This is a genomic window from Paenibacillus sp. OK076, from assembly GCF_900110055.1.
Taxonomy (GTDB): Bacteria; Bacillota; Bacilli; order Paenibacillales; family Paenibacillaceae; genus Paenibacillus.
Genome location: NZ_FOCH01000008.1, coordinates 115,343 through 158,802, shown reverse-complemented (window position 1 = coordinate 158,802; position 43,460 = coordinate 115,343). Strand labels below are relative to the sequence as shown.

Sequence of the window (43,460 nt, the reverse complement as noted above, 5' to 3'; positions counted from 1 at the left end):
TGTATTAGGCATGCCGCCAGCGTTCGTCCTGAGCCAGGATCAAACTCTCCAATAAAGTATTGAAAAGAGCGATAAGCTCATTTTGAAACTGACGAGATTAAAAATCTCATTTTATGCTCCAGTCGATCCAAGCCAAGGCTTGTCTCAAACTTTCACATTCATTCTGCAAGCAGAATGTTTACTCACTCGTTGTTCAGTTTTCAAAGATCAAACTTGTTTCATTGCCGCGTGTTGTTCACCTCAGCAACTCTTATATCTTATCACATCCGAACCAACTTTGCAAGTTCTTTTTTTAAGTTTCTTTCGAAGCTTATTTCATTCGCTTGCCGCACCATGTTTCTCGTGTTTTCTTGGCCGGAATTAGAATATACCATGTACAAAAATAAATTGCAACACTTAATTAATATTTCTCTATCCTCGTTTTATGAGAACAATAGAACCGTTATATTCCCCTTCTATATCATACTAAGTCATAGTCTTGAAATCAGACCCTATCTGCTACACTCTATAGATATGACAATACTAATTATCATTAACTTATTGAGAAAGGGTAATAGTTACTGTTCATAGCAAACTGATATTCTATTCGTTTTGAAGAAACACTAACTAGCAGCTAAAGGGATGCTTAGTTTTATATCGATTATTCAATAGCTTCTATAGCAATATATGAAATCAAATTTTAATAAACCTGCAATGAATAGATACTTACTCTCTCCATAAAAGATGCGTAGTGACTCTAGTTTCTGTTCTCTAATATATACTCATTGAAACAATAAAAGGATCAGCGTATATTTGCTAGCCAACTTCTCAGCATCCCCTTCTCCCCTCAGCCCCTGAACCTTCCCATCATAACTGTATCGTAATACCGACCGTCCGCGTGTCGCCGATCCTTTTTCAAAGTTCCCTCTATCTCGAAGCCCATTCTTCTGTAAAGCTCCATCGCCTTATCGTTCGTCCCCACCACGTTCAAGGTCATTTTCTCAATTCCATTCGTATCTGCCCAATCTATCGATAGTTCGAGTAGTTTCTTGCCGATCCCGTATCCCCAGAACTCTTTCGCTACACAAACACCAAATTCAACCTTATGAGAAAATCGCTTTAGATCAACTCCTTCACATCTGGAATACCCGACGATTTGTTCCTTTACGACAGTAACGAGAAACAGGTTTCTCTCTTTTTCCGAGTCCGACCGAATTATGTGTTCAAATCCAGCTGGATCAATAAAGCCTTCACCTTGCTCACGATCCATATACTCGGTTTCTCCATCCATCTGTACACGAAGTGAAGACAATACCTCAGCATCCTTTTCAATTGCGGACCTAATCGAATAGGTCAATCCTTTTACATTAAACTCCTGTTGATCGATGATCATACGCCATAATCCCTCCATTCTATTTTATTTTGCATATCCTATTCATGGCTCTACCCCACCTCAGACGGACTCTTGCCCGTAAGCATCTTGAACACCTGACTGAAATACGTCGCGTTGCGGAACCCTGTCATCTCGCTAACTTCGTAGACCATGTAATGCCCTGACTGTAATAGCTCCAACGCACGTTGAATCCGATACCCGTTTACATAACTCACAAAGTTCTCTCCGGTCACTCTCTTGAACAGCTGACTCAAATATTTGGGGTGCACAAACAGTCCCTTGGCAATGGCTTCAAAACTGATTTCTTCAGCATAATGCATTTCCACGTACTGTTTCACCTGCTCCACTAGTTTATTGGTTTTTTTCTCGCCCATTTCTTTACGTATCTGTTCCATCCAGTTTCGAATAATACCATCCATCCAGCATATCAGATCCTGCAGCCCATATTTCGATTGGATTTCCCGCAAAAAATGGCTCATCGCGAGCGGCGGTGCCAGCATGGGATAATGTCGGTTCCAACTATGAATTAACGTGTCGAACAGGCTCACGGCCACAACTTGCACATCCTGAATACTGGCACCACCCCCTTCCTCCAACAGATTGCGAAGCTGAACCCATATCTCCTCTGCCAGATCAGTCCTCATATCTGCCCATGACTCATTCCATTGTCGCAGCAATAGCGAGTAATCCGTTGCGCTCGGCGTTAAAGCAGCAGATGAATCATATCGATATACACGACTCCCGCCCTGAAACTCTGCTTTCTCCAGCGCCTCCCTGCTCTCCAGATAAGAGTCCATCACTTCGCATAAGTGCCCTTTGGACGTTCCAATACCTGCGCTCATTTCGATCTTGAGGTACGTAAAAATCTGATCAATCATCCGTTCAACAATGGACTCAAATTGCTCTAGCGGGTCCCTCTCGTCAAATAGAAGCAGCACAAACACCTGATCCGAGTAATCCACGATCTCCACCTGGCAGTCGTTTATTTGCGAAGTCTGCTCTTTGACGGTCTCCTGAATTATATCTGCTGCCCCATATCTTAATAGCTGCCAGTCCCGCTCTTTCATCTTTGTCAGAAATGCAGGCCGGTACAACTGTAGACTTATTGCGCGCACTTGAGAGGGTATGCGAATACCCACATAATCCATACGCTCCGCAGGCAGCTCCTCTTCCCGATAGCGCGTGGTTAACAGCTCGTGAAGAAATAGTTTGCGAAGATAAGGAACCACCCGTCCAATCTCCTGTTTGTATGTCCGCTCTAGCTGCTCATGCCGCTCACGCACATCCTGTTCCAGTAACACCTCACGCAGAACAGACTCAATCTCCTCCACTTCCGCAGGCTTCAGCAAAAAATGATTCACGCCCCAACGCATGGCCGCCCGGGCATTCTCGAATTCGTCATATCCACTAAGAATGATGATCGGCAGATGGGGATGGTCCCGCCGCAACGCCTGCGTGAGCTTAAGTCCTGTCATTCCTGGCAAATAGACGTCCGTCATCACAAGATCGGGGCGCAGCTGTTGGAACATCTCCAGTGCATCCACGCCATTGGAAGCAGTTCCTGCAATGCGGAGGCCAATGGATGGCCAATCAATATGGTCGGTCAATGCTTTTACAATATGCGGGTCATCGTCTATGAGCATAATGCTTTTCATTCATTTTCACCGCCCAGCCATAAGTTTAATTGTTCTTCCGTCTCGATACGCGGCAGCGTAATGGTCACTCCTACTCCGCCCAATTCACCTGCGCATATATCAATGCCATACCCCATGCCACAATACAGTTGAATGCGTTGATGTACATTACGTATCCCAATGCCCGTTGTCTCCTCCAGCTTCCAGCCCTCAGGCAAGCCCTGTCCGTTATCTCTTATGCAAATGATGATTTTGGATGGTGGATCGATGCCCTCCAATTCGCGCATATCCACCTGTATGCGAAGTTTTCCTTCCTTTGGATGCCCATGCATGACTGCATTCTCGATAAAAGGCTGTAAAATGATTTTGGGAATGTAACAGCCTCGCACTCTCGGATCAATCTGTTCCTGATAATCAATAGAGAACGGAAGACGCTCTGACTGAATGCTGACGTAACAACGAGCATGCTCCAACTCATCCCGTACCCGGATGAATAGTCTGCCGCCGCTCAATCCGATACGCAGCAGTTTGCTGAGTTGTACAATCATGCGGCTGATGTCCTTGGCCTCATAATCGAGAGCACGCCAGTGGATCATGTCGAGTGTGTTGTACAAAAAATGCGGTTTGATTTGCGCCTCCAGTAAACCGGTCTGTGCTTCACGCTTCGCTCGGCTCTCTTCTTTGACCCGCTCCATCAACTCCGTCAATTGTGATGCCATATGATTGAATCCATACGCCAAATGGGCATATTCCTCGGTAAACGAAAGCTGAACCCGGGTATTGAAATCCCCCTTCTCCAATTGCCTCATCCGCTTGATCAGCTGACGTAAAGGACGAACAATCCGCCAAACGAACAGATACGCAAGTACCGCCGAAAATAGTAACCCCAGCACAGCTATTCCAAGGACCTGCCATCCGGCTTGCCTCACAGGAGATAATAGTGTGTGAACAGGGATGGTCTGTACCAATCGCCACTGAAGCATGGCAGGTCTTGAATACAGAACAAGCTGCGCTCCACCAGGCTTGGCGGAAACCACTTCAAAGCCGTCCTCCCCATGTTCAACATGCTCCTGAATCCATGCACGATCGACGACTGGTTCGCTTTCCCCAGCAGCAGCGAAATTAGCAGATACACTAATAGAAGGAAAAATTCCCGAGGCTCCATGAATTGAACTCAAATCCTCACCAGAATTCACCTCTAAATTGTCATCGCCCATCTGCATGACGACGTTACCTGCGGTATCCACCAACAGTACCTGTCCATCCAGCACCATCGGCATATCCGCAAATCTACGTACAATATCGGCGCGACTCAGGCGGATGAGCACGTAGGCTACCGTACCACCCCGGCTGTCAAAGATTCGCTGGGCGTATCCGATTAGCGATTGGCCTGATTCGTTTTCCCGCAGAGGTACCCAAGCCGCATCCGCATGCTCCAGTGCAGCAAACCATGAATCACCGGCAATCGTATCCACTGGATAAATGCGGTCGGCCATCGTGACAGCGACACCGTTGAAGGCATCCGTATACAGCTCCACGGAGGTAATACCTTCACTGACTACCACCGTATGATCCAGTATTTTGGATACCTCACGCCGTTGGTGGATCTGTGTCAGCCTTCCCGCTCCTTTCGTTTCAAGCAGACTCGACAGCTCACGGTTGCTCGCCAAAGAATAAGCCGTGCCTGTCACACCTGTAATAAAATCAAACCCGCGGCGTGTACTCTCATTCAGAAGAGCAAGTCGTGCTTTGCTAATCTCGGTAAACGTGACGGCAGAGAACGACTGGTATGCCAGCCAAACAATAACCGAGACGAGAAGTAGATTAAACGCAATAAAGCAAGTCACCATCAACGTGGAGAGCTTGCTTTGTTGCAGCTTATGATTTAGGAATAACGATAATCTTCGTTTCCGCATGGAATCAACTCGTTTCGTCTTGGAATTACCCTTTGAGCCCAGAGGTCGCGATTCCTTCCACGAAATACTTTTGACACACGATAAATACGATAAAACAAGGCACCAGTGACAGCACTGACATTGCAAACATCGGTCCCCAATCCGATTGAGAACTGGAATCGAGGAACAGGCGTAAGCCCAGCGGCACCGTGTATTTGCTGACATCACTCAGATAGATCAACTGACTGAAGAAGTCATCCCATGTCCACAAAAAGGTAAAGATCATCGTCGTCACCAGCGCCGGAAAGGCCAGCGGAATGATAATTTTGGTGTAAATTCGTACAGGACCACATCCATCAATCGTCGCCGCTTCATCCAGCTCTTTGGGCAATCCCCGGAAGAACTGGACCATCAGGAAAATGAAGAAGGCATCGGTCGCCAGCCATTTCGGCACCACCAGCGGCAGATACGTATTCACCCATTCCAGATGGTTAAACAGAATATATTGAGGGATCAGCGTCACATGGTGCGGCAGCATGATCGTCATTAGCATTAAGCCAAAGCAAATCGCTTTGAACCGAAAATTCAATCTGGCAAAGGCATATGCCGCCATCGAGCAAGAGATGACATTGCCAAGCACAGCGCCCAGCGACAGGACGACGGAGTTGGTCAGAAAACGGGAGAAGGGATTGCCCTGAATGCCCGTCCAGCCATTGATGTAATTTTGCCAGTTCCATTCTCGCGGCCAAAACCAAGTCTCGGTGAAAATCATATGTCCCGGTTTGAATGAACTGCCCAGCATCCAGAGCACCGGATACAGCATGACAAAGGCAATAACCGAGATCAGTACATGTTTGGCGACTACCCACGCAGCAGAATTTCGTTGTCCAATCATGATTTTCCACCATCCTCATAGTGCACCCACAGCTTGCTGCTGCGGAATACCAGCAATGTAAAGACACCGATCAGGATCACCAGCACCCAGGCCATCGCGGACGCATAACCCATCTGGAAGAACGAGAACCCTTTTTTGTACAGGTATAAAGAGTACATTAAAGTTGAATTGACTGGCCCCCCGCTGCCGTTACTGATGACAAAAGCCTGAGTAAATGACTGGAAGGAGGTAATCAGCTGCATCACGAGATTGAAAAAGATCACCGGTGACAGAATCGGCAGTGTGATATAAAAGAATCTCCGGAGCGGTCCTGCTCCATCTACCGCGGAAGCTTCGTCATACTCAGGTGGAATCTGTTTCAAGCCTGCCAGGAAAATAATCATCGACGATCCGAACTGCCATACGGACAGCAGTACGATCGAATACAGGGCATATTTCGGGTTGGCGACCCAATCGGGTGCCTTAATGCCGATCATGGCAAGTACCCCATTAAGCAGTCCGTCACCGCCCAGCATTTTGCGCCACAGCATCGCAATTGCGACACTGCCCCCAAGCAGGGTTGGGATGTAATACACCGTACGGTAAATGCCGAGCCCACGAATGCCTTTGTTCAACAGCATCGCCACCAGCAGGGCAAAAATCAGCTTGATCGGTACGGAGACAGCGACATACGTAAATGTGACTTTGAGCGATTGGATAAACAGTTTATCCGATGTAAACATCGTGGTGTAGTTATCCAGACCGACCCAGGAAGGGGCGGCCAGGATACTGTAGTCGGTGAACGAAATGTATAAGGAAACGAGCATCGGCCCAAGTGTCAGAAACAATAAACCAACCAGCCATGGGGCCAGAAACAGAAGCGCTGCTCCATTATGGGCATATCTCCGCTTCACCCGCCGGGCTGTTACACGCTCGGTTCGTGCTTGACTGATCTGTGTTGTACTCATCTTCGCAACCTCCCCGCGGAATATGAAGTCTGGAACCATTCAAGTGTTATTGACTTGATGCAAGTGTCGCCTTGGCCCCTTCAATGAACTGGGCAATCACATCCGGTGTATTGCCTTGACCGAAGGCGATCTGCTCGCTTGCACTCTTGAAGCTGGTATCCACTTCGGAAAATCCTTGTGGGTATGGCGGATCAATTTCACTGGAGTTTTTCGATACCACATCGATAAATTGGAAGATGGCTTGCTCCGCTTCTGGTAGCGTAGGCTGCATCTTCTCACGGATGCTGGCATTGACGGGTACGCCGCGCTCCGAGCCAAGAATGGCGGTAGCTTCGGGATCATTGACCATGAAGTCGATAAACATCGCCACTTCCTTCGGATGTTTTGTTTTGGCATAACCGGACAGGAACTGACCTGCTTTCAGGTATTCACCGATTTGCTTTTCACCCACACCGTGCGGAAGCACTTGTATCCCAAGCTTATGATCCTGGTTTTTGTTCACCTGCTGGAACGTCAGCAATTGGTTAGACCAAGCAAAGTCCATGGCCGCTGTACCAAGCGAAATCGGGCGTGTCTCCAGTGCATTCGTAGTGGATGCCGTCACTTCCGCAGAGGTTGCCCCCCCGTTCTCACGAAGCGCCCCCCACATGTCAAACCATTGCTGAAGCTCCTCGCTGGTAGCTGTCAACGTCCCGCCATCAAATAGTCCCTTGCCTGTTTGCCGGATAAATACCTCAAACATGTTCGTGGTTCCTGATACATCCGCCGAACCGTAGAAACCGTCACCTTTCTCTGCTGCAATCTTGGCCGCTATGTCGCTAAAATCCTTCCACGTCCAGCTTTCCTGCGGCTCCTCGATCCCGAGCTCCTGGAATACGGTGGCATCATAGATGACACCTGGCGCATTTACACCCAATGTAATGGCGTATAATTTATCGTCAATCGATCCGGCTTTGAGCATGCTCTTGTCATGGTCTTCTGTGCGCAGCTCTTTGCTCTCTGCATATGGGGTCAGGTCAAGCAATGCACCACGCCGGGCAAAGTCGGTTAGAAAAGCGTAATCCATCTGTATGATATCCGGTGCATTTGAACCGGCTACCTGTGTAGTCAGCTTGTCAAAGTATCCGTCCCAACCGGAATATTCCGGCTTAATGGTAATGCCAGGGTGCTTCTCTTCAAACAGCTTAATCACTTTGGTCGTGAGATCGTGGCGAGTCTGTGATCCCCACCAGGTCATACGAAGTTCAATTTTGCCGGAAGTGTCTCCTTCTTCTCCTTCATTGGTTGAAGCAGACGGGGCTGATGATCCTCCGGAACAGGCTGTAGCAAACATTAACAGGGATAGGCAGAACAAGGTTACCCACTTTTTGGTATTCAACATGAATGAATTTCCTCCCCTTTTGCTTTTATGGAATCGCTTACAAAAACTATTGTAACGGCCTATGGCTGCTCATGACATAAACAAAAGTAAGCTTTCCTGTCAAAAAAGTAAGGGGTTGGGACAAGTGTCCATTCAATTGTCATCGATAATCCAGTGATTAAATAACCACCAGAATTGATGCACCTGGTGGTTATTCATATATACAGCATTCTTCGTGCGGCGCACTGTGCCTCGCTCCATCTCAACGGTAGTCATCCTGACGTCTGCATTGAAACGTTAAAGTAGATACCATGTAAGATTTCGATCAAGGTATCCTGTGGTTTTACTGACACTTTCAGGATTGCGTCACAACAGTTGATGACACCTTAGGCTGGGCCAGATGTTTCTTCATCTTCGCTACTTCGGTTCCTGCCAGCATCATAATGCCAATACCGTGATTGTCATTCGTTACTGTGAGCAGGTCTTTATTGTAATATTCTGCGGTAAAGGCATATCTCGACCCACTGCATACACCATGTACATTGCCCTGACGGTCAATCGCTTTACGGGTTAATCCGCTCCAGGCCCGTTCAGCTGCTTCAAAGTAACGTGCAGGTTGATTTAACCAGCCAAACCGCACTCCCCGTGCAAAACCATATGCAAACATCGCTGTACAGGAGGCTTCCTGGTATGTTTCCGAATCATTCAATACCTGATGCCACAATCCGCCCTCTCCTTGCAGAGCTGCATATCCTTCACATAATTCATTAAAGAAGCCAATTAAAGCCGGGCGATCCGGGTGCTCTGCTGGCAAAGCTTCCAATACCTCAGACAGTGAAAAGAGCGTCCAACCATTTCCCCGTCCCCACGGAATCTGTGTCGCCTGTCCATATTTGAAATCGAATACGTGGGACATGATCTTGAATTCAGGCATGAACAGATACTTCCGATACAATAAAAATTGTCTGGCTGCTTCGTCCAGTGCTGAATTATTCCCCTTCAGTCGGGCATACCGCACAAGAAACGGAGTGCTCATATAAAGGTCGTCGGCCCACATCGTATTCTCGGCAAACTCACCGATACACTCGCGGTAAAATGCCCCGTCCTCCTGTCGCTCCAACCGAGTCAGCATAAAATCTGCAATTCGTTCGGCAATCGGCAAGAACGTCGGCTCCTGACATTCGGAGTAGGCCTCCAGCATTGCGGAGCCAAAAGAGCCACAGTTATCCAGCATTTTCATCATAACCAGCTGCTGGTTAATTGCCGGAAAACCGTACTGCTCCCGATCCCATAATGAGTATTCATCCATACGGGTACACAACTGCACGTGTTCTGACGCATAACGTGTAATGTCAGGTCGCTGCAAATAACGTCCAGTCTGCAACAAACCATACACGGTGACACCTAAAGGATAGTCCCAGCGACCATAGTTGGTTACACTGCCTACTGTCCATTTGTTACTGAGCATTGCATTTTCATAATATGGACGTATCCACGCATCCGGTCTGTCCAATCGCCAATATATGCGTTCCTTCCGTCCTTTATAGACTCGATCTATACGCATTAGATCCTGCAAATCAGGTTCGACGTCCTCCGATGCAAAAGGTCCAAGATATAGCCACGACTCTCCAGAAGCTCCGTGCACACGTTGGGGAAGCTCCATCTCCAGTTGCTCTCCATTCACCGTTGCGTTTATCACAAAACTCCATGGCTCATCCGTATCACTACATTCACTGCGAACCAACAGGTCGTTCCGTCCAAAAGATGCGGGTATGTTCACCTCGAATGGACCCGCTTCCTTTAATTGCACTGCCGATACGCCGTTCATCCATATAGTCAGCGGCCCGGAAGATTGACCAGACAAACGGATTGGACCATCGCTTAAATCCCTGTTCATCAACCGTGTCCACGCATAGACTTGCTGACCAGGAAGATGTCCGTACATTCTCTCCAAAGACGGTTGCATCTGCTTTTCCTCTGACCACAGCGCATCAGGCAGCCACTCCAGTCTGTGATCCTCTTCTGACCCGAGCAGATTCCATTCCGGATGACTGTCCTCCGAACTCACAGGTTTGGAATATACCCATCCGGCCTGTCCCTGTCTCTCCTGGAAAGGAGCAAGCACATTCAGAATTCGTACTTTCCCCTCGTCCGAGCCAAACTGGCATCCAAATCCCGCAGGTGTATACTTCATCTCCAGGAGCAACGTATTCCATCCCTGCTTTATGTCGATTCCCAGCTTTATAGTCGCGTCCAGGTTGATCTCATCCATGACCGTGGAGCGATATACCAATTGCTCGTTAAAATAGAAGCGAACCGGTCCATAACAGCGGACCAGCACATCCAGATTTCGATCTTCATCTCCCCAGACCAGCGCTGCGGCATAGGAAGTCTGCCCTTTATGTGCATCAGGGAAACGTTTACTCAAATTCAGATCATACAGACCCTTCTCATTTTGCAAAATACCAGACTTCTGAAATACCCGATATACAAAACCAGCCTGCGCATTGGCGCCTATATACCTCTCAGCCAGCACCTTCAGCACCTGATCCTGATCTTCTCCGAATCGATAATACATGCTCTGCGGTTCACTGAAATACGTTGTCATTGAATGCCCACATTCCTTTCCCGATGGATTATATAGGTATAGCGCTTAACCTTTGTGAGAAAATCCCTTTTTGGCTAACGTTGAAGAACCTCGTTTATCGTTGGAACAGCCGAATAATAAACCAAGTATAACTGACCTGCTTCCCGGTGGCTACAGGTTTTTGTTTGCGCTTACAAATAAATAATTGTATTGTCAGTCTGACGATAAGACAAAACAACGGACTACATCGTTGTAGTCCGTCTCATGTAAATTAAAATTATCCGAAGATGTCAAATTTAATGAATAGCTTCTCGGTTTCTTCATATACAGATGTGGCTGGCACTATAACAATGTGTACAAGGATGACCAACTGTTAAATTTCCACAGCTACGCCGTAATGGTCAGAGACCACAGGGCCGTTCTTTCCGTTGAGAACTACCGTCGAAGACTTCGCCTGTACCGGACGATTCGAGAAAATATAATCAATACGCAGATCGCGTTTGTTATCCGCCCAGCCGGCAATGGCTTTGACCACGGTTGCACCGTCATCCTTTTGCTCAGCCGTCGTATACAGGTCATTCCAGCCCTTGCTCATCATATAATCGTAGCCTTCCCCACGTACTTCCGCGACATTATTGAAATCACCCATAATATACAGCGGCTGGTCCATATATGGAGCAAGCTTGCTCTCGGTTAGTTCCCACTGTCCCTTGAAAGGTTCTTGTTCATCATCCCACCAGTTATAGTGTCCATTCACAAACCAGGCTGCTTCACCTTCACCTTGGACGGCCGTCTTTATACCCATAATTTTGCGTGTCCGGTAGTTGTCGTAATCCCGCATATAGGATACATATTCACCAAAAGCCTGTGTAATCGGCGTCCTGCTCAGGATGGCCAGCCCTTCATCGTATTTTTGGAAACCGATATGGGCCGGAATCCATGTCCAGTAATAGGTTTCGGTCAGTTGCGTAAGCAGAACGTAGGCGTAGTTGTCTTTTTTGATCACAGCATCCGATTCCGTGGCAAAGTAATGTTTCAGTTCCTCCGCGGACAGCGCTGCTTCATGCATGGATTGGTTGACCTCCTGCATGGAGATGACATCAAATTGATGTGTATTGATAAAATCAGCCAGCTGACTGATCTTGTTCAGTTGGTCTTCTTCTGCCCAAGCGTGTGTATTTAACGTAAGTATTTTCATTATGCACTCTCCTGTTGTTTGAAATTAAGCCGAATCCCGGCCTGCATCGTTCCTGAAAGGAATACATACGCTAAGCATACACAAGACGAGCCTATTATGCATGGTCCAAGTTCTCAGAACCGATGCACGGAGCACACGATAACTGATATGATGGATACATAAAATGAACACCATTACGTCAAGACGTGGTGATTACTGAACCTATGATTTCCCCAGGAGATGGAATGATGAACATACCTAATGACATGAACATGGATGATGCGCAGTGGCAACAGCTGATCAGGCAGGTCGCTGAATATTTTAACAACCTGACGATTATGCGTGGATTCCAATATTATAAACAGAAACGTGTCGGCCCATTAACCTACACCGAACAAAACGGAATTTTGGCTAAAGTACAAGGCTCCGATGATTATGAGGTAACGCTGAGTTTGCAATCGTTGAACACCAGTCACTGTACCTGTCCGGTTGGTTCTCATTGCAAACATATGATAGCGGTTCTAATGAGTTATGCGGAGCAACTGGGCCGACCCGTACATGGCATTGTGAACGCCCACTCCAGTACGGCACTGAAACAGGCTCCAAAACCTGCTGCTATTGCGCCTTCTGGACGTTCGGATTACGCAGCGCACGAAGAGGATCTCACTATCCCTGATAACCAGTATAGCCAGATCAAGGAACGTGCAACGGAACTTGCAGAACTTGAAATCACGGAGTGGCATGAGCTGTTTCGAGCATGCCTGAAACGACTCGGGATAGGCACGCCAAGTACATCATACGTGCAGGCCGCAGCGGACGAGCTCTATTCCATCAAACCTAAGTTGTCCGCTGGCATGGACCAGTTATTTGAGCTGCATGTTCAGTTATACCTGATTCGCTTCTGTGTGCCTGGCCGCAATTCAATCACACATACACCGGTGTATCTGAGCTATCCTGCTCAACTTGCCGTGGATGCGCTCCAGAAAGGGCTGGAACAGATCTTTAGCCGTCCGTTGGAACTCTCTGGTCTGAAGGGCACGAGGCTTGAACAACTTTGGAACAGGCTTGAGGAAACCTCGGCTTACCTGCGTACGCAGATGATCTCCGAGACGTCCAGCATGATGTTCTTCACCCCGATTTATCGGGAGCTTTGGTTAAACTGGATCGTGCCAAATCTTCAGGGGAACCGGGAAACGCTGGAGTCAGAGCTGGCATTTCTACAGGAAATAGAGAATGGCCTGGCTGCTGCGTCCAAACCCGTCAAACCTGGTGAGAGCGTGCTGAGTGTAGCAAATCTGACGGAAAACGGGAGCCGTGGGCCGATTAAATCTGTCACGCTGCCCTTACCGCTGGTATTGGCGCAGAGCTGGATGTATTTCCATTTGGGGCAAGATGAACAGGCTTGGCAGCGATTAATCAGCGGAAGCTCGGCATATGGCATCCCGCCGGAGCATCTGCTGCATTTTCTTCACGTTCTTGCAGATTCTTCCGACTGGAAGCGGCTGAGCGAGTGGTTAGTGCAGCTCGGACCTTTGCTGGCGAACCGACGGAACTCCCCTTTGAATGATTACATGCAGTTGTGGGACACAGCCATTCATCATCTGCCTGATGTAGAGCACCGCATGTGGGACACATTGGTCAGCATGCTTCCTCATTCCCGTCCGGCTTATGAGGAAGCAATGCATTCCCGGGGACAGTGGCGGCGGTGGATTGATTTTCAACTGAGCACGGAGACGGAGCCGCTTGAATTCCGGGTAGCGGTGCTACAGCCGATTGAAAAGGATGCACCCGAGTTGCTATTGCCTTTCTACCATCAGGCTGTGGATCGTTATATCGGACACAAAAACAGGGACGGATACAAAGCAGCAGTGAAACTGTTGAAGCGTCTGTCCAAAATTTATAAAAAATTGAAGCAGGAAGAGCATTGGGAGCAGTTTATCACCACATTGGCTGTCCGCAACAGCCGACTGCGCGCCCTGCAGGAAGAGCTTCGGAAAGGTAAGTTGATCTCATGAGCCTAATGCACCCTTACACCGAAACGATTGAGGTCCATGTTGCATTGACAGGATACGGGGATGCTTTGTTCTATGGAGCGTTGAACACCCATCACTTTGTATCGGGACAATCGCTCAAGCAGCGATTATTTGCATGGCATGCCCCTTCCTTCTACGGAACAGAACTGGAAACAAGACAGATCGAAGAAATTGAACTCGTCGTCCTGCCTGCGGAAGAAGTGATTCCTTTCTTCAGCGAAATGAACACCCTTCTGCACATTGAATGGAAATGGGACGAGCAGGCAGAGCATTTAATCCGGTTGGCCCCGGTACTTGCAGCATCGATTGAGAATCGTAAATACATCCCCAGCTTCACCGCATTTCGTACCGGACAACTGCAATGGACCTGGGACCCCGACAGCTTGAAAAAGCAGGATCGAACCGCTCTTGGCAAAGCCCTGGAACAAACGGATGAGAGCTACGCCGAAGGACTGAGTGCTGCCTATTCGGCTTCCGTGTTCCAACGATGGTACAGTACGGAGGAAGCGGCCACCGATCTGCGGCGCGAGTTCCCGCAGTTGTTTCCACAAAGCGGAACAGCTCCGCAAACGGCCGGCATGGATGCCCAATCCTGGCTCGTGTCCATCGGCTGGAAAGCAGACGCAGCCCCATTCCGTCCGCTCCTGCAATTGCTGGAGCCGGAAGATGATGAACCAGCATGGCGACTACGGCTGGTATTGCAGAACAAACTGGATGCAGCTGTTCTGGTTCCCGTACGCCTGGATTCACGTGGCCGGTTGGAAGGTGAATGGCCGGACGTATGGACGCCGTTCATCCTTGATCGTTCCGCAGGATGGCTGGAGCAGCTGCGTGCACATCTGCCCCGAATTCGCCGCGCTATCAGCGGCAGCCGGGATGTGCTCAGTGATCCATTGGGAGATCAGGATGCTTGGCTGTTCCTGACGCAAGACAGCGGACGACTGCTCGAGGCCGGGTGGCAAGTGCTGCTTCCGGGTTGGTGGGAAGCTGCACGCAAGAAGAAACCCAAGCTGCGTGCCAAGGTGAAACCGGAGGAAGGCAATGAACGGGGACAGTCGTTCTTTGGACTGGACTCGATCATTCATTTTGACTGGCGTATTGCGATTGGGGATACGGATCTCAGTGAGGAAGAATTCGCTGACCTCGTGGCCCGTAATGAACGGCTGGTCCGCTTCCGTGGAGAATGGGTTCCCCTTGATCCGGCCTTGCTTGAGCAGATCCGCCGGGCCATGGGCGGTGTGGATCAGGAACAGGGGCTGTCTTTTCAGGATATTCTGCACCTGCATCTACTTCATAATGAGCAGCGGGAATATCGCAACCAGAAACGCAAGGAAGGACAGGAAGAGGAAGAAGAACAGCCACAATCCAACGAGAACATTCGACTTGAGGTGGAACTGAACGAACACCTGAACCGGATAATCGCACAGCTTGGCGGAGGGCAAGGCGGCGCTCCTTCCCTGCCTATTCCGGAAGGGTTGCATGCTGAGCTGCGTTCTTATCAAAAGGAAGGTTTCGCTTGGCTTGGATTCCTGCGTAGATTCGGTCTCGGTGCTTGTCTTGCGGATGACATGGGACTGGGAAAAACGATACAGTTCATTACGTATTTACTTCATCTCAAAGAGCATGAGCAGCGCTTGCCTGGGCAGGCCCCGGCCCTTCTCGTCTGCCCCACTTCCGTATTGGGGAACTGGCAAAAGGAAATCAGTCGCTTCGCGCCTTCAATTAACGTCAGTTTGCACTACGGAGCACGAAGACTGAGCGGAGAAGCGTTCCGGGAACAAACTGAACAGGTGGATATTATCATTACCTCGTATGCAACAGCTACTCTCGATCAGGAGATGTTACAGTCCTATACGTGGGCATCGATCTGTCTGGATGAAGCGCAAAATATTAAAAATGCCCAAACGAAGCAGTCCATGGCGGTACGCAGCTTCCCGGCAAAACACCGTATTGCACTGACTGGTACGCCGATTGAAAATCGGCTGTCCGAGCTGTGGTCGATCTATGATTTTATTAATCCAGGCTATCTGGGCAGCGCACGAGCATTCCAGACTCGCTTTATCAGTGCGATCGAGAAGGATAAGGACGAGCAGCGCATGCAGGATTTGCAGCAGTTAGTGAAGCCATTCATGCTGCGCCGCAAGAAAAAAGATCCGAATATTCAACTCGATCTGCCGGACAAAAATGAAATGAAAACTTACATTCACCTTACGGGTGAACAAAGTGCACTGTATGATCAGTCCGTTCAGGAACTGATGGACAAAATGAAAGAGCTGGAAGGCATCAAGCGCAAAGGTGCGATTCTCTCTGCCTTAACCCAGCTCAAGCAGTTGTGTGATCACCCCCTGCTGCTGACTAAAGAAGCCTTGCCGGAAACGATCTCCTCGGAAGGCTCTGTAACAGAGTATGACCTGTACAGTCCGCAGGACATGGCCATGCTGATCAGCCGCTCCGCAAAGCTGGAACGTCTGATGGAACTGGTCCGTGAACTACGGGATGAGGGCGAACGGTGCCTGATATTCACACAGTACATCGGCATGGGACAGATGCTGCAGCAGGTGTTAAGACAGGAGTTGCAGGAGCCTGTACTGTATCTGCATGGGGGTACGTCCAAGACAGCCAGGGATCGCATGATTGACGAGTTCCAGTCCCGGACGCTGCCTGCCGCAGAGCAGCCGTCGGTCTTTATTCTGTCCATCAAAGCAGGCGGTGTGGGCTTGAACCTGACCGCAGCGAATCATGTATTCCACTTTGACCGCTGGTGGAACCCTGCCGTGGAAAATCAGGCTACAGACCGTGCCTATCGGATGGGACAGACGAAGGATGTTCAAGTACACAAGTTCATCTCCCTGGGCACGCTTGAAGAACGCATTGACGAGATGCTGGAGAGTAAACAACAGCTTAGCGACAATATTATCACCAGCTCAGAAAACTGGATTACCGAGCTGTCGACGGATGAGCTGAAGGATCTGTTCACCCGGCGCCGCGACTGGTCGGGTTAACTCCAGACTGGGTTGATGCAACATGCGTAACCTTGTAAATAGTAGAATACAAAAAGAGCGAAGTGTCGGAAATGAATTCCGTCTTCGCTCTTTTTTACAATCCTAGCGCATGTTTCCGATGATGGACGATCTTGAATCCTGCATTTTCTTGATGAAGTTAGTCATCACATCAAAAGCTTCATTGCGTTTGTTAGTCATAGACTGCAAACGCAGCATATCCATTTGTTGTGAGTTGCTCAACGCATCGATTTGGCCCTTCAGAACTTGGACTTGGGAAGCATCCCCGCTCTGAATGGCCGCTTGCAATTGTTCGTTCAGCTCTGCAATCGCTTGATTGCGATTTTGAACTTGTTGAATCTGTGTCTGCAATTGGCTATCCAGCAATTTCGTGCGTTCTTGCTGAACCATCAACAAAGCTGTTTCGATATCCATGCTGCTCAGATCAATAGCCGAGAGAGAAGCCCCCACCGGATTTACCGCAGATGCACTTGCTGCAGAAGCAGAAGTTACAACGGATATAGCTGCAATGGCAGCAATAACTGTGGAAGAAATGACTTTGCTTGATTTTTTCATAACGTACACCTCCTTCATGTTAATAGATACCAGCCATTAACTGGCATCTTTCGACATCATATATCGAAGGTCCTATATCCTACAACCTAAACTAGCGAAGTTGAGACTAAAATGATACAGATTGAGTCCCAGAACCAATAGATATACATAATTCAAAACCAGCACGCTGTTCCATTCAAAATGGCAAACGTGCTGGTCGTTTTGTTTTATTTTTCAGAATCCATGGCAGTATCAGGTTGAGCCAACCTTCTAACGATATACGGAACCAGAATGGAAGTCAGAATAACCGCAAAAGCAATCTGGGCAATCGCCGTCTCCACGTAAGGTTCATATGCCGGGTTAAATCCGGCGGCCATCGAGGGTACTACCATTGACAGACCAGCAACCGAACAAGTCGCTGCCGCTGCATAACCCGGACGTTTGAGCAACCCACGATCAATTCCGATGAGAGGCAGCATACAGATGATCAGAAACAGCACAGTCACCAGCAAACCGGATAAGCTCGACTGAAATGCAATGCGCAAATTGATATTGGACCCAAAGCTTGTACCAAGAAAAGGCAGCAGAATCAATGTTCCCGGAGCGAACATCTTCTGAATATTGCTGTCCAGATTACCTAACAGAATACCCATTAGAAAAGGTACCAGCGTAGCAAGAACACTGAGATAATCCATACCGACACCACTTGCCGAATTCAATATCATGACCGGAATGACGGGAACAGCAATCAGATTCAAAATGCCAAATGCAGCCCGATCTACATCATCGCCATAGGAGTTCATCAAGGCCAGATATAGTCCCGGATTGCAGCTGGTCAGAACAGCTATGAATGCTACTGCAGAGACACCACCAATCCCACCTATGCCAAAAAAGTGTACAAACGCCCAGCCGAATATACAGCTGATGATTAGGCGGGAAATGCAGAGCACACCTGCTCTCTTCAAGGTCGTCAGAAGCTGGGACAGGTTCAATTGTGTTCCGGACACCAGCAGGATCATGCCAATGAGCACCATCGTGCCTTTTGAGGTGAACAGCGCCGTTGTTGGATCTCCGATCTGAAAGAAGGCCGGAAACAGGGTGTTGATGACAGCAGCGAGCAGCATGGGGACAATTAGCAAGCCGCCAGGAATTTTTTTGACACGCCCCAGAATATTCATCTTGGCTTACAGCTGCTCTCCATTGGTTTGGATCACATTCTGATACCAGAAGAACGAATCTTTACGATATCTTTTCATTGAACCATTGCCATAGTCGTCCTGATCCACATAGATGAACCCGTAACGTTTACTCATCTCGGAAGTACCCGAACTGATCATGTCGATCGGTCCCCACATCGTGTATCCCAGCACCTCTACACCATCGGCAATGGCCAGGCCCATCTGTTCAATGTGTTTGCTCAGGAAGTCGATACGATAAGGATCGTTAACGGTTCCGTCCTCATTCAGCTTGTCGTAGAAGCCCGAGCTGTTCTCAAGAATAAATACAGGCTTTTTATAGCGGTCATAGACCAGATTAAGCGTATACCGCAGTCCCACCGGGTCGATCTGCCAGCCCCATTCGTTTGCAGGCAAATGCGGGTTTTTGTAGACGCTGTGTACATTCCCGGCTGTTAATTCAAGCTGTTCGGTATCACTGCTGGAGATCATGGAATTGTAATACGACATGCCAACGAAATCAGCCGTGTTCGCCCGAATGCTATCGAGGTCACCGTCTTCGATGTTGATGGTAATGCCTTTATTTTTGAAATAAGTCTTGCCATAGTACGGATATTCCCCTTGATTCAATACATCCAGGAAGAACTGGTTTTTCATCTGATCATCCTGCTGCATTTGGAGCGCATCCTCCGGCTTGCACGTATATGGATACGTTGTAAAATAAGCCACCATACTTCCGATTTTATTCTCCGGATCGATCTCGTGTGCCATCTTGGTCGCTCTGGATGCCGCCACAAATTGATGGTGCAGACCCTGGAATAACATCTCTTCAAAATTCGGCTTGTCATATTCAATAATGCCCAGCGTCTTGGCTCCTGCTTTTACACTCATGTTGATCTCGTTAAATGTGATCCAATACTTCACTTTCCCTTTGTACCGATTAAACAGCACATCACAGTAATTCACATACAAATCAATCAGCTTGCGGTTGTACCATCCACCAAACTTGTCAATTAACACGATGGGCATATCAAAATGACTGATCGTAATCAGAGGCTCCATGCCATGCTTCAGACACTCATCAATCACTTGGTCGTAGAACTGAAGTGCCTTCTCGTTCGGAGCCGCGTCATCCCCGTTCGGGAATACTCTGGCCCATGAGATGGAATAGCGGAATACCTTGAAGCCCATTTCAGCGAATAGCGCAAGGTCCTCTCTAAACGTATGGTAAAAGTCGATGCCCCGGCGCTTCGGATATTTTACGGTATCAGGGTCATTTTTCGCTTCCTCGATCATCTCCCGATTGATTCGGATCTGCTTGGTCACCTTGCGATCGTTCTTCTCGTTAAACTTCATCACTTCCGGTATGGTCAGGCTCTTGCCATCCACATTGTAAGCTCCTTCTGCCTGACAGGCTGAAAGCGCCCCGCCCCATAAGAAATCTTTTGGAAAATTTAAATTTGTCATGTGGGTTTCCTCCTGTTATTCGGTCTACCTTTATTTAGTTTGGATCAGAAATGCAGTAGCACTAGCGCATTAAGGGATCAGCTTGATCAATGCTTCGCTTTCTCGAACGGGTCCACTGCTGGCTGTGGTCAAGACGTCTCCATACTGCTGCATATTGGTTACCACAATGGATGTAATCGTGTTATATCCCGCTGAAGTGATGCCTTCCGGATCAAACTCTACTAATAAATCCCCTGCCTTGATGCTCTGTCCTTGTTCTATATGGGCGTTAAAATATTTGCCTTTCAGACTGACGGTGTCCACGCCAATATGAATCAGAATTTCCACACCGTTTGCTGCCTTGAGCCCAATGGCATGTTTGGTACGATATAACGCTTCAACTATCCCGTCAAAAGGAGCGTACACTTTGCCTTCTGTCGGAACAATGGCAATGCCTTTACCCATTAGCTCCTGGGCGAATGCCTGATCCTCAACCTCTGAGATCGGTCTGATCTCCCCGGTCATTGGGCTGACAATTAGCATATCGGAGGAAGATGCAGATGTCTGAGGGGAGTCTTGTTCTGCTGTCACTCCTGTGGCAGCAGCAGTCTGAATGCTGTCTACCGCACCCGCTGCCTGCTGCTTCGGTTTTGCTCCATCTGCGTCTTCCTTAATACCGGCCATCAGGGTAAATACAAAGCCGAGTACGATTGCAGCAACAGAGCCAATCACGACATAGATGTAACGGTCAGCAGTGTACGTCCCCAAAGCGAGGATGCCGGGCAATGAAATTGCTGTAGCACTGGCGTGAACCAGACTGTAAAATCCTCCGACCAGCCCGGCTGCTGCACAGCCCGCAAAGAATGGCCGCTTGTATCGCAGCGTAACCCCGTAGATAGCAGGTTCAGTGATTCCGAACAATGCCGTGAAGCCGCTTGATCCGGCGGCAGATTTCATCGTTTTACTCTTCGTCAGTACAAATACACCGAATGCCGCTCCCGCTTGGGCCAGGTTCGCCGCCAGTGCAGCTGGCAGCAGCACAGTTGAACCCAGGCTTGCCACCTGTTGTACCTGAATGGGCATGAGTGCATAGTGCATACCGAACATAACCATGATCGGTTTGAAAAATCCGAGAATCAGACCGGCAAGAACACCTGCTGTGGAGAACAGATAATTAATTCCCTGGGTAAGCCAGTCACCGACATAGGAACCGATAGGTCCAAGTACGATGAGTTCGAGCGGAATCATGATAAATAAAACCACCATCGGGGTAAGCAGCACCCGCAGAAACTTCGGTATGAACTGATCGACAAATCTGTACACATAGCTCATAATCCAAACGGCCAGTATGATGGGAATGACCGAGGATGAATACTTCATCAGCAGGATCGGCATTCCAAGAAAATCAATGGTATTGACGCCTGTATCGGCGATCTGGGCAGCTGCATTCAAAATGGTTGGATGCATCAGTCCGGCTGCAAGTGCCACTGCCAGATACGGATTGGTTTTGAACTTGTGAGCTGCGCTCACGGCCAGGAAGAAAGGCAGGAAATAGAAGATCAGATCGCCAATCATGTTGACGATGACCAAGAATCCCGAGCCTTCGAGCCATCCCAATGCAGCGATTACTGTAGCCACACATTTGATCATCCCGCAGCCAACGAGGGCTGGAAGTACGGGCGTGAATATGCCTGCAATCGTCTCCAGCACTACATTGACCGGGTTACGTTTCTTCTTCGGTCCGCTGCGATCTGCGGATTCGTCCACTCCACCAAATTGGTCTGAAGTCAGACTCTTCACTTCACCGTATACTGCATCTACCTTGGCACCAATAACGACCTGGATCTGCCCCCCGGAATTCTGTGCCTTGAGTACGCCCTCCAGCTGATCCAGCGTCTTCAAATCTGCCTTGGCATCATCTTTTAATACAAATCTCAACCGGGTTGCACAGTGTGTCAGACCCGAGATGTTTTGCTCGCCGCCAACAAGTTCAAGTATGTTTTTAGCCAAGTCTTTGTTGTTCATGACCCTTCTCCTTTATACAGAAAGATAAAATGGTTTGATTTTTATATAAAAAATGACCAAGCCGGGGAATCGTCATTCCCTACGCTTGGTCATGCCTGATCGAATCAGTAACAGTCCATTGTGTAATATTCGATTGTTTAGTTGGATATAAGTCGTTGGATATGAAGAATCAGGTATAATTTTTCATCATCGGAACAGGTCCAGCCATAATTATTTTTCAGGAAATCCGCAATCTTCTCCACACACGCCAGTTCCTTCGGAAACTTCTCCTTCACCATCAGGAACAGGGACTCGTTCTCGTCCTTGAGCGATTTGCCGCTCATTTGCCGCATAATGAAGTACCGTATATGTGTCGCAAACCTCATAAAATGAATGGAATCTTCCTGAAAATCGATTTTGAGCGCATACTTAATCACCGATAGAATCTCACCCGTTACTGTGGTCACCTTGGTCGTGTCCGTCATTTCCCCCGAACCGACCTGTGCGTTGACAAAATGAAGTGCCATTAGTGTCGTTTCTGCTGCTGGCAAGGTTATACCCGTTTGTTCATGGATCAGCTTGAGTGCTGCCTCTCCCACCCGGGTCTCATCCGGATAGAGTGTTCGCACTTCCCATTCCAGTGGATTTTTGATACTGATGCCTTCTCTGGTTCGGGTTAACGCAAAACTGATATGGTCAGACAGGGTGAGAAGCAGATTCGGGTTAAACGTTTTATTCAGGATCTGACTGCCCAGCTTGATGACTTCCTCCGCGAGATAAATATCCTCAATCGGAATGCTGTTCAGCAGATCATACATCCGGATGTTCTTCGGAGCTACGAATATTTTCTCCACCAAGTCGGTCTCCGTCAGCTCATAAGGGGTCTTCAGAAATCCCACACCCTTGCCTACGACAAATACCTCTTCGTTATGTTCATTGATAGCGATGGCCACGTTATTGTTTACTTTCTTGATAACCTTCAATGTTCTCACCCCCTGACAAAAATAAAAAAAGACCGAAAGCGATTACAGTAAAGCAATCGAATTCGGTCATGCCTGGTTTCCCCAGTAACAGTCCGTGTTATGAATATACGTTTATTATAGTGCTGTTTTCGTAAAAGTCAATCATCCAATGTCAGGAAAAAATTACTCTCTCTTTCATTGAAGGGTATACATCCGAATCGAAGGGAACGTGCACACCCAATACGTCATATATAACGAGCACTTTTTTTCAAACTAAAAAAAAATGTGACCCTATGCCCTGCACGGCAGTCTAATTCATATAAAAACCAACCAGCCCAGTGCTGTGTTCATTCCTCCCATACGAAAGGAGCTGTCACCCATGGATTCACCCGATCTCATCAAGCTAGCCATTCAGGGAGATCGCGATGCCTTCATCAGGCTAATCCGAGAGATTGAAAATTCCCTATACAATACCGCAATATCCATGCTGCGAAAAGAGGAGGATGTGGCGGATGCCATTCAGGAGACCATCCTGAAAGCCTACAAATCCATGCACACCCTCCGGGAACCCCAGTACTTCAAAACATGGATGTTCCGCATTCTTATTAATGAATGCAATACCCTGCTATCCCGTCGTACCCGCTCCACTTCCTATGCAGAAGTACCACTGTCAAGACAGCTGGAGCCTTCCAGTCCCTATGATGAGGTGGACATGAGGGAAGCGGTCGATCAACTGGAAGAGTCCAAGCGAATTGTCATTGTGCTGCATTATTTTGAAGATTTGAGTCTGCGTCAAGTCGCGGATGCGCTGGGGCTATCTGAAAGCGCAGTGAAAATGAGGCTGACACGGGCAAGGAAAGAACTGTACCACAAATTCAGAAACTTTCGGGAGGTAAAATTGCATGTCGAACCCGTTTAATATCGATCAGAAGTTAAAAGAACAAGCAAAGGAGCGTCCAATTATGTCTGAAATCGTACGTAACCGCATTGATGCTACACTGGGGTCTCTGCCAGAATCACCAAACACCCTGAACATCGAACAGGGCGCAGGGCGCGGGCTGCGCAAAGGATTACGCCGCACGGCAGCCGCAACAATTGCAGCCGGTGTACTGGCCGTGACCGTATTTGCATCAGGCTTTGTCTCTCCGGTCATAGCTGACTCCTTGCGCCAAATACCGCTTGTAGGCAGTCTCTTCAGCTCCATCGAAGCCGATATGGGGCTTAGAACAGCGGGTAACGAAGGTTTAACTACCCCTGTGAACCGCTCCTTTGCTTATCAGGATGTGAAGCTCGAAGTATTGGAAACGGTATATGACGGTACACGCGCAGCGTTTCTGGTTCACGTCACTGCACCCAATCTGAATCAGGGCATGTATGACAACGGCAAGGACATTGTGAAGCTGAGCAGCGGCATCGAGAACGTCTTTTTCCAAGCCAACGGGTCCCGACCGGACAGCGGTCTGTTCTACAGTTCCACCGGGGCGAACGAGCCAGACACCCTGCTTTTTGAACAGGTCATTCCCTCCGATCAGAAAGACGCCTTCCCGGATCAGTTTGACGCTAAAGTCAAGTTGACGCTTCAAGGGATTGATCACGAGTTTGAGTTGACAGTTCCTTTTGCCAAATCAACAGACAACATCCACCATGTTCAGCCTGATACCGTCATGACCCATGATCTGTATACAGCTGCTGTTACGAAAGCCGACGTTACACCTGTCACCACCCGCTTAACTACCGTTATCGGTTTGAACGATAAGAGTACACTTACGGCAAAAGAGGAAGAACAGCTGCGTCACATCGGATTTGCCGTCTATGATGATCAGGGGCGGCAGCTGACTGCACTCAGTGGCGAGGGCATGTACGAGGGCAACCAGCTGAAATCGGAACGCATCTATGCTACAACAGTCAAAGATGTAAAATACCTGATGGTGAAACCTTTCGAGATCAAGGATGACTTCGCCGAAGAGGTTAAAGACACGCAATTCATCAAGGGAATGGAAATGAAGATTCAGCTTCAATAGCCTGAAACTCATTTCTTTGTAAAGGGGTCATTCCATGTCCATCCAGTATTCCATCTCATCTCCCATCGTACTTGGTCCTCTATTCGTTTTGGTCCTGCTTATCCTGGTGCTTCATGCCAGGTTGAGCAGCACCAGGTATACGGTCAGACAGTATGTGTTGGTGCTCGCATTAGCCATATATATGTTGGGTATTATGCACTTTGTATTCTTCCCTATCGACGTGAACATCGGGATCTATGCCAATCAGACCCCCTGGTATCAAAGCATTCAATGGATTCCGCTTCTGACCGCAGATGCATCAAGTTTTCTCCTAAACATCCTGCTGTTTATGCCACTGGGGTTTATGCTTCCTTTGGCAAGGCCTTGGATTCACTCGATACGAACAGCAGCAACAGGATTGGCCTTGAGTTTTCTCATCGAAATAACACAACTCCTGCTCCGAGTAACCTTGGGCAATGGTCGCAGCACCGATCTGAACGATCTAATAGCCAATACAGCAGGAAGTGTAATTGGCTTTGTTATCCTGAATATGTTCTCAAAAAGTTCCATCGGACAGCGCCTAATAGCCATATGGGAGTTACCTCATGGTGCATCCTCCAAAGATATGCAGTAATTGATAAGCAGCAAACATAACTTGCCCTGGAAGGCAAAACATGGTCCATCCGCCAATGATGAAAAAAGCCGTCTGCTATGTTACAATGATGGAATTGTGTATTCACAGACAGACATGTGGATAAAGGCAAGAACGAAGGAATTCTGGTTCGCCTTTATTCATTCATCATGCTGCCATTCTAGGGAGGTTTATGGAACAATCATGCTCATTATTGGTATCGCCGGAGGAACCGGCTCCGGTAAAACGACGGTAGCTCGCTCCGTCATAGACCGTCTTGGATCAGGCAAAGTGACTTTCATATCCCAAGACAACTATTACAAAGACCAGTCGCAGCTCACCCCTGAGCAACGTCGACTCACCAATTACGATCATCCGTTTGCATTCGATAATGATCTGTTAATTGAGCATCTTACCCTGTTAAAACAAGGACAAACCGCATATGCCCCCGTATATGACTTCACCATAGATAACCGTGCCGCTAATGAAACGGTTGAACTGGCACCGAACCATATCGTTATTGTGGAAGGACTGCATGTCCTGATCGATGAACATCTGCGCGCCCTTCTGGATATCAAGGTATTTGTTGATACGGATTCCGATGTGCGTATTCTGCGCAGAGTACTGCGGGATATGGAAGAACGCGGCCGTACGATTCAATCCGTGTACAAACAATATCTCGACACCGTTAAACCGATGCATGATGCTTTTATCGAGCCTTCCAAAAAGTATGCTGACATCATCATTCCCGAAGGTGGACATAATGAAGTTGGCATTCAGATGTTATCCATTCTGACTGAGAAATATCTGACCGGTGAAAAGTGGAATGGCGCTTAATGTAATATGATGTTGCTGCATTAAACGCTCTGCCCTGCTCACATCCGAGTGGAACAAAAACGGGCATCGCTCATACCATATCAACACTAAAATCCAGGTTGCGATTAGCGCAATCTGGATTTTTTGGTTATTTCTATTTTATAATGGACTCCATAGCTGAAAGGAGACATCACAACATGGCTACTTTTGAAGAGTTTATCCAGCATGATATCCGCGTTGGCACAGTGGTGGAAGCCGAACCTTTTCCAAAGGCACGCATCCCCGCCATTAAAATGACCATCGATTTCGGCCCACTTGGCCTTAAACGTTCGAGCGCCCAAATTACGAAACGTTATACCCCCGACATGATGATCGGCAAGCAGGTTATTGCTGTAGTCAATTTCCCACCGCGCCGAATTGCCGGTTTTGTATCCGAAGTACTGGTGCTTGGCGGCGTGCCTGATGAAGGTGACGTTGTATTGTTAACCCCGGATCAGACCTTGCCGAACGGAACACCGATTGCCTGATTTTCATCATATCGCTATCCTGTCTTTACACCTTAAAGCATAAGGCTATGAATCTTCGGATTCGTGGCCTTTTTTTGCATTTTTCGAGGTTCACAGCATAATGAAAACTATTCACCCTGCTCCATGCTTCTCAACCCTTTCGGAGACACCCCTGTCACCCGCTTAAACATCTTGGAAAACAACAATGCATCTGTATATCCCACAGAGTGGGCCACTTCACTAACCGATAGGGCCGAATGCTGCAGCAATTCAGCTGCCCGGTTCATTCGGTATTCAAGAAAAAAGGCCTGCAGTGACTTGCCGTATCTTCCCTTGAAAAGTCCTGACAGATATGTGCGATCCAGCCCCACGGCCTGTGCAATATCTAGGATTGAGGTCCTCTGACTATACCTGTTCTCTATAAATTGAACGGCCTGCCTGATGTACTCTTCTTTGGTGGACAGAGGACGCTGCAGCTGCTCTCCTGCGGGAGAAGATGCAATCAGCTCGGCGATCAGCCTGTACAGCAGGCTCTGGTTGAACACATCTCCCTCGGTACGTGTTGATGCTTGAACCATCTCCGCATAGAGACGAGCGAATGTGTCTGGATCTCTGGCATCAAATACAGGATGTTCCGGACTGATGTGTGCCCGCTGCATGAATGCCTTGGCATGAACACCTTTGAACCCGAACCAGGAGTAAGTCCATGGCTGCTTCGCATCCGCTTCATAATGAATAAGCGTATCCGGAAGAATGACAAAGCCCTGGCCCTGTGTAAGCTCGTATTGCTGATCCGCCATAAACACCGTGCCCCGTCCTTCATGAATGTAATGAACAATATAAGCATCCCGAACACCCGGACCCCAATAATGCGACGGATCACAAGCCTGCCAACCGAAAAATAACAGTACCAATTCCATCTGCGTCAAATCCATGGGAACTACATTCGTTTCGATTAATTTCAACATTTCACACTCCCTCTGTTCACCCCAACCGCAATCTCTTCACTAAAATTATAACAGGTAAATAGATGAATTATTAGCTGTAAGCGAATCCAAAAATGGGATTATGACATGTTTCAGAGAGGTTGAGCCATAGTTATATGAGCCCGATCCGCCTATATTGGAGGTACACCATTTATTCAGGGAGGCTGAACTTGAGATGAACAAAATTACGTTCCTCGGTGCGGGAAGCACCGTTTTTGTCAAAAATGTATTGGGTGATGTCATGATGACCGAAGCACTTCAGGATTTTGAGCTGGCGTTGTTCGATATTGATGCTGAACGCCTAAACGACTCAGAGCGTTTGCTTACCAGTATGGCCCGCTCGCTCGGAAGCCAATGTGCCATTAAAGCTTATACCGACCGCAAGGAAGCACTGCGCGGCGCCAAATATGTAATCAATGCCATTCAGGTGGGTGGATATGATCCATGTACCATTACGGATTTTGAGATTCCGAAGAAATATGGATTGCGTCAAACGATTGCCGATACGCTCGGGATTGGCGGGATTTTCCGTAATTTGCGGACGATTCCGGTGATGCTCGATTTTGCACGGGATATGCAGGAAGTGTGTCCAGATGCGTGGTTCCTGAACTACACCAACCCGATGGCGGTACTGACAAATGTCATGAACGTGCATGGCGGAATCAAAACTGTAGGTCTGTGTCACAGTGTACAGGTGTGTGTGCCGCATCTGTTTGATGCATTGGGGATGGATCAGACGGGTGTGGTCGCGAAAGTTGCAGGTATCAACCATATGGCCTGGCTGCTTGAAGTGACACGTGATGGTCAAGATCTGTATCCGGAGATTAAACGTCTGGCGAAGGAAAAGCAAAAAGAGCAGCATGATGACATGGTGCGTTATGAGCTGATGCAGCGTTTTGGATACTATGTTACCGAGTCCTCCGAGCATAATGCCGAGTATCATCCTTATTTTATCAAACGAAACTACCCGGAGCTGATCGAACGCTTCAACATTCCGCTGGACGAGTATCCGCGCCGCTGCGTGAATCAGATTGAAGGCTGGAAAGAAATGCGTGAGAAGCTGTTATCCAGCGAAAATATCGAACATACACGCAGCCGTGAATACGCTTCGCATATTATGGAGGCTATGGAGACGGATCGCCCTTACAAAATCGGCGGTAATGTCATGAATAACGGACTGATCACCAACCTGCCTCGTGAAGCCTGTGTTGAGGTGCCTTGTCTTGTTGATGGTTCAGGTATCAGCCCGACGTATATCGGGGACCTGCCTCCGCAGCTTGCAGCATTGAACCGTACGAATATTAACACCCAACTGTTGACCATTGAAGCAGCGATTACGGGCAAAAGAGAACACATCTATCATGCCGCGATGCTTGACCCGCATACCGCTGCCGAGCTGTCCATTGATGATATCGTCTCCATGTGTGATGAACTGATTGAAGCTCATGGCGACTGGTTGCCGAAGTACACGTCATAAGAAGTCCATCGTTTGCAATTCTAAAAGCACTAGTCTCCTCCTCAATAGGGAGGGGCTGGTGCTTTTTTGAGCTTTCGTCTTGTTTCCCAGCCTAATCCTGAAGCAGAAAACGATAGCCGATTCCCGGCTCGGTCTGAATAAAACGGGGACGCATGGGATCTTCCTGTAATTTTTTGCGCAGATGCCCGACATATACCCGCAAGTAATGACTGTCCGACTCATGATGATGCCCTCCCCACACTTGTTGCAGCAGCTGGCGTTGGGTAATAATTTTGCCTGCATGGGTTGCGAGTACTTTCAGCATTTCATACTCAGTCGGTGTTAGCTTTACGGGTGACCCGTCCAAATTGACCTGTCTCTGGGCCAAATCAATGGTGAGTGGTCCAAAACGCAGTATCGGCTCATCCGTAGTTTTGGCCACATGGCGAAGGGCAACCCGAATACGGGCAACGAGCTCTCCCATGCCAAACGGTTTGGTGACATAATCATCCGCCCCGCCATCAAGTGCAGCAATTTTATCCTCTTCGCGATCCTTTGCAGTCAGTACAATGACTGGTACCTGCGACCATTCCCGAATCCGCTGAAGTACATCCATTCCGGACATTCCAGGCAAGCCCAGATCAAGCACAATCAGATCAGGATGCACAATGCTCGCCTGAATGACCGCTTCTTCTCCGTCGGCGCATTCGTGAATCTCAAATTGGTGCGCCTGAAGCGTAACCTTCAGCAGTTTACGGATTTGCGGTTCATCATCCACAATTAATATGCGCGCGCCTTGCGGTGCCGTCATGTCATTCTTCCTCTCCTTGTCCCATATACGGGAATGATGCTTCGGGTTCCTCTGTGGGCAAACAGATGCATACCCGCGTCCCGCCTCCCGGATTCGGTTCTGCGGTGATTGTACCTCCGTGAACCTCGACGATTCCTCTACAGATGGCAAGCCCAAGTCCCGTACCTGTCACATGCCGGGACGATTCGGATCGATAAAATTTTTCAAACACCCGCTCGCGGTCTGCTTCCGGAATCCCGACACCCGAATCAGCCACCACAATGGTCATTCGTCCATGCCACTCATCCATCTTCACCGTAATGACGATTTCACTGTCCTCTGGAGAATATTTGATGGCATTGCTGATCACGTTGACCAGAACCTGCTCCAGCAAAACCTCATCCCCGGATACAAATGGCGGCTGATCCGGCAATTCCACTCGAATGCGACGTTGCTGGATGAATTGTTGAACCTGGGTTAACACAATGCCGATCATGTCGCCCACGTCGCACCATTTTCTGCGCAGCTGCAGCATGCCACTCTCCAGCTTCACCATGCCCAGCAAATTCGTTACCAGCCTGTTCATACGCAGAGCTCCATCCCGAATATTGCCTGTCAGTTCTTTACGATCCTCCGGGGTAAATAGAGAATCATTCTCCAGCAAACCTGTCGCTGAACCAATGATGGCCGTAAGGGGTGTGCGCAGCTCATGGGATACCGAGTCCAGCAAAGCGGTGCGAATTCGTTCCGATTCAGCCGTCACCTGCGCGAGTCTCGCTTCTTCAGCCAGCTTGACTCGAGCAATGGCACTTGCTGCCAGCCCGCCACATGCTTCCAGCAAACGCAGCTCTTCCCGTTGCTCCTGAAGATCGCTGGATTCCAGATTCACGGCGAGCACCCCATGGATCTGGTCTTCTGTACGCAGCGGCACATACAGACCAGACGATTCCCGCAGGCTGGAGGAGCCGCGTCCGGCGATTTCGCCATGTTGATACACCCATTTGGCAATAGCGACTTCAGCTTCTCCTTCACCCCAGGCTATTACATCCGAATCCTCCGAGGAGGAGGTAACCTGAAGTTCGCCTTGTGCATTCGGGAGATATATTGCCGCCGGTGTTCCAAGTGTCAGTGACACTTGTCTCGCAATGTTGCCGAGTAGGGTATGCAAATCTGTAACAGCCGTCATCTGACGACTTAGAGCATACAGCGAATTCGTCGTAATCTCGCGTTGTTTTACCACCTCCAGCTGCTGCCGCAGGCGTCCCGCCAGACTCGCGGTTAATACCGCCACTGCCAAATACACAACAAAGGAAAATATATATCGCAAATCTTCAACCGTAAAACTGAGATAAGGAGGAACAAAAAAGAAGTCAAAGGCAACGACGCTAAGACTTGCTGCATATATGGCCGGCCCCATTCCCCAGTACACAGCGCTGACCAATACTGGAAAAAGATAAATTAACCCCACGTTAACCAGGTCATCGCTAATCCCTATTACATGAAGCAGAAGGGTTAACAATGTGATTCCAAGGGTTACCCATATATATTTGGGAACACGGTTCAGCTTCAGCCGGACGTCTTCCCCTTTATTTCGTTCAGACACAGCACATCTCACATCCCGCTCAGATCATAATCGTAGTCCGCAACGATCAATACGTCCATATGTCTGGATAACCGCACCAGCCTGCTGACCACCGTGCCCTTTCCACGATAGCCGTTCAGCCACCAGACCCGTTTCGCTTGACCAACCACCAACTGTGTTGCTTTTTCCTCAGAAGCTTTACCCGCCAAAATACCTGGTACATCTCGCAGCCTCTGGCTATGATGAATATGAAATTTGCCGCCCAGTCGAACGGTCAGCTGTTCCAGCTCCTCCAACTGGCATTTCACTTCATCATTCATGGCTATGCCTACATGAACATGGTGCACATGCCAGACCGCCTTTAACCGGTAGGCTGTGCGGAACCCGCGGCGGATCAGCCGCTCCGCATGCTCATCACTGCTTACGCAGACAAAGACTGCCTCCTGTCTGCGCCAGGGACCGCGAAGTGCACTTTTGCGCTCCTGTGATTCGAGGCGTTCATCCACATCATCGGCCAATTCCCGCAGAGCTAGTTCCCGTAAGGCAATCAGATTGCCAATGCGAAAAAAATGACCAAGCGCTTGTTCCACCTTGGCTGCTGCATAGATTTTACCCTCCCGCATACGTTGCCGCAAGGCCTGAGGGGCAACATCGATAAGCTGGACCTCATCTGCCATTTGCAAAATTTGATCCGGCACGGTCTCTCTCACCCGAATTCCCGTAATATGCTCCACCGCATCGTTCAAACTTTCCAGGTGCTGCACATTCACAGTAGTGATGACAGAGATGCCCGCATCCAACAGGATCTGCACATCTTCGTAACGCTTTTGCCGTGTGCTGCCTGGGACATTCGTATGCGCAAGCTCATCCACTAATACCACCTCAGGACATAGACGAAGAATCGCTTCGGTATCCATTTCCTCGAGCTGTACCCCCTGGTATACCCGCTGCTCGCGTGGAATGATGGATAGTTGGCCGATCTGTTCCACCGTCTCCGCCCGATTATGTGTCTCCAGCAAACCAATTCGTACGTCGATGCCTTTGCGGAGCAGATCATTGCCTTCCCGGAGCATCATATAGGTTTTCCCCACACCTGGCGCAGCACCAATGTATACCTTGAACTTGCCACGCCGAATCTGACCAATCTGTGCCTTCATCTCCTGCTCACTTAACCTGCGATATGTTGGCATCTCTGTGTCTGACAATCGGGTCGGAAGCACCCGCTCGCCCTCATGCTGTGCCCGATCCGCAAGCAGAAACAGATCGACACCCCGAACCCTGCGCAGCAAGGAATTAACAAATGATCCCCGCCACAGCTCCTGCCAGCGACTGTGTCGTGAGTGTCCCATAACAATACGTGTAATCTGATGCTGGACTGCGTAGCGTGCAAGCGTAGATGGAATGTTACGGCGGTGTAACACAGGCAATTCCTCAAACTGTCCCCCGAATTTCTCCACCAGTTTGATCATGTTGCGACGAAAAACAGCAGCTTCCTTGGATAGCGGCTGCTTCATATTACGAAAGGTTACGGCATGCAGATCTCCGTTTAATCTCTTCGCAATCTGCTGTCCCCGCCGAATATAGATAGACCCGTTCCAGTGATATTGGGTGGATACCAAAATGCGTTCCATGATGCCTGTCGTGACCGTAATTCCCATCTCTTCCCGGTGCTCACGCAGTGATTCGTTAACCCCTTCTGCGACAAGTCGAAGTGCCAGTTCACGCAAAATACCCAAGTTGCCATGCCGAAATACCGCTTCACCCTCATGTCCCCGAAGATGTCCCTCCGCAAGGCGGCTTAAGACGGTTTCAGGAGTTACATCAATCAGCTTCACTTCATCGGCCAGTTCAAGGGTATCGGCAGGCACAGTATGCTCTGCCGCAATTCCTGTTAGCTGGCGTGCAAGCTCCGTATATCCCTCCAGCTCATATACATTCACCGTTGTAATGACACTGATGTTGTGTCGCAGCAAATACTGAATGTCTTCCAGTCGGGTTGCATGACGTGCCCCTTTTCGGTTTCTATGAGCAAGTCCGTCAACGAGCACAACCTCCGGATTACGTACCAGCAGGGCATCCAGATTTAGATCCTTCATCTCCATGCCATCCTTCCAGCGAGACCAGTGAATACTTGGAATTCGCTCCAACTCGCCGAGCTGCTCCACGGTCTCCGGTCTTTGCATGGTCGACACAGCACAGATGACCACATCGATCCCCTGGTGGCGCAATGTGTTTCCTTCCCTGAGCATATGATACGTTTTGCCTGAACCGCTGACCGGACCGATATATATCTTCAAGGTGCCCTGCTGCAGCTTCGTGATCATCTTCAAGATGTCTTCCGGGGACTTCCGCTTGAAACTGTCTTCCATCCTGTTCACTCCCCCCACATACCCTTTACTTAAAAAGGAGAAAGCCCCTTCCGAAGCTCGGAAGAAGGCCTGATACGAACAACCAAGGGAAGCTGCATTCCCGTGGATCTACCCAACACAATGACTGTTATTCCAGCTCAGCCGTTAACGCCAGATTCAAAGCGGTCACATTCACACGCGGCTCACCGAATATGCCCAGCTGTCGCCCTTGTGTATGTTCCTCCACGATCTTGGCAAGCTCTTGTTCACCAAGACCCGTTGCCTGGCTAATCCGCGGAATCTGTGCTTTTGCCGCTTCCGGTGACAGATCCGGGTCAAGACCGGAACCGGAACCGGTCACGAGATCCGCAGGAATGTGCTGCAAGCCCGGATTCTCTTGCTTGAGCTGAGCCACCTTTTCCTTCATTTCAACCATATACGCCTCCGAGGCCACGGCGCGATTAGAACCTGCCGAAGCAGTTCCATCATAATTGGCGTTCGATGCCCGGGGCTGGAACAGCCCCGGCGATTTCACTTCCTGCGCCAGCAGCGACGAACCAATGGTTTTCCCGTCAGCTGTGATCAGACTGCCGTTCGCCTGATCGGAGAAGAGCAGCTGTGCCACTCCGGTTGTAGCCAGCGGATAGATGACACCGCAAATCAGCATAAGCACGACAGACAACCGAATCGCGGGCAGTACCTGTTTCATATGAATCACATCCTGAATTTATTATTAGTTAAATTTAACAAATGATTCTACACTAGACCACTTCGCGGTCAGAACAACCTTTCGATCGCTGTTATCCCCAGATTTTTTTGATTCCCTTTCCCAAGGGATAAAATCCGGGAATAAAGGCGAACGCTACGCTTCTCCAGTTTTGTTCTGCCCTCTACGTTTTCGTGTAAATGTTATTCAAATCTAGTGTTAAAACCTCATACCAAATGAAGCCCCGACAGCACCAGATCAATCAGCTTAATTCCGATAAACGGTACGATTACACCGCCCACACCATAGATGAACACATTCCGTCCAAGCAGCCGTTCCGCGGACATGGCCCGATACTTCACACCCCGCATGGCGATTGGGATGAGCAGCGGGATAATGATAGCGTTGAAGATGAGCGCTGACAGAATCGCGGACTGCGGTGAAGCGAGGTTCATAATATTGAGTGCCTGAAGCTGCGGCATGGCCAGAATAAACATGGCCGGAATGATGGCGAAATACTTGGCAATATCATTGGATATCGAAAATGTCGTCAGTGCACCGCGGGTAATGAGCAGTTGCTTGCCAATGGAGACCACCGACAATAGCTTGGTCGGGTCAGAATCCAGATCGATCATGTTGGCCGCTTCCTTGGCCGCCATGGTGCCCGAATTCATCGCCAGGCCTACATCGGCCTGCGCCAGAGCAGGAGCATCGTTGGTGCCGTCGCCGGTCATGGCGACGAGCTTGCCCTCCTGCTGCTCTTTTTTGATCGCGGTAATCTTGTCTTCCGGCTTGGCCTCGGCAATAAAATCATCCACACCCGCTTCCAGCGCAATGGTCGCCGCTGTCAGGGGATTATCCCCTGTACACATGATCGTCTTGATACCCATGGCTCGCATCTCCGCAAACTTCTCTTTCAGTCCTGGTTTCACCGTATCTTTCAGATAGATCACACCATAAATCTGGTCATCAATCGCAACAGCAAGCGGTGTACCCCCAGCCTTTGCAATTCGGTTCGCAATATCGTCCAAATCGCTGGGTATCCGTCCCCCACGGGAGGAAATATGGCGTTTGATCGCATCTACCGCACCTTTGCGGATCTGCTTCCCACCGCTTAGATTCAGACCCGACATCCGGGTCTCTGCGGTGAAGTTCACATGTTCTGCATCTGCATATTCCGTCTCCGACCAGTTCTCGCCCTGCTTGCCAGCCAATTCAACGACCGAGCGCCCCTCTGGTGTCTCATCCACTACGGAAGCTTGCAGCGCCGCCCGAGTCATCTCTTGTGCAGATACGCCCTGAACGGGAATAAACTCCGAAGCCATGCGGTTGCCGTACGTAATTGTTCCGGTTTTGTCCAGGATCAGTGTATCAATATCGCCTGCCGCTTCCACCGCTTTACCCGACATGGCGAGTACGTTGAACTGCGTGACACGGTCCATGCCCGCAATACCGATCGCGGATAACAGACCGCCAATCGTCGTAGGAATCAGACAGACAAGCAGTGCGATAAGCGTAGCCAGATCGAGTCGAATGCCCAAATAGTTCGCCATTGGTACCATGGTCATGATGACAATCAGGAATATCAGTGTCAACACGGCGAGCAGTGTTGTCAGCGCAATCTCATTCGGTGTTTTCTGGCGCTGTGCGCCTTCAACGAGTGAGATCATTCGGTCGAGGAACGACTCCCCCGGATCGGTCTGCACACGCATCACGATATAGTCGGAAGTAACCCGCGTACCTCCCGTAACGGAGGAGAAGTCGCCGCCCGCCTCCTTGATCACGGGAGCCGACTCCCCCGTAATGGCGGACTCGTCGATAGAGGCCAGCCCTTCAATAATCTCACCGTCCGTGGGAATCAGTTCGCCTGCTTCTACACGGACGATATCTCCTTTTTTCAACTGGGTCGAAGATACTTGCTTGATGGTTCCGTCTTTCTGTACCAGCTTCGCCGTGGTGTCGGATTTCGTCTTACGCAGCGTGTCCGCCTGAGCTTTGCCCCGTCCCTCTGCCAGTGCTTCAGCAAAGTTGGCAAACAGCAACGTGAACAACAGGATGAGAAACACCGCAATGTTGTACCCTCGCCCTGCCTCGGATGCAACAAAGAAATCCGGATTGATACATAACAGCAATGTGATGAGTGTGCCGACTTCGACGATAAACATCACCGGATTTTTGATCATGACGACCGGGTTCAGCTTCTTGAAGGCATCCAGAGATGCCTGGAGCAGAATGTCCCGACTTAATGTTTTGGTTCTTTTGGGCGTACCGGGATCCGTACCCGTACCTCTCGTTCCTTTACCCTGGGTTCTGATCGTGCCTCTGTCTAATCCTTTCACCGTCTGCTCCTTCTTTCGTTCTACAACATTCATTGTGATAATCCACCTCCGCACTTTACGTCCTTGCTCCTATTCCCATATCCGATCACTGTACCATTCATATTGGACCTTCCATCATCGGATCATCGCCAAATGTTCTGCAATCGGTCCAAGCGCCAGTGATGGGAAGAACGTCAACGCCCCAACGACCACAATCATGATCACCAGAATACCTGCAAAAAGAGGCGTATGCGTACGCAGTGTACCCGTTGTTACGGGAACCACTCGTTTGGTGGCTAATGATCCGGCAATGGCGAGCATCGCGATCATGGAAATATATCTTCCGAGCAGCATCACCACACCAATGGCGATGTTGTAAAAGTCCGTGTTGGCATTCAGCCCGGCAAACGCCGATCCATTATTGGCAGCCCCGGATGCAAAGGCATATAGCACCTCGGTCAGACCATGCATGCCTGAATTCGAAATTGAAGCGACAGACTCAGGACGCATAAGCGCCAGCGCGGTCGGAGCCAGAATAATCAAAGGATGAACCAGCAGCGCGATAGATGCGAGCTTCACTTCCTTGCCCTCAATTTTTTTGCCCAGAAATTCAGGGGTCCGCCCAACCATCAGCCCACAGATAAACACGGCCAGAATCACATAGAGCAACCCGTTGAGCAAACCTACCCCTTTACCGCCGAATACGTTGTTGAGCATCATCTCCGCCAGTGCAATCATGCCACCAAGCGGGGTGAGCGACTCATGCATATTGTTCACTGACCCGGTTGTGGCTGCTGTAGTCACCGCTGTGAAAAGTGCGGATTCGGATACTCCGAACCTGACCTCCTTACCTTCCATATTGCCTTGGATTCCCACCGCATCCAGCGCTGGCACACCGCGATATTCGGAAACAAATACCGTGGTCAGCATCACGAGGAAAAGTAAACTCATGGCCGCAAACAGCGTCCAGCCCTGCTTCCGGTTGTTCACCATGATGCCGAAGGCGTAAACCAGCGCCGTAGGCAGCAGCATCATGCAGACAATATGCACGAGGTTCGACAACGCCGTAGGGTTCTCAAATGGATGCGCGGCGTTGGTTCCGAACCAGCCTCCACCATTGGTACCCAAGTGTTTGATCGACTCCAACGAAGCGACCAATCCGCGGCTAATCGTCTGCTGCGCCCCATCCAGCGTGGTCGCGTTCACCGATCCCGCCAGTGTCTGCGGCACACCCTGGAATATGAGGAACAACGCCACAATGAAGCTCAGCGGCAAAAAGATTCTCGTAATCGACCGTACCACGTCGACGTAGAAGTTCCCCAGTTCATCCCGTCGGCCCACCAGGCCGCGAATGAAGGCAATAGCGACCGCAAAGCCGGTCGCGGCTGAGGTGAACATTGGAAACGTCACTGCCAGCATCTGTGACAGATACGACAGGGCGTTCTCGCCCGTGTAAGACTGCCAGTTCGTGTTGGTCATGAACGATGCAGCTGTATTAAAAGCCTGTGCCGCAGGCATATTGCCAATGCCATCCGGGTTGAGCGGCAGATACTTTTGCAACCGCAGCACCAGAAACATCAATAACAGCATGACGAAGTTCGAAATGAGCACGGCTGACAGGTACTTTTTCCAACCCATCGACTCGTTCTCCTTCACCCCCATCAATCGATACAGCAATCGCTCAGGCCCACCAAATATCCGATCCAGTCCTGTTCGTTTGCCGTCAAACACCTTCACCAGATAACTCCCCACTGGCTTCACCAGTAGTATGATGATCAGCAGCGTCACCGCCACTTGTAATAAACCGCTACTCATATCCGCATTTCCTCCCTAAAATCGACGATCCAAGTGCTTCTGGTTTCGTGCCCCAAACGACCATCAGAATTTCTCCGGCCTCACCAGCACGTAACCTAGATAGACTACCAGTGCGAGCACAATCATGCCGATGACGATCATACGGCTTCTCCCCTTTCATGCCCTATGCATTCATGCTTTCTCACAAAATTTCACAAATCCCCAGAACACCACAAACAACAACACAACCAGCCCAATGATCGTGGCATCATTCACCATGTGCTCCCCTCCCTCTCTCTACCGTTCTTGCAACCTTCTACATATGAAATCGTAATACGAAACGCTGTAAAAAGGGGGTAAAGAAATACCCGCCAAGGTGTAAAAATAGCGTAAAAAAAGACCCGCTCCCCTCAGCGATCAGCTGAAAGAAACAGGTCTATGTGCATTTTTATATCGAACAATCCATTACCTATTAGGATGTGTCTTCAAATTCAACAAGCTTAACGTTGACGGAGGTTATCATCTAAAAAGAGGTCTTGGTGTCCAAGCCGCTGTTCCCTGGCTAAAGGGTAGTCCATTTTAAGAACTACGTGTGGGCATTTCCCTAACATTTTGAGTGTTAGTTTCGCGTTTGCTCATCATGTACTTATTAAAAAAATCAGTGCTTATCCCTGTCATATGATGAAAAAAGGACGTCTCCACTTTCCAATCTTCCTCAATCATATAACGAATATCCACAAGACCTTTCTTGGAGATCAGGTCAATAATGGTTTTGATTCGCATCGGTTTTTGCAGTGGTATCGTATGGTCGAAAGGTTCTTTTTCCAGATATCCTCTTCGGTGCATCGCCGCATAGAAATTACGATGATCCTTTGCCTCCATCATACCTAAATGCGCAGCTCTGTATCCCAATACTTGTAGTGAGGTCTTCCATTTCTTTTTCAAATCGAGATACTGATCTGGATTCGTCTTATAAGAGATGTCATTCATATCCGATGAGAACTCTTCCTCAGGTAATAAAAAGGCACCCGCAAACAAATTGGCTTCATTCTCAATTAATTTGTGTTCTTTTCGATCCAGATTGGCGAACTCAAGACGGTAATGAAGCAGCAAATGGCCAAGCTCATGCGCAATATCGAAGTTCCTGCGAACCGCTGACCGTTTGATGTTGCCCAGTATGATAAACGGACGATCGTTCCGCGTCCAAAGGCTGTACGCATCAATTTCCTCACCAATCGCTTTCTCAAAAACGTACACACCGCTTTTTTCAATCCAGAACATGAGGTTCTCATTCGTAGAAGGCTCCAAATTAAGTCGTTGCCTCGCAAGTTGTGCAACATAATGGATCTGAGTCGAACGATCATCGTCTGAATGATTCATATATGCAATAGCCTCTTCCCGCAGCTTGATAATATTCAGCGTAGGAAGGCTAATCTGAGCGGTAATATAGTTGATGAATGTATCCAGATATTCTACGTGTTTTGCTTCTGTCTGTGTCTTGGAAATCACATTCAACACCTTTGAACGATAGGCAATATTCATGACATTAATATTGGCAGAGTTATTATGCTCTGCAAGCATATCCTTTGCATAAAAATACTTGCTTTTCACACTGAAAATGCGTTTTAACTCGTTCACGATTGGTACTTTGGGAGAGGTATACGCATTTTCATATTGCCAGACTGCTTGTTCTGTCACACCTAACAGTTCGGAGAGCTGTTTTCTAGAATACCCGTGCATGATCCGCAAATTGGTCAGATTTTCACCAACGAACACGCTGCTCCCTCCTTACTGAACTACCGGGGGATTATCCCCATTGTTCTTCTTCCAAAATTTGAATATCGTATGCTGCCGGGTCGACGATATCCTCCATGTCTGGTGCAAGGACCTCGCGGTCACTATCATTCAACTCTGCACCTGAGATACGATCGGATAAATCTTCTATAAAATAGGCTATATTATCATGCGGATTGGGCAGATAATGTTGAATCCTAGAAATTTGAAATGCTTCATCAATAGCATAAGTGAGTATATGGAATTCATTATACGTAGAAGCAAAATGTTCAAGTTCTTCTTTCACACGACTGACCTGACTTTCTGGAATAGGTAAACAAAGTTGCTCCACTCTCTCGAACTTAGCTTGCCCAGTAGAGGAGGGTTGGGTTAAGGAGAATTCCAAGTCTTTATTAATCTTGGAAAGATCATGTAGATACGTACGTAAAGCACCCTTGTTGTCACCACCCGTAGGCAGCTTAGCTCTGGAAAAACTATATTCATTAAAATAAACAGCATTCTTAATCAGAAATATTACTTTTGAATCTTCGTGTGTAAACTGAAGGTAATCCCAAGTTAAACCTGCTTTGGATTTTTTGTGAGTGAATCCTTGTTCAACACAAAAATCTGCGATTTTACTTTCAATAAAGTTACCTTTAGTCCAGGCAAACGCTGAACTAATCTTCATGTTCTTTTTCCGATCTTTACGGTGCTCAATATAGTCACGGTATCCTTCAACAATAGCATCAACAATCATCTGACTATGTTCCGACTTGAACTTATATTGTTCCATATGGATCACTCCGATTCAGAAATATGAAGGCCATTTATATTTTAATCGAATTTCACATGTAAGGATATGATTTTTTTTGTTATTTTTAAAGTGGAAGTGATTTCAATGCCCTTATCCAAACGGATTCTGGGCCCATTGCAGCAGTCTCTTCCGGGTAATTTTCCCGTGTGACGTATGTTGAATAACTTGGCCGCCGTCCAGCAGCAGCACTTGAGGCGATTCATGGTGAACCTCGGTGTCTTCCGCAATGCGGCGGGACAGCGAGCGACTTTCGATGACTTTGACGATCCGGTACTCCATCTTCTGTGCGGGATCTGATGCGTTCGAGCCCACAAACGCCATAAACTCCCTGTATGCTCTCGCACTGATTGAACAAGTTGTACTGTGTTTCAGCAGCAGCACCGGATGATCCTGCGATTGCTCAAGTACCTCTTCCCAGTCCTCCTGCTTACGCAATTCCTTGACATGTTCACTCAGCATATCATCCAGCCCCGAGCCTGCACGTTTGCTAACGACAGATCCAACCACGACGCCCAGTGCCACACCAAAGGCTATCCCCAGAGCGATCTGGTTCGTTGCCACACCAATACTCGTTCCAATGACAATACCCACCCCAAGCCAAAGAGTTTGAGGATTCGCTTTTTTATCCATGGAGATCATCCTCCTTGCAGATATTTATATAATAATATTTACTTTAATGTAGGAACAGTCGCTCGTTTGCCTGTATAAAAGGGCTATGGTAACATAAGAACAGACAACAAGGAGAGGTAAAACCCTCTCACGGAGCATCTATTCAGATGCAGAGCAAATCCCACCGCAGGCAGTCAACCTGTTTAACGGTGGGTTTTTGTTTATGACTTCATTATGGTAATTTCCGCCCGTTGTCTCCAGAAAATTATACCATAGGCGCCTACGCAGGCGCTTTTATATTCCTCATCGAAGGGTCCATTTTTGTGATACACTGAGTGTAATTTGGCAACGATGAATATGAAGAACTGATTGGAAAGGCGGAAAATCGTTATGGGATATGCTTTTATGATCGAACCGCAGTATTATACCGCTTTGGAGAACGAAGACGAGTTGATTGAGAAGTGCCAGGAATGGGGCCTGCTTTCGGAAAAAGCAACGAAGGTCAAAACGTTCTATTATAAAGGGAATGGGCTGAATATGCCTTGCACCATCGTTGGCTTTGTCGATCATATGGCAGCAGTCATTCAATTGGACAATGATCAGAAACACTGTATTCATCCGTCTTATCTGAAAGAAATGCAGGCGTCCAGCTATAATGTGAGAAGTTCGATTGCAGCGGGAACGGACAAGTCTAGCGAACCAGTCGTGGTAAGCAATACAGAGAATCTCACCACTTCTGAAGCTGTACAAAATTCTGAACCTGTGACTAATTTGGATGAGATTACATCCGGTTTGCATAGTTCCGATTCAGAACTGGATGTGGACACGGATGACGATGATTCCTCCTCTGCTTTAAAAGGCGACCCTGACGGTCTGGTGGAAGAGTATGTTGGACCTGCTAACGCAACAAGCAGCGCTGCTAAACCAAAGGCAAAAACCGCAGGTAAAGCTAAATCGCTTAAGATTGAATTGCCAGAGGGTAAAGTGAAAATGTCTGCGGTTGTGAAGGAATTTACAACCGTGCCGAACCACTTCTCCGACAATGATGATGAAGTCATTATCTATGAAGCCGTTACGATCACCGAGCCCGAAGTTGTTGATGTGGGCGAAGCGTGGTCCAGCCACAGTGCCACGATCAAGAAGCAGGAGCTTGAGGTTGGTGATGTGCTTACTTTTGAAGCCAAGATTATCAAGAAAAAGCTGGCCAAGAATCCTGTTCCCTACAAAATCAACAATCCTTCCAAGATTCAGAAAGAAGTCTAATTTTAGATTAGCAAATATACACACCTT

At 48.6% G+C, this 43,460-nt stretch carries 34 protein-coding genes; 9 read left to right on the top strand and 25 right to left on the bottom strand.

The annotated features are described in order from the left end of the window. Positions 1–826 precede the first annotated feature (826 nt). The 9 genes from BMY78_RS30835 to BMY78_RS30800 form a co-directional block, all read right to left on the bottom strand. A complete protein-coding gene (locus tag BMY78_RS30835; RefSeq protein WP_090905136.1) occupies positions 827–1,372 on the bottom strand; it encodes a GNAT family N-acetyltransferase in 546 nt (181 codons plus the stop codon). Positions 1,373–1,422: 50 nt separating this feature from the next. Then, on the bottom strand, positions 1,423–3,027 hold the full coding sequence (locus BMY78_RS30830; protein WP_090905134.1) for a response regulator: 1,605 nt from the start codon (positions 3,025–3,027) through the stop codon (positions 1,423–1,425). Further along, the gene (locus tag BMY78_RS30825) at positions 3,024–4,922 is read right to left on the bottom strand and encodes a cache domain-containing sensor histidine kinase (RefSeq protein ID WP_090905132.1); all 1,899 of its coding nucleotides are present in this window, start codon (positions 4,920–4,922) and stop codon (positions 3,024–3,026) included. The genes BMY78_RS30830 and BMY78_RS30825 overlap by 4 nt, the downstream gene beginning before the upstream one ends. Before the next feature lie 25 nt (positions 4,923–4,947). After that, the gene (locus tag BMY78_RS30820; protein WP_090905130.1) at positions 4,948–5,796 is read right to left on the bottom strand and encodes a carbohydrate ABC transporter permease; all 849 of its coding nucleotides are present in this window, start codon (positions 5,794–5,796) and stop codon (positions 4,948–4,950) included. Further along, positions 5,793–6,743 carry a carbohydrate ABC transporter permease gene (locus BMY78_RS30815; protein WP_090905128.1) on the bottom strand — a complete coding sequence of 317 codons (951 nt, stop codon included), beginning with the start codon at positions 6,741–6,743 and terminating at the stop codon, positions 5,793–5,795. Before BMY78_RS30815 ends, BMY78_RS30820 begins: the two co-directional genes overlap by 4 nt. 46 nt (positions 6,744–6,789) lie before the next feature. Beyond that, positions 6,790–8,124, bottom strand: coding sequence for an ABC transporter substrate-binding protein (locus tag BMY78_RS30810; protein WP_090905126.1), 1,335 nt, complete (start codon positions 8,122–8,124; stop codon positions 6,790–6,792). A 132-nt stretch (positions 8,125–8,256) separates the two neighbouring features. Next, complete coding sequence (locus tag BMY78_RS33570; RefSeq protein ID WP_256222540.1) at positions 8,257–8,379, bottom strand: hypothetical protein; 123 nt, start codon at positions 8,377–8,379, stop codon at positions 8,257–8,259. A 79-nt stretch (positions 8,380–8,458) separates the two neighbouring features. Next, positions 8,459–10,711: a glycoside hydrolase family 88/105 protein gene (locus tag BMY78_RS30805; RefSeq protein WP_090905124.1), complete on the bottom strand. Its 2,253-nt coding sequence runs from the start codon at positions 10,709–10,711 to the stop codon at positions 8,459–8,461. 352 nt (positions 10,712–11,063) lie between these two features. Next, positions 11,064–11,888 (bottom strand): endonuclease/exonuclease/phosphatase family protein, encoded by an 825-nt coding sequence (locus BMY78_RS30800; RefSeq protein ID WP_090905122.1) that lies wholly within the window; start codon positions 11,886–11,888, stop codon positions 11,064–11,066. A gap of 224 nt (positions 11,889–12,112) precedes the next feature. Between BMY78_RS30800 and BMY78_RS30795 the strand changes: the two genes are divergently transcribed. Both BMY78_RS30795 and BMY78_RS30790 read left to right on the top strand, forming a co-directional pair. Then, positions 12,113–13,882 carry an SWIM zinc finger family protein gene (locus BMY78_RS30795; RefSeq protein WP_177185931.1) on the top strand — a complete coding sequence of 590 codons (1,770 nt, stop codon included), beginning with the start codon at positions 12,113–12,115 and terminating at the stop codon, positions 13,880–13,882. A 5-nt stretch (positions 13,883–13,887) separates the two neighbouring features. Further along, a complete protein-coding gene (locus BMY78_RS30790; RefSeq protein ID WP_090905118.1) occupies positions 13,888–16,902 on the top strand; it encodes a DEAD/DEAH box helicase in 3,015 nt (1,004 codons plus the stop codon). A gap of 102 nt (positions 16,903–17,004) precedes the next feature. Here the strand turns inward: BMY78_RS30790 and BMY78_RS30785 are convergent, their stop codons facing one another. The 5 genes from BMY78_RS30785 to BMY78_RS30765 all read right to left on the bottom strand — a co-directional run bounded on the left by BMY78_RS30785 (position 17,005) and on the right by BMY78_RS30765 (position 23,071). After that, positions 17,005–17,475 (bottom strand): hypothetical protein, encoded by a 471-nt coding sequence (locus tag BMY78_RS30785; protein WP_090905116.1) that lies wholly within the window; start codon positions 17,473–17,475, stop codon positions 17,005–17,007. 206 nt (positions 17,476–17,681) lie between these two features. Further along, a complete protein-coding gene (locus BMY78_RS30780) occupies positions 17,682–18,632 on the bottom strand; it encodes a 2-keto-3-deoxygluconate permease (protein ID WP_090905115.1) in 951 nt (316 codons plus the stop codon). Positions 18,633–18,638: 6 nt separating this feature from the next. Beyond that, positions 18,639–20,096 carry a glycoside hydrolase family 1 protein gene (locus tag BMY78_RS30775; RefSeq protein ID WP_090905113.1) on the bottom strand — a complete coding sequence of 486 codons (1,458 nt, stop codon included), beginning with the start codon at positions 20,094–20,096 and terminating at the stop codon, positions 18,639–18,641. 69 nt (positions 20,097–20,165) lie between these two features. Next, positions 20,166–22,100 (bottom strand): beta-glucoside-specific PTS transporter subunit IIABC, encoded by a 1,935-nt coding sequence (locus BMY78_RS30770; protein WP_090905111.1) that lies wholly within the window; start codon positions 22,098–22,100, stop codon positions 20,166–20,168. A gap of 137 nt (positions 22,101–22,237) precedes the next feature. Next, entirely contained in the window at positions 22,238–23,071 is an 834-nt protein-coding gene (locus BMY78_RS30765; RefSeq protein WP_256222539.1) for a PRD domain-containing protein, read from the bottom strand. A gap of 349 nt (positions 23,072–23,420) precedes the next feature. On the opposite strand from BMY78_RS30765, the gene BMY78_RS30760 reads away from it, so the two are divergent. From BMY78_RS30760 to csaA, 5 genes are all read left to right on the top strand, one after another. Further along, complete coding sequence (locus BMY78_RS30760; protein WP_090905107.1) at positions 23,421–23,960, top strand: sigma-70 family RNA polymerase sigma factor; 540 nt, start codon at positions 23,421–23,423, stop codon at positions 23,958–23,960. Continuing rightward, positions 23,944–25,062 (top strand): DUF4179 domain-containing protein, encoded by a 1,119-nt coding sequence (locus BMY78_RS30755; RefSeq protein WP_090905105.1) that lies wholly within the window; start codon positions 23,944–23,946, stop codon positions 25,060–25,062. The genes BMY78_RS30760 and BMY78_RS30755 overlap by 17 nt, the downstream gene beginning before the upstream one ends. Positions 25,063–25,096: 34 nt before the next feature. Further along, positions 25,097–25,675 carry a VanZ family protein gene (locus BMY78_RS30750; RefSeq protein WP_090905103.1) on the top strand — a complete coding sequence of 193 codons (579 nt, stop codon included), beginning with the start codon at positions 25,097–25,099 and terminating at the stop codon, positions 25,673–25,675. A gap of 201 nt (positions 25,676–25,876) precedes the next feature. Continuing rightward, the gene (gene udk / locus BMY78_RS30745) at positions 25,877–26,509 is read left to right on the top strand and encodes a uridine kinase (protein ID WP_090905101.1); all 633 of its coding nucleotides are present in this window, start codon (positions 25,877–25,879) and stop codon (positions 26,507–26,509) included. A gap of 176 nt (positions 26,510–26,685) precedes the next feature. Continuing rightward, on the top strand, positions 26,686–27,015 hold the full coding sequence (gene csaA, locus BMY78_RS30740; protein ID WP_090905099.1) for a chaperone CsaA: 330 nt from the start codon (positions 26,686–26,688) through the stop codon (positions 27,013–27,015). Positions 27,016–27,122: 107 nt separating this feature from the next. Here the strand turns inward: csaA and BMY78_RS30735 are convergent, their stop codons facing one another. Continuing rightward, entirely contained in the window at positions 27,123–27,962 is an 840-nt protein-coding gene (locus BMY78_RS30735) for an AraC family transcriptional regulator (protein WP_256222537.1), read from the bottom strand. Between the two features lie 193 nt (positions 27,963–28,155). Here BMY78_RS30735 and BMY78_RS30730 point away from each other — a divergent pair, with 193 nt between their 5' ends. Beyond that, positions 28,156–29,457, top strand: a complete 1,302-nt coding sequence (locus BMY78_RS30730) for an alpha-glucosidase/alpha-galactosidase (RefSeq protein ID WP_090905095.1) — start codon at positions 28,156–28,158, stop codon at positions 29,455–29,457. Positions 29,458–29,548: 91 nt separating this feature from the next. On the opposite strand, the gene BMY78_RS30725 is transcribed toward BMY78_RS30730, so the two are convergent. From BMY78_RS30725 to ytxJ, 10 genes are all read right to left on the bottom strand, one after another. Further along, positions 29,549–30,247, bottom strand: a complete 699-nt coding sequence (locus tag BMY78_RS30725) for a response regulator (RefSeq protein WP_090905093.1) — start codon at positions 30,245–30,247, stop codon at positions 29,549–29,551. A gap of 1 nt (position 30,248) precedes the next feature. After that, complete coding sequence (locus tag BMY78_RS30720) at positions 30,249–31,829, bottom strand: ATP-binding protein (protein ID WP_090905092.1); 1,581 nt, start codon at positions 31,827–31,829, stop codon at positions 30,249–30,251. 8 nt (positions 31,830–31,837) lie between these two features. Then, complete coding sequence (locus BMY78_RS30715) at positions 31,838–34,177, bottom strand: histidine kinase (RefSeq protein WP_090905090.1); 2,340 nt, start codon at positions 34,175–34,177, stop codon at positions 31,838–31,840. Between the two features lie 127 nt (positions 34,178–34,304). Next, a complete protein-coding gene (gene kdpC, locus BMY78_RS30710) occupies positions 34,305–34,865 on the bottom strand; it encodes a potassium-transporting ATPase subunit KdpC (protein ID WP_090905088.1) in 561 nt (186 codons plus the stop codon). Between the two features lie 224 nt (positions 34,866–35,089). Next, positions 35,090–37,234, bottom strand: a complete 2,145-nt coding sequence (gene kdpB, locus BMY78_RS30705) for a potassium-transporting ATPase subunit KdpB (RefSeq protein ID WP_256222535.1) — start codon at positions 37,232–37,234, stop codon at positions 35,090–35,092. Positions 37,235–37,315: 81 nt separating this feature from the next. Next, on the bottom strand, positions 37,316–38,995 hold the full coding sequence (kdpA, locus tag BMY78_RS30700) for a potassium-transporting ATPase subunit KdpA (protein WP_090905085.1): 1,680 nt from the start codon (positions 38,993–38,995) through the stop codon (positions 37,316–37,318). Between the two features lie 63 nt (positions 38,996–39,058). Beyond that, on the bottom strand, positions 39,059–39,121 hold the full coding sequence (locus tag BMY78_RS30695; RefSeq protein ID WP_231952816.1) for a potassium-transporting ATPase subunit F: 63 nt from the start codon (positions 39,119–39,121) through the stop codon (positions 39,059–39,061). 432 nt (positions 39,122–39,553) lie between these two features. After that, complete coding sequence (locus BMY78_RS30690; protein WP_090905084.1) at positions 39,554–40,750, bottom strand: spr1629 family repressor/antitoxin; 1,197 nt, start codon at positions 40,748–40,750, stop codon at positions 39,554–39,556. A gap of 31 nt (positions 40,751–40,781) precedes the next feature. Then, on the bottom strand, positions 40,782–41,540 hold the full coding sequence (locus tag BMY78_RS30685) for a spr1630 family ClpXP-sensitive toxin (RefSeq protein WP_090905082.1): 759 nt from the start codon (positions 41,538–41,540) through the stop codon (positions 40,782–40,784). A gap of 111 nt (positions 41,541–41,651) precedes the next feature. After that, positions 41,652–42,191, bottom strand: a complete 540-nt coding sequence (gene ytxJ, locus BMY78_RS30680) for a bacillithiol system redox-active protein YtxJ (protein ID WP_177185930.1) — start codon at positions 42,189–42,191, stop codon at positions 41,652–41,654. Between the two features lie 369 nt (positions 42,192–42,560). Here ytxJ and BMY78_RS30675 point away from each other — a divergent pair, with 369 nt between their 5' ends. Beyond that, complete coding sequence (locus tag BMY78_RS30675) at positions 42,561–43,433, top strand: hypothetical protein (protein ID WP_090905078.1); 873 nt, start codon at positions 42,561–42,563, stop codon at positions 43,431–43,433. Positions 43,434–43,460: the final 27 nt, after the last annotated feature.

Coding starts and splice junctions, on each gene's coding strand:
- BMY78_RS30760 (WP_090905107.1), top strand. CDS start 23,421: ATGGATTCACCCGATCTCATCAAGCTAGCCATTCAGGGAGATCGCGAT.
- BMY78_RS30800 (WP_090905122.1), bottom strand. CDS start 11,888: ATGAAAATACTTACGTTAAATACACACGCTTGGGCAGAAGAAGACCAA.
- udk (WP_090905101.1), top strand. CDS start 25,877: ATGCTCATTATTGGTATCGCCGGAGGAACCGGCTCCGGTAAAACGACG.
- BMY78_RS30735 (WP_256222537.1), bottom strand. CDS start 27,962: ATGTTGAAATTAATCGAAACGAATGTAGTTCCCATGGATTTGACGCAG.
- BMY78_RS30835 (WP_090905136.1), bottom strand. CDS start 1,372: ATGATCATCGATCAACAGGAGTTTAATGTAAAAGGATTGACCTATTCG.
- csaA (WP_090905099.1), top strand. CDS start 26,686: ATGGCTACTTTTGAAGAGTTTATCCAGCATGATATCCGCGTTGGCACA.
- BMY78_RS30780 (WP_090905115.1), bottom strand. CDS start 18,632: ATGAATATTCTGGGGCGTGTCAAAAAAATTCCTGGCGGCTTGCTAATT.
- BMY78_RS30775 (WP_090905113.1), bottom strand. CDS start 20,096: ATGACAAATTTAAATTTTCCAAAAGATTTCTTATGGGGCGGGGCGCTT.
- BMY78_RS30810 (WP_090905126.1), bottom strand. CDS start 8,124: ATGTTGAATACCAAAAAGTGGGTAACCTTGTTCTGCCTATCCCTGTTA.
- BMY78_RS30730 (WP_090905095.1), top strand. CDS start 28,156: ATGAACAAAATTACGTTCCTCGGTGCGGGAAGCACCGTTTTTGTCAAA.
- BMY78_RS30805 (WP_090905124.1), bottom strand. CDS start 10,711: ATGACAACGTATTTCAGTGAACCGCAGAGCATGTATTATCGATTCGGA.
- BMY78_RS30830 (WP_090905134.1), bottom strand. CDS start 3,027: ATGAAAAGCATTATGCTCATAGACGATGACCCGCATATTGTAAAAGCA.
- BMY78_RS30820 (WP_090905130.1), bottom strand. CDS start 5,796: ATGATTGGACAACGAAATTCTGCTGCGTGGGTAGTCGCCAAACATGTA.
- BMY78_RS30825 (WP_090905132.1), bottom strand. CDS start 4,922: ATGCGGAAACGAAGATTATCGTTATTCCTAAATCATAAGCTGCAACAA.
- BMY78_RS30790 (WP_090905118.1), top strand. CDS start 13,888: ATGCACCCTTACACCGAAACGATTGAGGTCCATGTTGCATTGACAGGA.
- ytxJ (WP_177185930.1), bottom strand. CDS start 42,191: ATGGATAAAAAAGCGAATCCTCAAACTCTTTGGCTTGGGGTGGGTATT.
- BMY78_RS30750 (WP_090905103.1), top strand. CDS start 25,097: ATGTCCATCCAGTATTCCATCTCATCTCCCATCGTACTTGGTCCTCTA.
- BMY78_RS30755 (WP_090905105.1), top strand. CDS start 23,944: ATGTCGAACCCGTTTAATATCGATCAGAAGTTAAAAGAACAAGCAAAG.
- BMY78_RS30685 (WP_090905082.1), bottom strand. CDS start 41,540: ATGGAACAATATAAGTTCAAGTCGGAACATAGTCAGATGATTGTTGAT.
- BMY78_RS30815 (WP_090905128.1), bottom strand. CDS start 6,743: ATGAGTACAACACAGATCAGTCAAGCACGAACCGAGCGTGTAACAGCC.
- BMY78_RS30795 (WP_177185931.1), top strand. CDS start 12,113: ATGATGAACATACCTAATGACATGAACATGGATGATGCGCAGTGGCAA.
- BMY78_RS33570 (WP_256222540.1), bottom strand. CDS start 8,379: ATGACTACCGTTGAGATGGAGCGAGGCACAGTGCGCCGCACGAAGAAT.
- kdpB (WP_256222535.1), bottom strand. CDS start 37,234: ATGAATGTTGTAGAACGAAAGAAGGAGCAGACGGTGAAAGGATTAGAC.
- BMY78_RS30715 (WP_090905090.1), bottom strand. CDS start 34,177: ATGGAAGACAGTTTCAAGCGGAAGTCCCCGGAAGACATCTTGAAGATG.
- BMY78_RS30785 (WP_090905116.1), bottom strand. CDS start 17,475: ATGAAAAAATCAAGCAAAGTCATTTCTTCCACAGTTATTGCTGCCATT.
- BMY78_RS30675 (WP_090905078.1), top strand. CDS start 42,561: ATGGGATATGCTTTTATGATCGAACCGCAGTATTATACCGCTTTGGAG.
- kdpC (WP_090905088.1), bottom strand. CDS start 34,865: ATGAAACAGGTACTGCCCGCGATTCGGTTGTCTGTCGTGCTTATGCTG.
- BMY78_RS30770 (WP_090905111.1), bottom strand. CDS start 22,100: ATGAACAACAAAGACTTGGCTAAAAACATACTTGAACTTGTTGGCGGC.
- kdpA (WP_090905085.1), bottom strand. CDS start 38,995: ATGAGTAGCGGTTTATTACAAGTGGCGGTGACGCTGCTGATCATCATA.
- BMY78_RS30725 (WP_090905093.1), bottom strand. CDS start 30,247: ATGACGGCACCGCAAGGCGCGCGCATATTAATTGTGGATGATGAACCG.